The organism is Klebsiella sp. D-Nf1 (genome assembly GCF_002810515.1).
GTDB lineage: Bacteria > Pseudomonadota > Gammaproteobacteria > Enterobacterales > Enterobacteriaceae > Klebsiella > Klebsiella variicola.
The window spans coordinates 112,354-169,275 of record NZ_PIOK01000002.1 but is presented as its reverse complement, the minus strand read 5'-3'; the positions used below and the strand labels follow the sequence as shown (position 1 = coordinate 169,275).

Sequence of the window (56,922 nt, the reverse complement as noted above, 5' to 3'; positions counted from 1 at the left end):
ACCGGCAAGTCTCCCGTACTTCCCCGAATCTGGCTGACTTAAGAGAACGTTATGGAACTGACCCCCCGAGAAAAAGACAAGCTGTTGCTGTTTACCGCCGCGCTGGTGGCGGAACGCCGCCTGGCCCGCGGCCTGAAGCTCAACTATCCGGAGTCCGTGGCACTGATCAGCGCTTTTATTATGGAAGGCGCCCGCGACGGCAAAAGCGTGGCCTCACTGATGGAGGAAGGCCGTCACGTCCTGACCCGCGAGCAGGTGATGGAGGGCGTCCCGGAAATGATCCCGGATATCCAGGTCGAAGCCACCTTTCCGGACGGCTCGAAGCTGGTCACCGTTCACAACCCGATTATCTGAGGTAGCGCCATGATCCCCGGTGAATATCACGTTAAGCCCGGTCAGATAGCCCTGAATACCGGCCGGGCGACCTGTCGCGTGGTCGTTGAGAACCACGGCGATCGGCCGATTCAGGTCGGTTCACACTACCATTTCGCCGAGGTCAACCCGGCGCTGAAGTTCGACCGTCAGCAGGCCACTGGCTATCGCCTAAATATCCCGGCCGGCACGGCGGTACGTTTTGAACCCGGCCAGAAGCGCGAGGTCGAGCTGGTGGCCTTCGCCGGTCACCGCGCCGTCTTCGGCTTCCGCGGCGAGGTCATGGGCCCTCTGGAGGCAACTGATGAGTAATATTTCACGCCAGGCCTATGCCGATATGTTCGGCCCCACCGTCGGCGACAAGGTGCGCCTGGCGGATACCGAGTTGTGGATCGAGGTGGAAGATGATTTGACCACCTACGGAGAAGAGGTCAAATTCGGCGGCGGCAAAGTGATCCGCGACGGGATGGGCCAGGGACAAATGCTGGCCGCCGACTGTGTCGACCTGGTGCTCACCAACGCGCTGATCGTCGATCACTGGGGGATCGTCAAGGCCGATATCGGCGTGAAGGACGGGCGGATCTTCGCCATCGGCAAAGCCGGTAACCCCGACATCCAACCCAACGTCACCATCCCCATCGGCGCCGCGACGGAAGTGATTGCCGCCGAAGGCAAGATCGTCACCGCCGGCGGGATCGATACCCATATTCACTGGATCTGTCCGCAACAGGCGGAAGAGGCGCTGGTCTCCGGCGTGACCACCATGGTCGGCGGCGGCACCGGCCCGGCCGCGGGCACCCACGCCACCACCTGTACCCCGGGCCCGTGGTATATCTCACGCATGCTGCAGGCGGCCGACAGCCTGCCGGTCAATATCGGCCTGCTGGGCAAGGGCAACGTTTCTCAGCCGGATGCCCTGCGCGAGCAGGTGGCGGCGGGCGTCATTGGCCTGAAAATCCACGAGGACTGGGGCGCCACGCCGGCGGCGATCGACTGTGCGTTAACCGTCGCCGATGAAATGGATATTCAGGTCGCCCTGCACAGCGACACCCTCAATGAGTCCGGTTTTGTGGAAGACACCCTCGCCGCCATCGGCGGGCGCACCATACACACCTTCCATACCGAAGGGGCCGGCGGCGGCCATGCGCCGGACATCATCACCGCCTGCGCCCATCCGAACATTTTGCCGTCGTCCACCAACCCAACGCTGCCCTACACCCTCAACACCATCGATGAACATCTCGATATGCTGATGGTCTGCCACCATCTGGACCCGGACATTGCCGAGGACGTGGCCTTTGCCGAGTCGCGCATTCGCCGGGAAACCATCGCCGCGGAAGACGTGCTGCACGACCTCGGCGCCTTCTCGCTCACCTCCTCCGATTCGCAGGCCATGGGTCGCGTCGGGGAAGTGGTCCTCCGCACCTGGCAGGTGGCGCACCGCATGAAGGTACAGCGCGGAGCGCTGGCGGAAGAGACCGGGGATAACGACAACTTCCGTGTGAAGCGCTACATCGCCAAATACACTATCAACCCGGCACTGACCCACGGCATCGCGCACGAAGTCGGATCCATTGAGGTGGGTAAGCTGGCGGACCTCGTGGTCTGGTCACCAGCCTTCTTTGGTGTGAAACCCGCTACCGTGATCAAAGGCGGCATGATCGCCATCGCGCCGATGGGCGATATCAATGCCTCGATTCCGACCCCGCAGCCGGTGCATTACCGTCCGATGTTTGGCGCCCTGGGCAGCGCTCGTCATCACTGCCGCCTTACCTTCCTGTCGCAGGCGGCGGCGGACAACGGCGTTGCCGAGCGGCTGAACCTGCACAGTGCGATCGCCGTAGTGAAAGGCTGCCGTACGGTGCAGAAAGCCGACATGGTGCACAACAGCCTGCAGCCTAACATTACCGTCGACGCGCAAACCTATGAGGTGCGGGTGGATGGGGAACTCATCACCAGCGAGCCGGCAGACGTTCTGCCGATGGCGCAACGGTATTTTCTGTTTTAAGGAGAGCGGATGCTTTATTTAACTCAACGTCTGGAGATCCCCAGCGCCGCGACCGCCAGCGTTACGCTGCCGATTGATGTTCGCGTCAAAAGCCGGGTAAAAGTCACCCTCAACGATGGCCGGGAAGCCGGTCTGCTGCTGCCCCGCGGCCTGCTGCTGCGCGGCGGCGATGTGCTCAGCAACGAAGAAGGCACCGAGTTTGTGCAGGTGATTGCCGCTGATGAAGGGGTGTCGGTAGTGCGCTGCGACGATCCGTTTATGCTGGCGAAGGCCTGCTACCACCTTGGCAACCGTCACGTGCCGCTGCAGATCATGCCGGGCGAGCTGCGCTACCATCACGATCACGTGCTGGACGATATGCTGCGCCAGTTCGGCCTGACGGTGACCTTTGGCCAGTTGCCGTTCGAGCCGGAAGCCGGCGCTTACGCCAGCGAGAGCCACGGTCATCATCATACTCATCATGCCCACCACGCTCACAGCCACTAGCATGTCGACAGCGGAACAACGCCTGCGGCTGATGCAGCTGGCCAGCAGCAACCTGCCGGTAGGTGGTTACAGCTGGTCCCAGGGGCTGGAGTGGGCCGTGGAAGCCGGCTGGGTGCCGGATGTCGCGGCCTTCGAGCGCTGGCAGCGGCGGCAGATGACGGCGGGCTTTTTTACCGTTGACCTGCCGCTGTTCGCCCGCCTGTACCGCGCCTGCGAACAAGGCGATATCGCTGCGGCCCAGCGCTGGACCGCCTATCTGCTGGCCTGCCGGGAAACCCGTGAGCTGCGGGACGAAGAGCGCAACCGCGGCGCGGCGTTTGCCCGTCTGCTGAGCGACTGGCAGCCGGACTGTCCGCCGCCGTGGCGCACGCTGTGCCAGCAAAGCCAGCTCGCCGGAATGGCCTGGCTCGGCGTGCGCTGGCGCATCGCGCTGCCCGAGATGGCCCTCAGCCTGGGCTACAGCTGGATTGAGAGCGCCGTGATGGCGGGCGTCAAGCTGGTGCCCTTCGGTCAGCAGGCCGCCCAGCAGCTGATTTTACGTCTTTGCGACCACTACGCGGCCCAGATGCCCGGCGCGCTGGCCGCGCCGGACGGCGATATCGGATCGGCCACCCCGCTCGCCGCTATCGCCTCGGCCCGGCATGAAACCCAATACTCCCGATTATTCCGTTCCTAGGAGAAGCCATGAATTCTTATAAACACCCGCTGCGCGTCGGCGTCGGCGGCCCGGTCGGCTCCGGTAAAACCGCTCTGCTGGAAGCGCTATGCAAAGCGATGCGTGATACCTGGCAGCTGGCGGTGGTCACTAACGACATCTATACCAAAGAAGATCAGCGCATCCTCACCGAAGCGGGCGCGCTGGCGCCTGAACGCATCGTCGGTGTGGAAACCGGCGGCTGCCCGCATACGGCGATCCGCGAAGATGCCTCGATGAACCTCGCTGCCGTGGAAGCACTGAGCGAAAAATTCGGTAACCTCGACCTTATCTTCGTGGAAAGCGGCGGCGACAACCTGAGCGCCACCTTCAGCCCGGAGCTGGCGGATCTGACCATCTACGTCATCGATGTGGCTGAAGGGGAGAAGATCCCGCGCAAAGGCGGGCCGGGGATCACCAAATCCGATTTCCTGGTGATCAATAAAACCGACCTTGCCCCCTATGTGGGCGCGTCGCTGGAAGTGATGGCGAGCGATACCCAGCGTATGCGCGGCGATCGCCCATGGACCTTCACCAACCTGAAGCAGGGCGACGGCCTGAGCACCATTATCGCCTTCCTTGAAGACAAAGGCATGCTTGGCAAATAGGCCTTTTGCACCAGCCGGGCGCAGGCGCGTCCGGATGGTGCAGCCCCTGCTCTCTCTTCTATCACCCTGCACCACCCTCCCCGCCACGCCTGCCCTGCAATATGGCATAAGGTTTGCTAATTCAAGTCATGCCTAACCATTAAGGAATGACTATGTCATCACTGGATCTCAACCCTGAATTACCTGCGACAACGCGGACTTCCGGCTCCCGGGAAACCTTAGAAGATTACACCTTACGTTATGCCCCGCTGAGCTTCCGCCGCTGGGGACCGGGCGTCGTCGCGGTCACGGCGCTGGGCGGCATCGCCTACCTGGCCGACTTTTCCATCGGCGCCAGCATCGGTATGGCCTGGGGCACCAGCAACGCCATCTATTCGATCCTGGTGGCGGCGCTGGTGATCTTCCTCACCGGCATTCCGCTGGCGATCACCGCCGCACGCTACAACATTGACCTTGACCTGATCACCCGCAGCGCCGGCTTCGGCTATTTCGGCTCGGTGATCACCAGCATTATTTTTGCCGGCTTCACCTTTATCTTCTTCGCCCTTGAAGGCTCGATCATGGCCCAGGGGCTGCTGGTGGGCCTCGGGATCCCGCTGTGGATGGGGTATTTGATCGCCACCCTGATGGTGCTCCCGCTGGTGGTCTATGGCATGAAAGCCCTGACCCGCCTGCAGGTGTGGACCACTCCGCTGTGGCTGGTGCTGATGGTGGTGCCGGTAGTGTGGCTGATTGTCAAAGATCCGCAGCTGGTGGACGGCTTCCTGCATTTCGCCGGTAAAAACAGCGCGTCGACGGTGGATATCACCGCCATCATGCTCGGCGCCGGGGTATGCCTGTCGCTGATCATGCAGATTGGCGAACAAATTGATTACCTGCGCTTTATGCCGCCTAAAACCGCTGAGAACCGTAAAAGCTGGTGGCTGGCGGTCTTTTCCGCCGGTCCGGGCTGGGTGGTGTTAGGCGCGATCAAACAGATCATCGGCGCCTTCCTCGGCTTCTATCTATTGACCCGTTTCCCGGCGGTGCACAATACCGAACCAGTGCAGCAGTTCGTCAGCGTCTTCGATAACCTGGTGCCCGGCTGGCTGGCCCTGACGCTGGCAGTGGTGCTGGTGGTGATCTCGCAGATCAAAATTAACGTCACCAATGCCTACTCCGGCTCGCTGGCGTGGACCAGCGCCTGGACCCGCACCACCAAACGCTATCCGGGACGGATTATTTTTGTGGTGGTCAACCTGGCGATTGCCCTGGCGCTGATGGAAGGCGATATGTTCAGCGCCCTGTCGTGGATCCTCGGCTTTTACTCCAACTTCGCCATCGCCTGGGTCGTGGTGGTGGCGACCGACATCACCTTTAATAAAGGCCTGCTCAAGCTGGCGCCGGCGCAGCCGGAGTATCGTCGCGGCATGATCTACAACGTTAACCCGGTGGGCGTGGTCTCCTTTGGCCTGGCCGCCGGGCTGTCGATCTGCGCCTTCTTCGGCCTGCTGGGCGCGACGCTGGCACCGTTCTCGCCGCTGATTGCGCTGGTCGTCGCCTTTGTCATGACCCCGCTGATGGGGATCCTTACCCGCGGGCGCTACTATATTAAGCAGGTGGATGACGGTATCGCCGAGCCGCGCTATGACGAGGCGGGGAACGCCTCCACCACCGTGTATCAATGCGTTAGCTGTGAGGAAGAGTATGAGCGCCCGGACGTGATGCACTCGCACAAGCATCAGGGAGCGATCTGTTCGCTGTGTAAAAGTATGGAGTAGTCAGGAAGGCAGGCCGACGTGACGTCGGCCTGTTTCAGGAGGCGTTAGGCGGCAGGCAGCTCGGCCAGCGGCCAGCGCGGGCGAACCGTCACGCCGAGCTCGGCTTTGGCGCCGGTTTGCAGACGCACCATGCCGGCGTAGGCAATCATCGCGCCGTTGTCAGTACAGAACTCAGGGCGGGCGTAGAACACCTCGCCACCGCGTTTTTGCATCATCTCCGCCAGCTTCGCCCGCAGGGTACGGTTGGCGCTCACGCCTCCCGCCATCACCAGACGCTTAAAGCCGGTTTGCTCCAGCGCGCGGCGACATTTAATCATCAGCGTATCGACGACCGCATCCTCAAACGCGCGGGCGATGTCGGCGCGGGTTTGCTCATCGTCGCCATTATTACGAATGGTGTTGGCGGCGAAAGTTTTCAGGCCCGAGAAGCTGAAATCGAGCCCCGGACGGTCGGTCATCGGCCGCGGGAAGACGAAGCGGCCTTCGGTGCCCTGAGCGGCCATTTTCGACAGCATCGGCCCGCCGGGATAATCCAGCCCCAGCAGTTTCGCCGTCTTATCAAAGGCTTCGCCCGCTGCATCGTCAATCGACTCGCCCAGCAGTTCATACTGACCAATACCGGTGACGCTAATCAACTGGGTGTGGCCGCCGGAAACCAGCAGCGCGACGAACGGGAACGCCGGCGGGTTATCTTCCAGCATCGGCGCCAGCAGATGCCCTTCCATATGGTGTACCGGGATCGCCGGCACGTTCCAGGCGAAGGCCAGCGACCGGCCAACGGTCGCCCCGACCAGCAGCGCCCCAACCAGGCCAGGGCCCGCCGTATAAGCGACGGCGTCGATATCTTTCGCCGTCAGACCGGCTTCTTTCAGCGCCGCCTGGATCAGCGGCACCGTTTTGCGCACATGGTCACGCGATGCCAGCTCCGGCACCACGCCGCCGTAATCCGCATGCAGTTTCACCTGACTATACAATTGGTTGGCTAACAGACCTTGCTGGTCGTCATAAATCGCGATGCCGGTTTCATCGCAGGATGTTTCAATGCCCAGTACACGCATGAGTTGTTTTACCTCGCTTCAATACCGCGCAGTGTAGGTCCAATGACCGGCGATGTAAAACTTTGCTCACCCCTGGTGCTCTGTTCGTGTATACTCCTCACCCTTATAAAAGTCCCTTTCAAAAAAGGCGCCGGTGCTTTACAAAGCAGCAGTAGTTGCAGTAAAATTCCGCACCATTTTGAAATAAGCTGGCATTGCGGCCAGCGGCAAACCGAATTAATCAAAGGTGAGAGGCACATGCCGGTAATTAAAGTACGTGAAAACGAGCCGTTCGACGTAGCTCTGCGTCGCTTCAAGCGTTCCTGCGAAAAAGCAGGTGTTCTGGCGGAAGTTCGTCGTCGTGAGTTCTATGAAAAACCGACTACCGAACGTAAGCGCGCTAAAGCTTCTGCAGTGAAACGTCACGCGAAGAAACTGGCTCGCGAAAACGCACGCCGTACTCGTCTGTACTAATCTGTTGAGAGCGACGCTCTCAATTCAGACCGAGTTGTAGTTGTAAGGCCGTGCTTCCGAAAGGAATGCGCGGCTTATTTTCGTTTATAGTCATCAGAAATAACGGGGCTTATGGCTGGACGAATTCCACGTGTATTTATTAGCGATCTGCTTGCCAGAACCGACATCGTCGATTTGATCGATGCGCGGGTAAAGCTGAAAAAGCAGGGCAAAAATTTTCACGCGTGCTGTCCGTTCCATAACGAAAAAACCCCCTCTTTCACCGTCAATGGTGAAAAACAGTTTTACCACTGCTTCGGCTGCGGGGCGCACGGCAATGCTATCGACTTCCTGATGAACTACGACAAGCTCGAGTTCGTGGAAACGGTCGAAGAGCTGGCCGCCATGCACAACCTCGAAGTGCCTTATGAAGCAGGCAACGGACCCAGCCAGATAGAGCGCCATCAACGGCAAAATCTCTACCAGTTACTGGATGGTCTGAATGCGTTTTACCAACAGTCTCTGATGCAGCCCGCCGCCGACCCTGCGCGCCAGTACCTGGCAAAACGGGGGTTAAGCAGCGAGGTGATTACGCGCTTTGCCATCGGCTATGCTCCCCCCGGGTGGGATAACGTTTTAAAACGTTTTGGCGGCAATCAAGAAAACCGCCAGTCGCTTATTGATGCCGGCATGCTGGTCACCAACGATCAGGGACGCAGTTATGACCGCTTCCGCGAACGGGTGATGTTCCCCATCCGCGATAAGCGAGGCCGGGTGATTGGGTTTGGCGGACGAGTGCTGGGCGATGCCCTGCCGAAGTATCTGAACTCCCCGGAAACCGACATATTCCATAAAGGCCGCCAGCTGTATGGCCTGTATGAAGCACAGCAGGACAACCCCGAACCACCGCGTTTGCTGGTTGTCGAAGGGTATATGGACGTCGTAGCGCTGGCGCAATACGACATCAACTATGCCGTGGCCTCGCTGGGTACCTCGACCACGGCCGACCATATCCAGCTGCTGTTTCGGGTGACCAATAACGTCATCTGCTGCTACGACGGCGATCGGGCTGGCCGCGATGCCGCCTGGCGCGCGCTGGAGACGGCGCTACCGTACATGACCGATGGTCGCCAGCTGCGTTTTATGTTTCTGCCTGACGGCGAAGACCCGGATACGCTGGTGCGTAAAGAGGGCAAAGCGGCGTTTGAGGCGCGGATGGAGCAGGCTCAGCCGCTCTCCACGTTCTTGTTTAACAGCCTGCTGCCGCAGGTCGATCTGAGTACCCCAGACGGGCGCGCGCAGCTGAGCACGCTGGCGCTGCCGCTGATCACTCAGGTACCCGGCGAAACGCTGCGCATCTATTTGCGTCAGGAACTGGGCAACAAGCTGGGCATTTTAGATGACGCACAGCTTGAACGTTTAATGCCAAAACAGTCTGAAAATGGCGCGCCGCGTCCCGTACCACAGCTAAAACGCACGACCATGCGTATACTGATAGGACTGCTGGTGCAAAACCCGGATCTGGCGCCGTTAGTCCCACCGCTGGAGGGACTGGACTCGCGCAAAATGCCAGGGCTTAGCCTGTTCAGCGAACTGGTGAAAAGCTGTCTGGCGCAGCCTGGTCTGACAACCGGGCAACTTTTAGAGCAATATCGCGGCACAAAAGAGGCCGCAACCCTTGAAAAACTGTCGATGTGGGACGATATAGCAGATAAAGATATCGCTGAACAGACCTTCACCGACTCGCTCAATCATATGTTTGATTCACTGCTGGAACTGCGACAAGAAGAGTTGATAGCTCGCGATCGCACACACGGTTTAAGCAGTGAAGAACGCCGGGAACTCTGGACTATCAGCCAGGAGCTGGCGAAAAAATAAATGACAGACAACATCATTCACGTTGTATCAAGGCAGCAAGAAAACGCAGAACAACGTGAAGGATCAGAATTTAACGGCTTAAGTGCCGAGTATCGATCGGGAAGCCCCCGACAGCCGCGCAGAGGCGCAGCGGCAATAATATAAGTACGCCCTCGCTTTAAATGTCGACAGCCCGCTGCCGACACCAATCAAACGAATTAAGTGTGGATACCGTCTTATGGAGCAAAACCCGCAGTCACAGCTGAAGCTTCTTGTCCAACGTGGTAAGGAGCAAGGCTATCTGACCTATGCCGAGGTCAATGACCATCTGCCGGAAGATATCGTCGATTCCGATCAGATCGAAGACATCATCCAAATGATCAACGACATGGGCATTCAGGTGATGGAAGAAGCACCGGATGCCGATGATCTGATGCTTGCCGAAAACACCGCGGATGAAGATGCTGCCGAAGCTGCCGCGCAGGTGCTCTCCAGCGTAGAATCCGAAATCGGGCGGACAACCGACCCGGTGCGCATGTACATGCGTGAAATGGGTACCGTAGAGCTGCTGACCCGTGAAGGCGAAATCGACATCGCCAAACGTATTGAAGATGGGATCAACCAGGTTCAGTGCTCCGTTGCCGAATACCCGGAAGCGATCACCTACCTGCTTGAGCAGTACGACCGCGTCGAAGCGGAAGAAGCCCGTCTGTCCGATCTGATCACCGGTTTCGTCGATCCGAACGCCGAAGAAGATATGGCGCCGACCGCCACCCACGTTGGTTCCGAACTGTCTCAGGAAGAGATGGATGACGACGAAGACGAAGACGAAGAAGACGCCGACGACGACAGCAGCGATGACGACAACAGCATCGATCCTGAGCTGGCCCGCGAGAAGTTCGCCGAGCTGCGTACCCAGTACGAGCTGACGCGCGACACCATCAAAGCCAAAGGTCGTAGCCATGCCACCGCGCAGGAAGAGATCCTGAAGCTGTCTGAAGTCTTCAAGCAGTTCCGCCTGGTGCCGAAGCAGTTCGATTACCTGGTCAACAGCATGCGCAGCATGATGGATCGCGTTCGTACTCAGGAACGTATCATCATGAAGCTGTGCGTTGAGCAGTGCAAAATGCCGAAGAAAAACTTCATCACCCTGTTCACCGGCAACGAAACCAGCGAAACCTGGTTCAACGCTGCGGTAGCGATGAACAAGCCGTGGTCCGAGAAGCTGCTGGAAGTGAAAGAAGACGTGCAGCGCGGTCTGCAGAAGCTGCACCAGATCGAAGAAGAAACCGGCCTGACCATCGAGCAGGTGAAGGACATCAACCGTCGTATGTCCATCGGTGAAGCGAAAGCCCGTCGTGCGAAGAAAGAGATGGTGGAAGCGAACTTGCGTCTGGTTATCTCTATCGCCAAGAAATACACCAACCGTGGTCTGCAGTTCCTCGATCTGATTCAGGAAGGCAACATCGGTCTGATGAAAGCGGTCGATAAGTTCGAATACCGTCGCGGCTACAAATTCTCGACCTACGCGACCTGGTGGATCCGTCAGGCTATCACCCGCTCCATCGCAGATCAGGCGCGCACCATCCGTATTCCGGTGCATATGATTGAGACTATCAACAAGCTCAACCGTATCTCCCGTCAGATGCTGCAGGAGATGGGACGTGAACCGACGCCGGAAGAGCTGGCTGAGCGCATGCTGATGCCAGAAGACAAAATCCGTAAGGTGCTGAAGATCGCCAAAGAGCCTATCTCCATGGAAACGCCGATCGGCGACGATGAAGATTCGCATCTGGGGGATTTCATCGAGGATACCACCCTCGAGCTGCCGCTGGATTCTGCGACCACCGAGAGCCTGCGCGCGGCAACGCACGACGTGCTGGCCGGCCTCACCGCTCGTGAAGCGAAAGTCCTGCGTATGCGTTTCGGTATCGATATGAACACCGACCACACGCTGGAAGAAGTGGGTAAACAGTTCGACGTTACCCGCGAACGTATCCGTCAGATCGAAGCGAAGGCGCTGCGTAAACTGCGCCACCCAAGCCGTTCTGAAGTGCTGCGTAGCTTCCTCGACGATTAATCGTCGCGGGACAGCGCTCACAGCCTGTTAAAAAGCTCCCTGCGGGGAGCTTTTTTTATGGCGTTCTGGTGGCCATCCGAGGAAAGTGGCATATCTCCGCTACTGGCCGCGCGTCGCCAGGGCATCATCCAGTTCACGATAGGCCGCCACCAGCTTATCGAGCGTCGCCCGGTTTAAGCCGCTGGGATTGGGCAGCACCCACACCTGAGTCATGCCGATGGTCATGGCCTGTTTCCCCCACTTCGCGCCGCGCTGGTTAAAGGCCTGCTCGAAGGCCTGCTTGCCGAGAACCGCCAGCGCCCGCGGCTGATACTCCTCTATTTTCCGCACCAGCTCACGACTGCCGCTGCGCAGCTCCTGCAGGGCGACCTCGCTGGCCTGCACCGTCGGACGCTCAACCAGCATGGTGATGCCGCAGCGCGTATCCAGCAGCTGCAGCTCCTCTTCCGGCCTCAGCAGCCGATCGGTAAACCCGGCCTGATGGATGACCTTCCAGAAGCGATTGCCAGGATGGGCAAAATGAAAGCCGGTATGGGCGGAAGACTTCCCCGGGTTGATACCACAAAAGACCACGCGCAGGCCCGGCGCAAGGATATCGCTAATCATGTTTTCTCCGGCTGTATGGCTAAAACATGATTATAAAGGATTGAAAATGCATTGTTTATAAAAACAGCAGCTGCGCGCTTTACGCTGGATTGCAACCGTCAGTTACTTTATAATCCCTCGCCACGGCCCCTTAGCTCAGTGGTTAGAGCAGGCGACTCATAATCGCTTGGTCGTTGGTTCAAACCCAACAGGGGCCACCAGATATCAAGGGCTTACGTGCAAACGTAGGCCCTTTTCCTTTTCCTGTAAGCGCACCCGTTTTAGTTCCACGCACTTTTTGAGATTTCCGGGGTTTCAGCCATCAGCCGGTATTCTTCCGGCGTCAGGTTATTCAGGGATTCGTGGGGGCGCTCGCCGTTATATTCAGCCAGCCAGCGCTCTGTAATTTCCCGTGCTTCATTCAGTGTTCTGAACAGATAAAAATCCAGTATTTCTGTTCTGTATGTCCGGTTGAACCGTTCGATAAAGGCATTCTGCGTTGGCTTGCCGGGCCTGATAAACTCCAGCATCACACCATGCTCTTCTGCCCATTGTGCCAGCGTCAGCGAGACCAGTTCCGGACCGTTATCCATCCGCATCTTTAGCGGATATCCGCGGTTTGCCACGATCCTGTCCAGCACTCTCACGACCCGCTGCGCCGGGATATTCAGGTCAATTTCGATCGCCAGTGCTTCGCGGTTAAAATCATCCACCACGTTGAAGGTCCGGAAGCGTCTGCCGCACACCAGCGCATCGTGCATAAAATCGATGGACCAGCTCTGGTTCATCGCCTCTGGCGTCACCAGCGGAACCGGATTGCGCACTGGCAGGCGCTGTTTTCCCTTACGGCGAAAATTCAGTTTCAGCAGGCAGTAAATCCGGTGAACGCGCTTATGGTTCCAGCTTTTGCCCTGCCTGCGCAGCACCTGAAAAAGCTTTTTAAATCCGTATCGCGGATAGCGTTCAGCCGCCACGGTCAGCTCCATAATGACTGGCTCATCACGTTGCGTATCCGGCTGATAACGAAATACCGTCCTGCTCAGCGACAATATCCTGCATGCCTGACGTAAGCTCATGGCAAACTGCGCGGTCAGATAGCTGACCAGCTCACGCTTTATCGCTGGTTTTAAAGCTTTTTTTCAATAACGTCTTTCAGGGCGCGGCACTCGAGGCTCAGGCCGCAAACATCTGTTTCAGCCGGCGGTTTTCATCTTCGAGGTCCTTCATCTTTTTGATATCAGAGGCTTCCATACCGCCGAACTTCGCTTTCCAGTTGTAGTACGAGGCCTCAGAAATCCCGGCTTCGCGGCACACATCTTTGACGGTGCGTCCGGCTTCGACGGACTTCAGAACGGCGATGATCTGGTGTTCGGTGAATCGGGCTTTGCGCATGGCGATCTCCTCCAGGAACATAATCAGTATGCAGGAAGATCTCTAAATGTGAATGGTCCGCTTTACCGGGATGCTTACAGGTCGACCACGAGGGCGTGGCGCAATGCCGGTATACTCATAGACTGGTTAAGTTGTCAGGGATGAAAGACAGCGATTGCCCTGCCACCGCCTTCATTGACATGATAATTGCAGCGCCTGCATTAATAGCTAACTCAAGCAAGAAGCGGGCTTTGCGAATTTTTTAGCGATGCGCATTCTTTTTCCTGCAGGTGGCTAGTCAGCATTAACCTGCAAGCCAAATGTTGGTGAATTGCTTATCCGCAATGAATGTGGCATAACACCGGTCCATAATAGAAAGAGTTTCCTTTTCATATTGTTGGCGCAACATCGAGGATTTGCTGATGCAATTAACGGTTCTGGTTGATAATAATACATTAATTGACAGGTATCTTGTCGGTGAGCCTGGTGTATCCTATCTGATTGAGCATGATGGACAAAAAATCCTTTTCGATACCGGATATTCGGATGTTTTTTTGCAGAATGCGCAAACGTTGAAAATTGATTTAACCACTATCGATAGTATCGTTTTATCTCATGGGCATAACGATCATACCTGGGGCCTCAATCATTTAACCCAACATTATGACCGCCTAAATTTCACGCCTGAGAAAAAGATAAACTTAGTTTGCCATCCAGATGCATTAAACCCAAAGTATTTTGATGCAAAATCTATAGGGATCAACTACAGATTCGATCAAAATGATCTCTTCTTCGACAAAATTTGCAGCATAAAACCTTATCCACTCTCTGAAAACATCATCTTCCTTGGTCAAATACCAAGGGACAATAAATTCGAGATGCTGACACCGGTTGGCCAAACGGTAGATGATAAAGGCGAAATCACTGATGATTACGTTATGGATGATTCTGCGTTGGCAATAAAGACAGAAGATGGACTGGTGGTAGTCACAGGCTGTTCTCACGCGGGAATAGCTAACATTATCGAATATGCAAAACAGGTTACCGGAGAAAATCACATTGTTTCGGTCATTGGTGGGTTCCATCTGCAAAATGCCGATGAAGATCGCCTCACACAGACAGGGGATTACCTTAAAGCATTGTCCCCAGATTCCCTCTATCCATGCCATTGTACCGATCTTGCGGCTAAGATTATCCTGGCGCGTTTTATCAAAATTAATGAGGTCGGCGTTGGGCTAAAACTACATTTTTCTGCCGCCAGGAAATGAATGAAAAAGAAGGTAGCCGGCACGCAGGAGAGCAAACGGCAGCGGCCGCAGCGACCAGGCTCGTTAAATTTCAGGTCAATTTCCGAAAAATAACCATAGCCTGCTCCAGCTGATCAAAATCAATACTCTCTTCCCGCCGCTCTTATATATAACCCGTTGACTCACAAAAAGGATGAAATGATGAAAATACGGGATATATCAGTCAGTACTTGTCTGGCACTGTTATTGATGGGTTGCGTAGCTAAACCGCCAATGGCGACGGAAAGTGAAATGAAAGAGGCGGCCGCCTTTGCTTTTAATGTCGATGCTTCGCAGGTGACAATTTCCGATGCGAAGCAGCAGGATGTGAAAACCAACTTTGTGGCAACTATCGGCAAAACCAGCCATCGCTGCTATGTGACCAAGACCGACGGGCCAAAGCTTTACGGGCTGATCCCAATGGGTGGTAGCACCGTCTCGGATGCCATCTGTGCAGGCAGCAACCCGACGTCAGCGAACAAAACCTGCGACGCCCTGTCAAAACAAGCGGGCCGCTGCTAATTCACCGAGCAGCAGAAGGCCGTTAACTGCACATTTAGTCACTTTTTCTGCCGCTTTACCGCGGTCGCTTAATTCAGCGACCGCACCTGCTGGTAAGAGTTGAGCCGTTCACGCAGCGAAGTCAGCCACGCATCTGGTTCCTGGCGGCAGATTTCGGTGAGGATCGGCGTCAACACCAGTTCAGCTTCATGAAAGTCGGTCCACTCTGACGGCTGCAGTGAAAAAGGATCGTTCATCAACCAGATCACCATCGGCGTCCAGGTGCGCGGGTCCAGCTGCAGATAATCCTGACAGCGCATCATATCGCGGGTCTGCACCACATCGGGCGCTACCTCCTTTCCCACCGCCGCGCTACTCATTGCCAATACGATTATTCCTGCCATCAGACGTTTCCAAACCCATTTTCGCCAGAGACTGTGCTTTTCTTTTGCCATTGTTATTATTTTACCTGCCAGCTGTCATCGGAGGGTATTCCCGGCAACTCACCTTAAAAAGAGCAGATTAATCGTTTGCATTTTTTTTAACAGCAGACAGCGCTGAAGTCAGTGAACGCCTGTTCCTACAACTGTCATCCAGATATGCAAATATATTCAACAAGCACTCATCGACAATATTTTCCCGGCCGAAAACGATTTGTGTTACAATTGCGACTTATTCCGGCACCTATAAAAAATAATCCCCGCCGCACCTGCACCAGGCATCGCTATTCTTTTTTATATCAGGATTTACACCCCCATGAATGCGATAATCATTGACGATCATCCATTGGCACGTATTGCCATTCGCAACCTTCTCGACACCAACGGCATTACCGTCGCGGCAGAACTCGACAGCGGCGCCCATGCGGTGCAGACCGCAGAAAGCATGCAGCCTGACCTGCTGATCGTCGACGTCGATATTCCCGAGCTCAGCGGCATCGACGTTCTGGAGCAGCTGCGCAAACGCCGCTACCAGGGAAAAATCATCGTCATTTCCGCAAAGAATGAACGGTTCTACGGCAAACGCAGCGCCGACTGCGGGGCCAATGGTTTTGTGAGTAAAAAAGAGGGAATGAATAATATTCTCGCCGCGATCGACGCGGCCAATAATGGCTACAGCTATTTCCCTTTTTCACTGGAGCGCTTCTGCACACACGGCATCACCGATCAGGACCGGCTGGATACGCTGTCAACGCAGGAGATGAAGGTCTTCCGCTATATCCTCTGTGGCGTCGACTACACCACCATCGGCAGCAAAATGAATATCAGCAATAAAACGGTAAGTACCTATAAGGTCCGTCTGATGGATAAATTAGGCTGCAGCTCCCTGCTTGAGCTTTATGACTTTGCGCAACGCAATAAAATAGGGTGATGGCATGGTGGTTCGTCTTATTTTATCCGTCGTTGTCGGGCTGACGCTGAGCCTCTCTCCTGCCGCATATGCCATGAAACAGCTGGAGCTGAAGAGCCATTCTCATATCGCGGCGATCGATATCCCGCTTAGCGTTAAGGAGAAAGCCTGGCTTGCCGGGCAACTGACATTGACCATCGGCACCTGGCTTCCCGAGATGACGCCCATCGTCTATGACGGCGATGAGGAAAGCTATCAGGGGATTAACGCTGACTATCTGGCGCTGATGAAGCGCAGCCTCGGACTGAAGGTGATTATCCGCCAGTATGACACCGAGCAGCAGGCGCTGGCCGCCCTGGACGATCGGCAGGTCGATACCTTGCTCACTCAGGTGGCGCACCGGGATGCGCTCACCGCGGGCCTGGAGCGAACCGCGCCGCTGATTAAAACCTGGCCGGCGCTGGTTACCTCGCTGAAGTCCCCCCTGCCGCCGCTGACCACTGACCGCCGCGTCACGCTGGCCTGCACCCGCGAATGCGCCTTTTTCGATATTATTCAGCAGGCGTTTCCCAACGCCAAAATCACCCTTTACGACAGCGACTACCAGGCGCTTGCCTCGGTGGTCAGCGGTGAAAATCAGTATTTCATTGGCAACAACATCACCACTGGCCACTGTATCTCGAAGTATTTCTCGCAATCATTGGTCATTGCGCACTATTTTCGTCAGCAGGAACAACACAACCGCTTCGTCACCCGCGACGATCGGCCGGAGTTACACCAGATCCTCGATCGTTTCATTCATGCCATCGACAGCGATACCGCGATGCGGATCATGCAAAACTGGCTCAACCGCGGCGATCTGTCGTTTCTCAATACCCCCCTCCTCTTTAGCGCCGAGGAGCAGCGCTGGCTGCAGAAGCATCGTCGCGTCCGCCTGCTGGTCAACCCCTACTTTCCGCCCTTTACCCTGGTGGATGACGAAGATGAGCTACGCGGCATCATGGCCGATATGCTGAATATTTTCTCACTGCAGACCGGACTACAGTTTGAACCCATCCTGGTGCGCAATCGCCACGATCTGGCAAAGCGCATGGAAAAAGAGGACTGGGCGATCATGCCCGCCGCCACCCTCAATTCGCAGCCGCAGGACTATATCACCCTCAGCGATCCGCTCATTAACGTGGCTTTTGTGCTGGTCGCTCGCGGCAGCGCGGCTGACCAGCGTCTGCTGACGCGAGCGGCGCGGATCGCCCTGCCAGTGGGGCCGATTGCCGCCCACGACCTGAAAGCGCGCTTTCCACAGGTCAACTGGGTGGAGACAGATAACATTGGTATCGCCATGAAGATGGTGGAAGAAGGCGAAGTGGATGCCGCAGTGGCCTCGGAACTCTCCGCCCGCTATATGATCGATCATTACTATCCACAGGGTCTGCACTACACCCGCATCGACGGACTCCCGGTCGCCGCCATTCGGTTGGCCATCCCGCGCGATGAACCGGTGCTGGCCGCCATTCTTGGCAAAGCGCTGCAGGCGATTCCGCCACGGGATATTCTGCAGATGACCGAGAAGTGGTCGAAAATATCCAGCCAGCAAATAGAGAACTGGAGCCAGTACAGCCGACAGTTTTACCAGTTGATCGCCTTTGCGCTGGTGCTGATCGCCATCAGCCTCGGCTGGGGACTCTCCCTGTGCCGGGAAGTGCGCAAACGCAAAGACTCCCAACAGCGGCTGGAAGAAGAACTGGCGCAGAAGGAGGCGCTCTCCTGTGCGCTGGAGCACGAGAAAGATAAAGCGATTCAGGCGACAAAGGCGAAGAGCCGCTTTCTGGCCAGCATGAGCCACGAGCTGCGCACGCCGGTGAGCGCCATTGTCGGCTTTCTGGAACTGCTGGCGAACCCGGAGCTGAACGTCGGCCAGCGTAAAGAAGCGATCGAGCTGGCGGGGTCAACGGCGCAAACCCTGCTGGGGCTTATCGGCAATATTCTTGATATCGACAAGATTGAATCGGGAAAATACCAGGTCACCCCGCAGTGGAGCGATGTCGCACAGTTAGTGTCGCAGCAGTGCCACACCTTCGGCGCGCTGGCGCAGCAAAAGGGCATCGTTCTGCACCACCATAACGCGCTGCAGGAAGGGACCATGCTGTGGCTCGACCCGCAGGCGCTACGGCAAATCCTCAATAATCTCATCGGCAATGCGCTGAAGTTCACCGCCGAGGGCGCGATTCAGGTCAGCTGCCGGCTGGTGCAAGCGGATGAGACGCAGGGGGAGCTGACCCTCACCGTCAGCGACAGCGGCTGCGGGATCAGTGAAGCAGAGCAGGCTACTCTCTTCCACCGCTATGCTCAGGCGCGCCAGGGGCGCCAGCAGACCGGCTCCGGACTGGGGTTGGTCATTTGCAAAGAGCTGGTTGCGCTGATGCAGGGGCGGCTGGAGATGGTCAGTCACCCGGGTGTGGGGACAACTTTCACCCTCACTCTGCCGGTCAAGGCGAGTCGCTGCGCGATTCATGCGCCGCAGGCATTGCCCGCCAGGCCGCAGGCCCTGCCCGGGCTGGCGATTTTGATAGCGGACGACCACCCCACCAACCGGTTGCTACTTAAACGCCAGCTCAGCACCATCGGCTATAGCGTCGATGAAGCCTGCGACGGTGAAGAGGCGGAGAATAAGCTCGCCAGCAAACATTACGATTTGCTGATAACGGACCTCAATATGCCGAAGAAAGATGGTCTGGCGCTGGCGGCCTCGTTACGACGTCGCTATCCGGGCCTGGTCATTTGGGGCGTGACCGCCAGCGCACTCCCGCAGTCGCGTGAGGCGTGTCTGACCAGCGGGATGAATATGTGTCTGTTTAAGCCGGTGTCGGTTCAGACGCTGAGCCATGAGCTCAGCCGTTTAGCGGAGGGCCACGCATCACCTCACGCTACCCGGCACCTGAAGCTCAGCGTGCTGACCGAAAATACCGGGGGAGACCAGGCGCTGATGACTGAAATGCTGGAGACGTTCCGCGATGCGTCGGCCACAGATTTGCAGGCCGCCGGACAGGCTATCGTCCGGCATGAACCGCAGATCTTTCTGCGGGCGCTGCACCGTCTGCACGGTTCAGCACAAATTCTGGGGATTACTGCGCTACAACAACTGTGCGCCCCTTTTGAGGCTAAGCGACCTGATTCGCTGACGCCGGCAAGCTGTCTGGAGGTGGTACAGCACATCACCGGCGTCATGCGCGAGATCGACGGCGAAATCAACGCCCTGATCGGCCGCTAGCCGTTCCGCTCGGGCAGTCCGCTGCCCGAGCGTTAAGGGGACATCCTTGTCAGTTTCTTCCTCTGCGCTCTCTCAGGGTGGAACGAGGATCAGTTGCCTGCCACCAGCATCTCGCTGTCCACCACAATGCCCTCTTCAGCGCCTTTCAGCACCAGATTCGCTTCGTAATACTTCCCGGCTTTCAGCAGTTTTTGCGCCTGCGCCACCGCTTTGCGGGTCTGGTTGAGCGGCATCAGATACTGGTTCTCGATCACGCCAATGCCAGCCAGGCGCAGGGTATCGATAGCCCCTTTCTGGTCACCTTTCGCCAGCTTTTCGTTGGCAGATTTAATGGCACTCTCTTTTTCCGGCGTGGCCACGTAGTCTTCAGACAGGGCGACGGTCGCGTTGATCACCACATAGCGATCGGCGATCATTTTTGCTGTGGCGTCAGTTTTCACGAACTTTGCCCAGCTGGCGTCATCGGCGGCCAGCAGCGCGGCGGCGTCGTCTGTCAGTTTTTTGGCGCTATCCGGCTGGCCGTGGAACAGCGCCAGACGGGCGAACTGGACGTCGCGCATCGCGTTCGCGCCCTGCACCGCCACCTGCAGCACATCGGCAGCTTCTTTCTGAACCTGCGCCGTGGCCGCCGCGGCTGGCGCTGCCGTCGCGCTGTCTGCCGCCCACACCGGAGAGGTACTCATCATGGTTGCCAGCAGGCTCGCCAGAATAACTTTTTTCATTGTTGACTCCTGATTAAAATCGGTAAGCATCACCAAACGCAGCCAGCTTAAAAAATATCGTGGTTATTGAGAATCAGAGCCCGGAAGCAATATTGCGGGCCTTGTCTGACAGCTGTCAGACCAGGCGTATAAAGTGACCTCGGCGCTCTTATTTACGCCTGGCGATAGCGCGGCCTACTATTTTCATTAGACATTTATTTTGGCCCGCTGAATAAACCATACATTTATTTCAGCGCCAGGCCGCCAACCGGGATCTGCGGAGCAATTATGTTTATGTTTAGCCATTACACCTTAAATGCGTTTAGCCCACGCGTCTTCTTACGATATAAACGGCATGCCGGCATGATGGCCGCCCTGCTGTTTATCTGCGGGGCCTGTTGCCTGGCCTGGCCGTTGGTCGCTGGTTGGTATCTCGCCGTCGTCACCGGCATGTTGTTGATGATCTGTGGTTTCTATTCGCTGTACAGCTTGATTGTCTTCCGTCAGCAGCACTGGAAATCGCGCCTGGTGGCGCTGATCTTCGCCATTGCCTGGATCGTGCTCGGCCTGAGCTTTGTCGTCAATCCCCTCAATGGCATGAGCAGTCTGGCCTTCTTATTCGGCTTTTTATTTGTTCTCGGCGGTATTTCCCGCATCGTCAGCGGATGTAAAACCCGAAAACAAAGCGGCGCTGGCTGGAATATTTTTATCGGTTTGCTGGATTTAATTATCGCCTGCCTGTGGCTGGCAATGAACCCGCAGCAAAGCTGGTTATTTATCACCGCATTTATCGGCGTTGAAATGATATTTAGCGCCATCGGCTTTCTGGTCCTGCGCAATAAGATGAAGCATGCTCAGGCTTAAGCCGTATTTTATCACTGGAGAAGAAAATGAATTTACCTAAAGCACTCGTGTTGACCGCGGCGGCCACCACATTCTGTCTGATGACCAGCCCGGCGTTTGCGGTTCAGGAAACCACACCGCAGAATATGACCTGTCAGGAATTTATGGATATGAACCCGAAAAGCATGACCCCCGTGGCCTTCTGGGTCGTGAATCGCAACACCGACTTCAGCGGCGGCGACTATGTCGACTGGCATGAAGTCGAGACCGTCTCGGTGCCAAAAATGTTGCAGCAGTGCCACAAGAACCCCGCCGCTAAACTCGGCGACCTCAGCGCGGTCATCAAAAAATAATCCTGCTCCCCGGCGTTCCGCCGGGGAAAGTTAACCTCGTTACCCGCCGTGACGCGGCGGGCCCCGTCTCACTTATCGATACCGCATTCGCACGGCAGATGGTGGCCGATAAGCTTGCGGTATAAAAACGCCCCCATAATCGCCCCCACCACCGGCGCCAGCAGCGGCACCAGAAAGTAGGGGATCGCCAGCCCGCCGGTAAAGGCAATCGAGCCCCACCCGGCCAGACCGGTAAACAGTTTAGGGCCGAAATCGCGCGCCGGATTCAGCGCAAAGCCGGTTAGCGGTCCCATCGACGCGCCGATCACAGCGATCAGTAAGCCAATCAGCAACGGCGCCAGCGGCCCGCGCGGAATTCCGTTGCCGTCGTCGGTCAGGGCCATGATCATCGCCATCAGGATAGCCGTAATGGTGGTCTCCACGACAAACGCTTGTGTAAAGGTGATATGCGCATGCGGGTACGTGGAAAAGACCCCGGCCAGGTTAAGGCTGGCGGCAGTGCCGCGAACGATATGCTGGCTCTGTTCAAGATCGAGAAACAGCTGACGATAGAGTCCATACACCAGCGCGGCGGCGCAGAAAGCCCCGGCCGTCTGCGCGACAATAAACGGCAGCACCTTGCGGCGTTCAAAACAGGCGAACAGCCACAGGGCAATGGTCACCGCCGGATTAAGGTGCGCGCCAGAGACGCCGGCCGTCAGGTAGATGGCCATGGCGACGCCAAGGCCCCAGATAATACTGATCTCCCACTGACCAAAGCTGGCCCCGGCGACCCGCAGCGCAGCGACACAGCCCGCGCCGAAGAAGATGAGCAGTCCGGTGCCAAGAAACTCGGCCACGCACTGCCCGGTTAAGGTAGAAGTCTGGTTCATTATCGGCATCCTGAAATAGCACGTTAAAGAGAGAGGCTGGCGCGAGCGCCCGTTTAATTCGCCTGACCGGCCAGTACCAGCCCGGTGGCGACCGCATTGCGCGGCCCTTCTGTTCCCCGAATATTGCCCTGCCCGGCGACCACGCCATAATGCGACAGGGCTTCCGTGATAAGCTGCGGGATCTCAAAGTCCAGCGATGAGCCGCCCACCAGCACCACAAAGGCGATATCGCGAATGGAACCGCCGGGTGAAACCTGGCGCAGCGCGCGCAGGCAGTTGGTGACAAAGACTTTCTCTTTCGCCTGGCGGCGCACGAGACGAATTTTTTCCAGCGGACTGGCGTTATCGATCGGCACCAGTTCGCCCTCCTTGATGTACACCACTTTGGCGAATACCGCCGGGCTAAGGGCTTGCCGAAAGAACTCCACCGCGCCATTCTCGTGGCGGATACTGAACAGACTTTCCACTTTGGCCAGCGGGTATTTTTTTATCGCTTCCGCCAGCGAAAGATCCTCGAGGCCCAGCTCGGTTTTAATCAGCAGGCTGACCATATTCCCCGCTCCGGCGAGATGCACCGCCGTTATCTGCCCCTCCGCGTTGACGATCGCCGCATCCGTCGAACCGGCGCCAAGGTCGAGGATCGCCAGCGGCGCCGCACAGCCGGGAGTGGTTAACGCCCCGGCGATGGCCATGTTGGCCTCCACGCCGCCCACGACCACCTCCGTCTGCAGTCGGGCGCTCAGTTCGCGGGCGATAACCTGCATCTGCAGACGATCCGCTTTCACCATCGCCGCCATCCCGACGGCATTCTCCATGGCGCACTCGCCGGCCATCCCGCCCTGCACCTTGCGCGGAATAAACGTATCCACCGCCAGCAGATCCTGGATATATATCGCGCTCATCTCATGGCCGGTCAGGGACGCCATCACTTTGCGAACCCGCTCGAGCATACCGCCGGCATGGGTACCCGGTTCGCCGCGGATGTCGCGTACCGGGGCGCAGGCGCTCATCGCCTGCATGATCGCTTCCGCGCCCTCGGCAACATCGGCCTCTCCGCGGCGCTTTTCGCCGCTAATGTAGAGGTTGCCCGCCGGGATCACCCGCGACTGCACGTCCCCCTGCGGGGTCTTGAGCACCACCGCTGAACGGTTGCCAATCAGGGCGCGGGCGATGGGGACGATGGCCTGGGTCTCTTCCGGGCTTAGCCCGAAGAAGGTGGCGATCCCGTAGGGATTCGACAGGATCCGCACCACCTGGCCCGGCGCAGCCACTTCCACCGCCGCCATCACCCCCTCGGGGACCTGCTCCAGCAGCGTCACTTCATCCACCACCGGCAGGGTTTTACGCAGGCGGTTGTTCACCAGCACGCCGTCGTCCTTTTTGAGGATCGCCGCCACGACGTTGATCCCCCGCTCGAGTGCCTCATTGAGCAACCACACGGCGTCAAGGAAATCGACGGCGTCGTCAATCAGTACGATCCACCCCTCGGCATACTGCGCCGCCGACAGCGCCGCCAGCCGCCCGAGGGCGATGGTCGTCCCCACGCCAACGCCCACCCCGCCCGGGGTTTGCGGGTTATGACCGATCATGGTCGACTCGGTGATAATGGTCTCGGTGATGGTCTCCATGGCCACATCGCCAATCACCGGCGCGGCTTCATTAAGGTAAATGCGAGCCACATTGGCCATTGACCACGGCGTCTTCGCCAGGGCCTGCTCCAGCGCGGCGAGGGTCCCGGCGATATTGTCCCGCGTCCCTTTCATGCCCGTCGTCGCGACGATCCCGCTGGCAACAAACGCCCTCGACTGCGGGTCGTCGGACGCCAGCGCCACCTCGGTGGTGGCATTGCCGATATCAATCCCGGCTATTAACGGCATGCTGACCTCCGCTTAGCTTCCTTTACGCAGCTTATGTCGCTGCTGATACACTTCCGCCGCCTCCCGAACAAAGGCGGCATTCACCGTCGCATGCCAGGTGTGCTCCAGCTCGTCGGCGATCGCCAGCAGCTCCGCCTGCGAGGAGCGGAACGGGCGCAGCGCGTTATAGATAGCCAGAATGCGCTCGTCAGGAATGGCAATAAGCTCCGCCGCGCGGCGGAAATTGCGCGCCACCGCATGGCGCTGCATCTGCTCGGCAATCTGCGCCTGGTACTCAAGGGTCTGGCGGGAGATCCGCACATCCTGCGGGCCCACCTCGCCAGAGAGCACTTTCTCGAGGGTGATGTCGGTCAATGGTTTGCCGGTAGGCGTCAGGATATGCTCCGGGCAGCGGGTCGCTAACGGATAATCCTGCACGCGCATGGTTTTCTCGCTCATGGTCACTCCCTTACTAAGTCGACGTGCAGGGTGACGGGCTCGGCGTCCTGCACCACATGTTTGGTCTCTTTGATATGAAACAGGGCGGCTTTGGCCATAAATTTCGGCCGCACCATCTGGTCGTTCACCACCGGCACCGGCGAAGGTGACTCTTTGCGCGCATAGCGCGCGGCGTTTTTGCCAATCTGCCGGTAGGTCTCCAGCGTCAGCAGCGGCGCCTGGGAGAACAGCTCCAGGTTGCTGAGCGGCAGCAGATCGCGCTGATGGATGACCGTGGTCCCCTTCGACTGGATACCAATGCCGATCCCCGAGCCGCTCAGGTTCGCCGCATCCCAGGCCATAAAGGAGACGTCGGACGTGCGCAGAATGCGCACCACCCGGGCGTGAAGCCCCTCTTCTTCCACTCCGGCAATCAGCTCTTTGAGGATCGCGCCATGGGGCATATCGATCAGGGTGTGATGCTGGTGTTTATCGAAGGCAGGGCCGACACCAATCACCACTTCATCGGCGCGCTCATCGGCAGAAGCCGCCTCGCCCTCGCGGGTCTTCAGGGTAAAAGAGGGCTGATTTTGGGTTGTCTGTTGCACAGGAATACCGCCTTATTCAATGGTGTCGGGCTGAATCACGCCCGGAATATTTTTGATCTCCGCCCAGCGTTCGGCGGAGATGCGATAGCCGGTGCCCGGCCCCTGATAGTCATTGATGTCGTTGACCGCGCTCACCACCTCGAACTGCCGATCGAGAATGGCCGAGGTCTGCAGGTAATCGCCGGTGACCCGCTGGCGCAGCATATTGAGAATATTGCTGGCGATATCCTCAAAGCCGCTGCGGCTCAGCGCGCCGACAATATCGAGGCCGGTGATGTTGCGCTTCATCATCTCTTCCACCGCGCTCAGATCCTCCACCACGTTACGCGGCGGCATCTCGTTGCTGCCGTGCGCGTAGGTGGCGGCCTCCACCTCCTCGTCGGCGATCGGCGGCAGCCCCAGCTCGCGGAAAACCGCCTGGATCGCCCGCGCCGCTTTCTGGCGAATGGCAATGGTTTCCGCCTCGGTCACCGGACGCAGGCCGCCGTCAACCATCAGGTCACGCTGCAGGATGTTGTAATCATCAAAATCTTCCGCATCGAAGTTCGAGCCGGCGAACATGTTGTCGTAGTTCGGCACCGCGCTGTAACCGGAGAAAATAAAGTCGGTACCCGGCAGCATCTGCATCAGGGTGCGCGCGGTGCGGCGGATATCCGAGTGGGAGAAGGTCTGGTCGTTGGCCGATGCCACCTCGAGATCGAGCATGGAGGCGATCAGGTTTTCCGCCAGCACCGCCCGAATGCCCGACGGCACGGCGCCGGTCATGCCGATGCAGCTCACCGCCCCGTTCTGCAGCCCCTGCACCCCAGCGCCTTTGGTAATGAAGATGCAGCGCGATTCGAGGTAGAGCATCGACTTGCTCTCCGAATAGCCCATCAGCGCTTCGGAGCCGGTGCCGGAGGTGTAGCGCATTTTCAACCCGCGGGAGGCGTAGGCCGAGGCGAGGAACGCCTTTGACCACGGCGTATCATCGCCGTCGGTAAATACCGCCTCGGTACCGTAGACCGATACCGTCTCGGCATAGCTGGTTAAGCCACGCATGCCCAGCTCCAGCTCGGTGGCCTCTTCCACCGAGCATTGCGTCAACACGCCGGGGCGGCCGCACTGCGAACCGACCAACAGCGCCAGGGCGTTAAACGGCGCGTAGCGCGCGATACCGACCGTGGTCTCCTGCTCGGAGAAGCCGCGGATCCCGGCCTCGGCGGCGTCGGCGGCAATCTGCACCGGATTATCTTTGAGGTTGGTGACGTGGCACTGGTTGGAGGGGGTCCGACGGGCGCGCATCTTCTGCAGCGCCATCATCATCTCCACCACGTTCATCTGCGCCATCACTTCAACCGCTTTGGCCGGCGTGATGGCGGTGGTGATGGCAATGATCTCCTCCCGGCTGACGTGAATATCCACCAGCATGCGGGCTATCTCCAGCGCCTCCAGGCGCATCGCCTGCTCCGTGCGCTCAACGTTGATCGCGTAATCGGCGATAAACCGGTCGATCATGTCAAACTGGTCCCGGCGCTTGCCGTCCAGCTCGACGATCAGACCGTTTTCCACTTTTACCGACGAGACCGGGTCAAAGGGGCTTTCCATCGCGATCAGCCCCTCTTCAGGCCACTCGCCAATCAATCCGTCCTGATTAACAGGGCGCTGGGCCAGTACTGCAAATCGTTTTGATCTTTTCATTGTTCATGGGCTCAAAAGGTGAAATCCGCAGGCGGTAGCGAACACGCCGGGCCAGCGTCACCGCCCACCCGGCCATTACCGGCAATAGCGGAACTTTAAATGAGCCAGTGCTGAAAAAAATAAAATTAATTTCGTTTCAATTTGGCACGTTAAATCGGCAAACAGTTTCACTATGAAACTCCATCTCCACGGCAAAAATAAAAAATGTGATCATCAGCAATGATATAAATCAATTAATGAAAAAAGCCTCCCCTCGCGTTTTTCCGAAGCCGTTTTAGACCTGTTGACTAAATCATGGCGGGCGACAAAATAACGCTAACAAAAATAAAGCAAGACAACCGTCTGGTGATAGTTTTTTACTATCGCCCCCTACTGACTATGCGCGACAGCATTATCCTGGCGCGGGAGAGAATGATGAAAAAGAGCCAACAAGTTCAGACAATCACCCTGGCCGCCGCCCAGAAAATGGCGGCGGCGGTGCAACAAAAAGCCACTGAGATCAACGTACCTGTGGTATTTTCCGTGGTCGACCGCGGAGGTAATACGCTGCTTATCCAGCGGATGGACGAGGCCTTCGTCTCCAGCTGCGATATTTCCCTGAATAAAGCCTGGAGCGCCTGCAGCCTCAAACAAGGTACCCATGAAATTACGCCAGCGGTCCAGCCCGGACAATCTCTGTATGGTCTCCAGCTAACCAACCAACAGCGAATTATTATTTTTGGCGGTGGCCTGCCCGTTATTTTTAATGAGCAGGTGATTGGCGCCGTCGGCGTTAGCGGCGGTACGGTTGAGCAGGATCAATTATTAGCCCAGTGCGCCCTGGATTGTTTTTCCGCATTATAACCTGAAGCGAGAAGGTATATTATGAGCTATCGTATGTTTGATTATCTGGTGCCAAACGTTAATTTTTTCGGCCCCAACGCTATTTCCGTGGTCGGCGAACGCTGCCAGCTGCTGGGGGGGAAAAAAGCCCTGCTGGTCACCGACAAAGGCCTGCGGGCAATTAAAGATGGCGCGGTGGATAAAACCCTGCATTATCTGCGGGAGGCCGGTATCGAGGTGGCGATCTTTGACGGCGTCGAGCCCAACCCAAAAGACACCAACGTGCGTGACGGCCTCGCCGTATTTCGCCGCGAACAGTGCGACATCATCGTCACCGTGGGCGGCGGCAGCCCGCACGACTGCGGCAAAGGCATCGGCATCGCCGCCACCCATGAGGGCGATCTGTACCAGTATGCCGGAATCGAGACCCTGACCAACCCGCTGCCGCCCATCGTCGCGGTCAACACCACCGCCGGCACCGCCAGCGAGGTCACCCGCCACTGCGTCCTGACCAACACCCAAACCAAAGTGAAGTTTGTGATCGTCAGCTGGCGCAACCTGCCGTCGGTCTCCATCAACGATCCGCTGCTGATGATCGGCAAACCGGCCGCCCTGACCGCGGCGACCGGGATGGATGCCCTGACCCACGCCGTCGAGGCCTATATCTCCAAAGACGCCAACCCGGTCACTGACGCCGCCGCCATGCAGGCGATCCGCCTCATCGCCCGCAACCTGCGCCAGGCCGTGGCCCTCGGCAGCAACCTTCAGGCACGGGAAAACATGGCCTACGCCTCTCTGCTGGCCGGGATGGCCTTCAATAACGCCAACCTCGGCTACGTGCACGCCATGGCGCACCAGCTGGGCGGGCTGTACGACATGCCGCACGGCGTGGCCAACGCCGTCCTGCTGCCGCACGTGGCGCGCTATAACCTGATCGCCAACCCGGAAAAATTCGCCGATATCGCTGAACTGATGGGCGAAAACATTGCCGGACTGTCCACCCTCGACGCGGCGGAAAAAGCGATCGCCGCTATCACGCGTCTGTCGATGGATATCGGTATTCCGCAGCATCTGCGCGATCTGGGGGTAAAAGAGGCCGACTTCCCGTACATGGCGGAGATGGCCCTGAAAGACGGCAACGCATTCTCGAACCCGCGTAAAGGCAACGAGCAGGAGATTGCCGTGATTTTCCGCCAGGCCTTCTAAGGGTTAACGAGGGGACCGTCATGACGCTTTCACCGCCAGGCGTACGCCTGTTTTACGATCCGCGCGGGCACCATGCCGGCGCCATCAATGAGCTGTGCTGGGGGCTGGAGGAGCAGGGGGTCCCCTGCCAGACCATAACCTATGACGGAGGCGGTGACGCCGGTACGCTAAGCGCGCTGGCGGCCAGAAGCTCGCCCCTGCGGGTGGGCATCGGGCTCAGCGCGTCCGGGGAGATAGCCCTCACTCATGCCCAGCTGCCGGCGGACGCGCCGCTGGCTACCGGACACATCACCGATAGCGGCGATCATCTGCGTACGCTCGGCGCCAACGCCGGGCAGCTGGTAAAAGTTCTACCGTTAAGTGAGAGAAACTGAATGTACCGTATCTATACCCGCACCGGGGATAAAGGCACCACCGCCCTGTACGGCGGCAGCCGCATCGAGAAAAACCATATTCGCGTCGAAGCTTACGGTACCGTCGATGAACTGATATCCCAACTGGGCGTCTGCTACGCCACGACCCACGACGCCGGGCTGCGGGAAAGCCTGCATCAGATTCAGGAGACGCTGTTCGTGCTGGGGGCTGAACTGGCCAGCGATGAGCGGGGTCTGGCCCGCCTGAGCCAGACGATCGGCGAAGAGGAGATCACCGCCCTGGAGCGGCTTATCGACCACAATATGGCTGAGAGCGGCCCGTTAAAACAGTTTGTGATCCCGGGGAAGAATCTCGCCTCCGCCCAGCTGCACGTGGCGCGCACGGTGGCCCGTCGGCTCGAACGCTTGCTGACGGCCATGGACCGCTCGCATCCGCTGCGCGACGCGCTCAAACGCTACAGCAATCGTCTGTCGGATGCCCTGTTCTCCATGGCGCGTATCGAGGAGACTAGGCCTGATGCTTGCGCTTGAACTGGCTGGCGTCAATATCGTACTGCTTCATTTTGCGCCACAGGGTAGTGCGGCCGATATTGAGCAACTGCGACATCTCCTGCACCCGCCCGCTGGTCACCCGGGCGGCGTGAATGATGGCTTCCTTTTCGATGGCGCTAAAGGTCAGGCTGGCCGGCAGCAGCGATGACGCGCTATCCCCGCCCGGCCGCTTGGAAAAGAGATATTCCGGCAAATTACTCAGGCGAATGTGGCCGTTATCGCTGCTGATGGCGATGTTTTCAATGACGCTGTTGAGTTCAAAATCATTCCCCGGCCACGAGTAGGCCACCAGCTGCGCCAGCGCGTCATCGTCCACTTTCAGTCGCGAAGAGAAACGCTTCTCCAGGCTTTTCAGCCGGTTATGCACCAGCGATGGGATACTGTTGCGCCGGGCGCGCAGCGGCGGGATGACGATCTCGAACGAGTGCAGCGCATAGTACAGCTGGCGGCTAAAGCGGTTCTGTTCCACCAGGTTGGCCAGATCGACGGTGGTGGTGGCAATCACCTTCACATCCACCGGGATCAGGCGCCGGGCGTCGAGGCGAGTGAGCACCCCCTGCTTAATCACCTGCAGCAGGGCCGACTGCAGCTCCGGCGCCAGATACTCAATCTTTTCCAGAAACAGGGTGCCGCCGTTGGCCAGCTCAAGCCGGCTCAGGCGGCCATTCTCATCGTCAGTGGGGGCGCTGCCCATAAAGTCCTGGCCCAGCACGCTGTCGGCATACAGCTGGCAGTTGACGGCGATGTAGGGGCCGCCCGCCCGCTCGCTTTCATTGTGGATGGCCTGGCTCAGCAACTCTTTCCCGACTCCTTCTTCGCCGCACAGCAGCACCGGGAAGCCGCCGCGCGCCGCCTGACGGCCAAAGTGGATCAGGCGCCGGGTTTCCGGATCGTCGGCTGACATCTGCTCAAAGGTGTGGCTGACTTTACCCAGCTGGCTAGTCATCAGCTGTCGCATCTGCTCCACCGGGTGCAGGAGCAGGATAAAGCTGTTGCCTTGTGCCTCGACAATCGGTTTTAAGGTGATCACCGCGTCGACAAACTGATGCTGGCTTTCGAAAGTGACTTCAACGTGATTCAGGCCGCGGGCGTGCTTGATGGCGCGGCGCAACAGCGCCGGGAGGGTCACCAGATCGGCGATATTTTTTCCCTGGCTGGCCTGGGTATCAAGATGCAGCAGTCTTGCCGCCTGAACATTGAGAAACTGCAGGACGCCCTGCTCGTTCCACGCCATCACGCCATCGTCCATGCTCTCCAGCAGGCCATACATCTGATTGAGGTGGCGGTTGGACTCCGCCAGCAGGCTGTCAGTGAGCAGGGAATTACCCACTTCGCGGGCGATGGCCAGCGTCAGGGAGAGGTCGGCGCTGGACTGCTGCTCCACCAGGCAGCCGAGGGAGATGGAGCCGAACAGCCGCCCGTGGTTATCAAACACCGGCGTCGAACAGAAACTCCACGGCTGCAGCGCCTGCTTAAAATGCTGATCGCCGGCGGTATTAATCGGCTGCCCCTGCATCGCGGCAAGTGACAGCGCGCAGCTGCCGATAATGCTCTCCGCGCAGTAGCTGCCGTCGCGAAATCCCAGTTCAGCCAGCTGCGCCAGGGTTTGCGGTTCACCGCAGCGACTCAGGATGCAGGCGGACTCATCAAGAATAAACAGCGCGCAGGGACGGCCGTCCATAAACTCCCAGGCGTCCTCCAGCGCCGCCTGACCAATGGTCAGCAGCGCAGTTTTACGCCGACAGATCGAGTCGAAGGTCAGGCCCTGGGCCTGGTGCGGCGTTTGCCAGGTTTCGCGCTGCATAAACTTGCTGCAGCGATGCCATGACTGGGCGATGACGGAAGAGACCGCCTTCCCGGTATCCTGAGTCTGAACAGTCATATCCTTTTCCGCGTTTTACCATAGAGAACCCCTCCGGCAGCAACTGCCAGAGGGGAGAAAGAAAAACCGCTGACCTGCGCCAGCGGTTTAGTCACAGCGAATTAACGCGCCAGCCACTGCTGGCCTAACAGATCGGCGGTGAGGATAGCGGCGTGAACGCTCTCCGGGGTCACTGCAAACGGCATATTGTGAATGGTTTCCCCTTCCGCGCAGGTGGCTTTCGCCACCGCGGCGATTTTCGCGTCGATCCCCTCTTTGACGCCCATCTGCGCGAGCGTCACCGGCAGACCAACGCGCTGACAGAAGCCCAGCACGGTTTCAATCTCGTCCAGCGGGCTGTTCTGCAGCACCAGCTGCGCCAGGGTACCGAAGGCCACTTTCTCACCGTGATACAGATGATGGCACTCTTCGAGGATAGTGAAGCCATTGTGGATCGCATGGGCGGCGGCGAGGCCGCTGCTTTCAAAACCAATGCCGCTGAGGTAGGTGTTCGCCTCGATGATGCGCTCCAGCGCTTCGGTCACCACCCCCGCCTGCGCCGCCAGACGCGCCTTTTCGCCCTCTGCCAGCAGCGTATCATAGCACAGGCGGGCGAGGCTCAGCGCCGCCTCGGTGGACTGCCCCCCGGCCATGCTGGTGGCGCGCGCATCGTAGCAGGCCTTGGCCTCAAACCAGGTGGAGAGCGCATCGCCCATGCCGGAGACCAGCAGACGCACCGGCGCTTTGGCAATAATCGCTGTGTCCATCACCACCATATCCGGGTTTTTCGGATAGATCAGATATTCTTCAAACTCGCCCGCTTCGGTGTAGATCACTGACAGCGCGCTGGTCGGCGCATCGGTTGAGGCGATGGTCGGGATCACCACCACCGGCAGCTTCTGGTAATAACCGATCGCCTTCGCGGTATCGAGGGTTTTACCGCCGCCGATGCCGACCACGCCGCGGCAGCCCTGTTTTTGCAAAATCGCCATCAGCCGGTTAATTTCCGCATGGCTGCATTCGCCGTTAAACCGTTCCGCATGGCAGCGAATATCGTGACTCTGCAGGCCATTCACCACTTTCTCCCCCGCCAGCTTCATCACGAAGTCGTCGGCGATGACGAAGAAGCTCTCCGCCAGGTTTTTGGCATATTGACCGAACAGGACAGCAGCATCAGGACCCTGAAGATATTTGGCTGGAGATTGAATAACTTTTAGCATTCCTTTCACCCTCAAATAAGTGCGCATGTAGACATGATGAGCCCTGGCGTTATCCGCGCCGGCCGGTAAAACGCGGCCTGAATGGAACGGTACCGGAGCAGTGCGATCACTGTAGGGCCGGCAGGGAACAAAAAAATCTTTCGCCTTTTTGTTCTGATATGAAACACAGCTTAAATTTTTACGTTTCATATTGGAACAAAAAACCCTACTCTCCGTCAGGATTGCGATCGCGATCCGCTCCTCTGCCGCATAATGCCCTTACCATCCCCCTTTTTCGGCCGTCTTTTCTCCCACTGTCGGATGAAAATCAGCAAAAAATTTTTCCCACCCGCTTCGTCAGCCACCCTGACCGGCGCCTATGGCAAGACAAAAAAAGCGCGCCAGCTCGCATTTTCATCGTTTCCTCAGCAAAAACGTTCCATAAAGAAACAAAACCAGGAAGTAATGTTTCGTAATGGAACCTAATCGCCGGGGCATTCTTTTTTTCGCCCGCTCAGCCAGAATCATCATATCGCCAGGCACGCTGCACCGTCAGACGATACCCCCTACACGATGACCGCCTCCGTCAGCAGAGAGGCTGCATCGAACCTTCTCCAACGGAGCACTGAATAATGAAAAAGCTGATTAACCGTGTTGAAGATGTACTGAATGAACAATTACAGGGGCTGGCTAAAGCCCATCCGCAATTGACCCTGCATCAGGACCCGCTGTATGTCACCCGCGCCGACGCGCCGGTGGCCGGCAAGGTTGCCCTGCTCTCCGGCGGCGGCAGCGGCCATGAGCCGATGCACTGCGGCTACATCGGCCAGGGGATGCTCTCTGGCGCCTGCCCGGGGGAAATCTTCACCTCGCCGACGCCGGACAAAATGTTCGAATGCGCGATGCAAATTGACGGCGGCGAAGGCGTTCTGCTGATTATCAAAAACTACACCGGCGACATCCTGAACTTCGAAACCGCCACCGAGCTGCTGCATGAGAGCGGCATTAAAGTCACCACCGTAGTGGTCGACGACGACGTGGCGGTGAAAGACAGCCTCTATACCGCCGGTCGCCGGGGCGTCGCCAATACCGTGTTGATCGAAAAACTGGTCGGCGCCGCCGCCGAGCGCGGCGACTCGCTGGAAGCCTGTGCTGAACTGGGCCGCCGCCTGAACAATCTCGGCCACTCGATTGGTATTGCCCTCGGCGCCTGCACTGTACCCGCCGCCGGGCAGCCCTCCTTTACGCTGAAAGATGACGAGATGGAGTTTGGCGTAGGCATTCACGGCGAGCCGGGCATCGACCGCCGCCGCTTCAGCTCGCTGGACCAAACCGTCGATGAGATGTTCGATACCCTGCTGGAGAATGGCGCCTACAGCCGCACGCTGCGCCAGTGGGATACCGTCAAGGGCGCGTGGCAGGAAGTGAAGCAGAGCAAAACCGCGCTGCAAAACGGCGACCGGGTTATCGCGCTGGTCAATAACCTCGGCGCCACCCCGCTTTCTGAACTGTATGGCGTGTATCACCGCCTCGCCCAGCGCTGCGAAGCGTCCGGCATCATCATCGAACGCAACCTCATCGGCAGCTACTGTACCTCGCTGGATATGTCGGGCTTCTCCATCACTCTGCTGAAAGTGGATGATGAGACGCTGGCGCTATGGGACGCCCCGGTTCATACCCCGGCGCTGAACTGGGGAAACTAAGGAGCACACCATGTCACTGAACAGAACGCAAATCGTCGACTGGCTGTACCGCTGCGGCGATATCTTCACCAAACAGAGCGATTTTCTCACCGGCCTCGATAAAGAGATCGGCGATGCCGACCACGGCCTCAATATGCACCGCGGCTTCAGCAAGGTGGTGGAAAAGCTGCCGTCGATCGCTGATAAAGACATCGGCTTTATTCTCAAGAATACCGGTATGACGCTGCTCTCCAACGTTGGCGGCGCCAGCGGCCCGCTGTTCGGCACCTTCTTTATTCGCGCCGCGCAGGTCACCCAGGCCCACCAAAGCCTGACCCTTGACGAACTGTACCTGATGATCCGCGAAGGCGCGGACGGGGTGGTCAACCGCGGCAAAGCGGAGCCAGGGGATAAAACCATGTGCGACGTCTGGCTGCCGGTGGCGGACTCCCTGCGCCAGTCCAGCGAGCAGCACCTGTCGATCGCCGCCGCGCTGGATGCCGCCTGCGAAGTGGCCGAGCGTGCGGCCCACGCCACCATCACCATGCAGGCGCGTAAAGGCCGCGCCAGCTATCTCGGCGAGCGCAGCATCGGACATCAGGATCCCGGCGCAACCTCGGTGCTATTTATGGTTCAGATGCTGGCCGCCGCCGCCAAAGAGTAAGGAAATCGCGATGGTAAACCTGGTTATTGTTTCTCATAGCGCCCGGCTGGGCGAAGGTGTCGGAGAACTGGCCCGGCAGATGTTAATGAACGATGGCTGCAAGCTGGCGATCGCCGCCGGGATCGACGACCCCGACAGCCCGATCGGCACCGATCCAATAAAAGTCATGGAGGCGATCGAATCCGTGGCCGATACCGATCACGTGCTGGTGATGATGGATATCGGCAGCGCGTTGCTCAGCGCCGAAACCGCCCTCGATCTGCTCGATCCGGCGATAGCCGCGAAGGTGCGGCTTTGCGCCGCGCCGCTGGTGGAAGGGACGCTGGCGGCCACCGTCAGCGCTGCCTCCGGCGCCGGGATCGACAAGGTGATAGCCGACGCCATGAGCGCTCTGGAAGCCAAGCGGATCCAGCTGGGTTTACCTTCGCCAACCCCTGACGCCGCCCCGGCGCCGACGCTTGCCGACGACGGCGACCGCAAATCGCTTGCGGTGATCATTCAGAACCACAACGGCCTGCACGTGCGACCGGCGTCGAAGCTGGTCGCCGCGCTGGCGGGTTTTAATGCCGATCTGCTGCTGGAGAAAAACGGGAAGTGCGTCAAACCGGACAGCCTTAACCAAATCGCGCTATTGCAGGTGCGCCGTAACGATAAACTGCGGCTGCTGGCCCGCGGTCCGGATGCCGACGCGGCGCTGGCGGCGTTTCAGGCGCTGGCCGCCGATAACTTCGGTGAATCACCTGCGGGGCAACCGGCAGCGGCTCCGGCAACGCCCGAGCGCGTCGAAGGCGTTGCGCTGCGCTATCCGCTGGCCCTGATCCAGCCAGTCAGCCCGGCTGCCGCCGATGTCGCCCGCGAACAGCAGCGCCTGCGCCAGGCCATCGACCAGACGCTGGCGGATCTCACCGCCCTGACCGAGCTGGCAGAAAATAAATTAAACGCCGACATCGCGGCGATCTTCGCCGGGCACCACACTCTGCTCGATGATGACGATCTGTTTGATGCCGCCAACGATCGTCTGCTCACCGAACAATGCTCGGCGGAATGGGCGTGGCATCAGGTGCTGATGGAGATCAGCCACCAGTACCGCCAGCTGGATGACCCCTATCTGCAGGCGCGCTATATCGATATCGAAGATATTCTGCAGCGCACGCTGCGCCATCTGCAGGGTATTCAGGAGACGCTGCCGACGCCCGGCGAGCCGACGATTATTATTGCCGACAACATTTATCCATCGACCGTCTTACAGCTGGATGCCAGCCTCGTCAAAGGCCTGTGCCTGCGCGACGGCAGCGAACAGGCCCACGGCGCGATTATCGCCCGCGCCGCGGGGATCGTCTGGCTGTGCCAGCAGGGCGAGGCGCTGAACAGCGTGCAGCCCGGCGAGACTATCGCGCTCGATATGCGTAACCAACGCCTTATCCGTGACTAAAATTCACGTTGACCGTTACCGCTCCGGAGGCCTGCCTCCGGAGGGTGAGTTTTCGCTTACTCTTCAGGAACCACTATGTCTCAATTCTTTTTTAACCAGCGCGCCAGCCTCGTCAACGATGTGATTGAGGGAACCATTATCGCCAGCCCGTGGAATAACCTCGCCCGGCTGGAGAGCGACCCGGCGATCCGGGTAGTGGTCCGTCGCGACCTGAATAAAAACAACGTGGCGGTGATCTCCGGCGGCGGCGCCGGCCATGAACCGGCGCACGTCGGCTTTATTGGTAAAGGCATGCTGACCGCTGCAGTCTGCGGCGATCTGTTCGCCTCACCGAGCGTCGACGCGGTGCTTACCGCTATTCAGGCGGTGACCGGCGAGGCAGGTTGCCTGCTGATCGTCAAAAACTACACCGGAGACCGGCTTAACTTCGGCCTGGCGGCGGAGAAAGCGCGCCGACTCGGCTATAACGTTGAAATGCTGATCGTTGGCGACGACATTTCGCTGCCGGATAACAAACAGCCGCGCGGCATCGCCGGGACCATTCTGGTACATAAAGTGGCGGGCTATTTCGCCGAGCGCGGCTTCAACCTCGCCACCGTCCTGCGTGAAGCGCAATACGCCGCCAACCATACCGCCAGTATCGGGGTGGCGCTGGCCAGCTGTCATCTGCCGCAGGAAGCGGAAAGCGCGCCGCGCCATCAGGCCGGTCACGCCGAGCTGGGAATGGGCATCCACGGTGAGCCCGGGGCCTCAACCATCGCCACGCATAACAGCGCGGAAATCGTCAACCTGATGGTGGAAAAACTGACTGCCGCCCTGCCGGAAACCGGCCGCCTGGCGGTGATGCTTAATAACCTCGGCGGCGTGTCGGTGGCTGAGATGGCGATCCTGACCCGCGAGCTGGCCAACACCCCGCTGCAGGCGCGCGTTGACTGGCTGATAGGCCCGGCCTCGCTGGTGACAGCGCTGGATATGAAAGGCTTCTCGCTGACCACCATCGTGCTGGAAGAGAGTATTGAGAAAGCACTGCTGTCGGATGTGGAAACCGCCAGCTGGCAGAAGCCGGTGCAGCCGCGGGCAGTTAACATCATGCCGTCCACTCTCGCCAGCGCGCGCGTCGACTTTACGCCCTCAACCAACCCGCAGGTGGGCGATTACGTCGCGCAGGTGACCAGCACCCTCTCCGGCCTTGAAGCCCATCTCAACGCGCTGGACGCCAAAGTGGGCGACGGGGATACCGGCTCCAGCTTCGCCGCCGGGGCGCGTGAGATTGCCGACCTGCTGCAGCGCCAGCAGCTGCCGCTAAACGATTTGCCAACGCTCTTCGCGCTGATCGGCGAACGCCTGACGGTGGTGATGGGCGGCTCCAGCGGGGTATTGATGTCGATCTTCTTCACCGCTGCCGGGCAGAAGCTGGGGCAAGGCGCCAGCGTGGCCGAGGCGCTGAACGCCGGCCTGGAGCAGATGAAGTTTTACGGCGGCGCCGATGAGGGAGACCGGACGATGATCGACGCTCTACAGCCGGCGCTGGCGGCGCTGCTCGCCGAACCGGATAATCTGCAGGCCGCTTTTGCCGCGGCGCAGGCCGGCGCGGATCGCACCTGCCAGTCGGGCAAAGCTGGCGCCGGACGCGCGTCCTATCTCAATAGCGATAGCCTGCTCGGCAATATGGACCCCGGCGCCCACGCGGTGGCGATGGTGTTTAAGGCGCTCGCGGAACGATAAGTCTCCCCCGGTGGCGCTGCGCTTACCGGGGCTACAAATCGGCGCCAACCGTAGCCCGGATAAGGCGCAAGCCGCTATCCGGGTTTTACCACGATGGCTTTTTACTTACTGTGCCAGTACGCCTGGGAACGCACCAGCTGCTGATCGATACTCTCGTCTTCAAAGCGCGCCAGCAGCGATTTCACCACCGCGCCTTCGCCGGTCAGCCAGATAAAATAATCCTCCGCCGGCACCTTAACCTGCGCCAGGCGCTCGGCGACGAACGCCGGGTTGTGGCCCACCACCCACTCGATGTTAAAGCCGTCGAGATCCGCCAGATAATCTTTATATGACGCATCGGCGATTGTGACGATGGCCGTCACCTGCAGCGTCACCGGCAGCTGGCGTAATCCCAGCAGACGACGGCGCAGCGCCGGCATGCCGGACTCATCGCAGACATACAGCTGCCAGGCATAATCTTCCGGCACCACCAGCGAGCCGCGCGGCCCGCCGATCACCAGCTTATCGCCCACTTTTGCTTCCAGCGCCCAGCGGCTGGCAATTCCGCCATCGTGGATATAGAAATCGTAAGCCAGCTCGTGACGTTCGGCATCGTACAGCGGCGTATAGTCGCGGGTGGCTGGCCGCACGCCCTCGCCCCAGTCAATCCCCTCCTCGGTCACCTGCGGTGGGGCAAATGCCGCGCCCGGCTCCGGGAAGAAAAGCTTGGTATGGTCGTCAAAACCGTGAGAAGCGAAGCCTGCCAGCACCTCGCCTCCCAGCACGATACGCTGGAACGCCGCGCCAACGCGCTCCACGCGCAGGACCGTCAGCTCACGGAAACGCAGCTCATTGCGGACACGCTGCGGGTACTTGTCTGCTTTTGTTTTTGTCATCATCGTTCGCCTTCGTGACAGGAAATAGATATATCTAAATTTGATGCAAATGATAATGATTGCCAACTAAAAACAATGCAAGTCTTTTTTTGATATAGTCAAAACAAACCGCATCAAAATCCACAGCTCAAAAATAAAAACATAAATATCAACAGCTTAAAAAATAAATGGCAACCAGCATTGCGAACATTCATTTTTTAGATATAAATTAGATATATCAAAACACAACAGGAGGTAACCATGCGACATCATCATGAAGAGGGGCGTGGGCCACGCGGGCGCCACGGTGACCCCAGCGAACACGGCGACCATGGCCGCCGCGGCGGCGGACGTCGCCAGCGTTTCTTTGGCCACGGCGAGCTACGGTTGATCATTCTGGACATCCTCAGCCGCAGCGCCAGTCACGGCTATGAGTTGATCAAAGAGATCGAAACGCTTACCCAGGGGAACTACAGCCCCAGCCCGGGAGTGATCTACCCGACGCTGGATCTGCTCCAGGACCAGGGCCTTATCAGCGTGGAAGACGACAACGGACGCAAAAAAATCGTCATCAGCGAGGAGGGAAAACAGCTGCACGCGGAGAACCAGGAGCACCTGGCCCATATCCAGGAGCGTCTCCAGGCGCGGATGGTCGGCTGCGAGCTGCGCCGGGATCCGCAGATGAAGCGCGCGCTGGAAAACTTCAAAGCGGTTCTCGACCTGAAAGTGAACCAGCAGGCCAGCAGTGCCGCCCAGCTCAAGCAGATCATCGGCATTATCGACCGGGCGGCGATGGAGATCTCTCAGCTCGACTAAGCCTCTTTTGTTACCACCGGCTGCCCCGCCCTGGGGCAGCTCGCACCACGACGGATCGCCCCGTTCATCGCCGCCAGGCAGAAAATCTCGTCAGCTCAGGAATAAAACGTGCCAATAGTGGCGCAATGAGATTAAATTTTACACATTTCGTCTTTTACTTTGCATTTATCCCGATTTTCACCGCTTCTGCCGAACTGGCGTAATCCCTGCAATACTTAATCCAGTATCGTGTGATACGTCCGCCCCAGGAGCACATTTTGAACAGGTTACCTTCCAGCGCATCGGCTCTGGCCTGCAGCGCACACGCACTGAATCTCATTGAAAAGCGCACGCTTGATCATGAGGAAATGAAAGCACTTAACCAGGAGGTCAGGGAATACTTTAAAGAGCATGTGAATCCGGGGTTTTTAGAGTATCGAAAATCGGTCACAGCCGGCGGGGATTACGGAGCCGTAGAGTGGCAAGCGGGAGGGTTAAATACGCTTGTCGACACCCAGGGACAGGAATTTATCGACTGCCTTGGTGGGTTTGGCATCTTCAATGTAGGGCACCGTAATCCAGTTGTGGTATCCGCCGTCGAGAATCAACTCGCGAAACAACCGCTTCACAGTCAGGAACTGCTGGATCCGCTACGCGCGATGCTGGCGAAAACCCTGGCGGCCTTAACGCCCGGCAAACTAAAGTACAGTTTCTTCTGCAACAGCGGTACCGAATCGGTAGAGGCGGCCATCAAGCTGGCGAAAGCCTATCAGTCGCCGCGCGGTAAATTTACCTTCATCGCCACCAGCGGCGCCTTCCACGGTAAATCGCTGGGCGCGCTGTCTGCCACCGCGAAATCGACCTTCCGTAAACCGTTTATGCCGTTGCTGCCGGGTTTCCGCCACGTGCCGTTCGGTGATATCAACGCCATGCGCTCCATTCTTAGCGAGTGCAAGAAAACCGGCGACGACGTCGCGGCGGTGATCCTCGAGCCGATTCAGGGCGAAGGGGGCGTGATCCTCCCGCCGCAGGGGTATTTGCCGGCGGTGCGTAAGCTGTGCGATGAGTTTGGCGCCCTGCTGATCCTCGACGAAGTGCAGACCGGCATGGGCCGCACCGGCAAGATGTTCGCCTGCGAGCATGAGAACGTCCAGCCCGACATTCTGTGTCTGGCGAAAGCGCTCGGCGGCGGCGTGATGCCGATCGGCGCAACGGTGGCGACGGAAGAGGTCTTCTCGGTGCTGTTCGACAACCCGTTCCTGCACACCACCACCTTCGGCGGTAACCCGCTGGCCTGTGCGGCGGCGCTGGCGACGATCAACGTGCTGTTGACGCAAAACCTGCCGGCGCAGGCGGCGCAGAAAGGCGATATGTTGCTGGACGGTTTCCGCCTGCTGGCGCAGGAGTATCCGGACCTGGTGAATGAAGTGCGCGGGAAAGGCATGCTGATGGCCATCGAGTTTGTCGATAACGAGATTGGCTATAACTTCTCCAGCGAGATGTTCAGACAGCGGGTGCTGGTCGCCGGGACGTTAAACAACGCCAAGACGATCCGCGTTGAACCGCCGCTGACCCTCACCCTGGAGCAGTGCGAGCAGGTGCTGAAAGCGGCGCGTAAGGCGCTGGCGGCCCTGCGCGTCTCGGTTGAAGAAGCGTAATAAGTGCCCCTCACCCTCTCCCTCAGAGAGAGGGTGAGGGTGAAGGAACTCCCTCACATCTGCGGTAACAGGCCGATAAAGCTGCGTTTCTGCCGCGGCTGCGACATCATCTCCTCCAGCTTTTCGACGCAGGCTAAATAGTGCGGCGTCTTCTTATGCGCCAGCACCGCCTCATCGTCTTTATAGGCTTCGTAGATAAAAAAGCGGGTTTTCACTTCGGGATCCTGCAGGACATCAAAGCGCAGGTTGCCCGGCTCCTGCAGCGCGCCTTCGTGGTTGGCGCGAAACACCTCGAGAAACTCATCCACCCGCTCGGGTTTAATATTGATCTCCACCAGCGTCACGTTCATTTCAGCTCTCCCTGTTTCTCTTCCTGCCAGAACTGATACGCTTCGCGCGCGTTCAGATTCTCATGCACCACCTTTTTCACCGCCTTCAGCATCGCGCGCGGGGCGCTGGACTGGAAGATATTGCGCCCCATATCCACCCCGGACGCCCCCTGATCGATCGCCCGCCAGCACATCTCCAGCGCCTCATGCTCCGGCAGTTTTTTACCGCCGGCGATCACGATCGGCACCGGACAGCTGGCGGTCACTTTTTCAAAACCTTCCTCAACAAAGTAGGTCTTCACGAACTGCGCCCCCATTTCGGCGGCAATCCGGCTGGCCAGCGAGAAGTAGCGCGCATCACGGGTCATCTCTTTGCCGACGCCGGTAACCGCCAGGACCGGCATACCGTAGCGATTGCCGGCATCCACCAGCTTGATGATGTTATTGATCGACTGATGTTCGTATTCGCTGCCGATATAGACCTGCGCCGCCACCGCGCAAACGTTGAGACGCAGCGCGTCTTCCATCGCCACCGCCACGCATTCGTTGGAGAGTTCGCTCAAAATCGAATTGCCGCCGGAGGCGCGGAGCACCACCGGCTTATTGGTGGCCGCCGGTACCTGGCTGCGCAGTACGCCGCGGGTGCACATCAGCACGTCGGTGTCGGCAAACAGCGGCGCAATCGACAGGTCGATACGCTCCAGCCCGGTCGTTGGCCCCTGGAAGTAGCCGTGATCGAAGGCCAGCATCACCGTGCGGTTGCTGTTCGGATTAAAGATGCGCGCCAGCCGCGACTGCATCCCCCAGTCCAGCGAACCACAGCCTTTCAGGGTATACAGCGTGTTCTGCTGCGGGCGGTCGATACCGAAGTCCTTACCCTCTTTGATGTCGTCTAAATCAGCCATCTCATCCTCCGTCAGAAGTCGTAGTTGTTGATGTTCTCTTTGCTGAACACCACGCGCTCCGGCAGCAGCACGATGCCGTTGCCCTTCGCCTCATACTGGTAGCCCTGCACGCTATTCGGTTCGACCTTCAGCGAGCCGATGTCTTTCACCTCAACGCTGTCGCCGACGTTAAGATCGCCCTTTTTCAGCAATCGATCGGCGACATTAACCGCAATTTTGCCCTGCTGAACCACATCCCACAGGCCGAACGCTTTCACCGTGCCGCGCTCAACATACGGGCGCATCACGTTCGGCGTACTAAAGCCGACGATCGCCACGCCCTGACGCTTGAGGTTCTCCGCCGCCTGCGCCGCCGCCGGCAGCGCATTGGCATCCGGCGCGATAATGGCGTCGAGATCCGGATACGCTTTTAAGATCCCCTCGGCGGTTTGCAGCGATTTGGTGGCATCGTTATAGCCAAACTGGGTGGTGACGATTTGCCACTGTGGATGCTCTTTTTCGATTTTGGCTTTGGCTTCCTTCACCCACTGGTTCTGGTCGGTCACCGTTGGGCTTGAGTAGAAAAACGCGACTTTGGCGGCAGGTTTGGTCACCTGCTTTTCCGCCATCTCGACCAGCAGGCCGCCGAGCTGCTGCGGCGTGCCCTGGTTGATATAGATGCTGCGGCACTCCGGCTTGGTATCGGAATCCCAGGTCAGGACTTTCACCCCGCGCTGCATCGCCCGCTTCAGCGCCGGGCACAGGCCGTCCGGCGAGACGGCGGAGACGATAATCGCGTTGTAGCCCTGGTTGACGAAGTTGTTGATAAGCTGCACCTGGCCGGAGACGCTGGGCTCGGTGGGGCCGTCATAGGTGACATCCACGCCCAGCGCTTTCCCCGCCTCTTTCGCGCCGTTGCCGCCGCTGGTAAAGAAGCCAACGCCGACCAGCTTAGGAATAAAGGCGATGCGGTCCGCCGCTTGCGCGGTAACCACGCTCATCGCCAGCGCCAGCACGATCAGTTTTAATTTCATTGTTATGCTCCGATTGTTTTATGCGAGAAAAGACGCCGCCAGGTCGCGCGCACCCATTCACGGTGCAGGCTTAGCGAACGCCCCATCACCACCACAACCAACAGCGCCCCTGACAGCGCGCTCGACACCTGGTTGGGGATGCCGACCATCTGTAAACCCTGTTGCAGATACCCCACCAGCAATGCCGCCAGCGCGGTACCCAGTATCGATCCCGAGCCGCCGTAAATATTGGCCCCGCCGAGTACCGCCGCGGTCAGCGCCGGCATCAGCAGGTCGCGGCCTAAATCCGAACGCGCCGAGCCGAAATAGGAGACCATCACCAGCGCCGCGACCGCCGAGGCGATACCGACCAGGCCATACAGCACGTACGGGATGCCGTTCACCGACAGCGCGGCATAGCGCGCGGCGCGCGGGTTTTGCCCGAGTAAAAAGAGATGGCGGCCAAAGCGCCCGCGATGAGCCAGCAGCCAGAAGAAAAAGGTGATAACCGCGAATAGCACCAGCGGTAGCGGCAGTCCGGCGAGAGTTAAATTGGCGAAGGCGGTGAAACTATCGGGGAAGCCGCCAATCCCCTCGTAGCCGGTGGCCCCCGCCATCCCGGAAAGCAGCAGCGCGCCGCCGCCGTACAGATACAGCGTACCGAGCGTGATCACCAGCGGGCTGATGCCGGTGTAGTGGATCAGCGCGGCGTTGAATAACCCGCACAGCAGCCCCAACAGCAACGTCAGCGATACCGCGAGCCACAGCGGCCAGCCCGCCTGGGTCATCACCCCGAGGGCGATGGCGCACAGGCCGATGGTCGAGCCCAGCGAAATATCGATCCCGCCGCTTATGATCACCAGCGTCAGCGGCAGCGCGACGATGCCGATGCAGATAAAGTCGCTGGTGCTAAAGAGCAGCATATTGAGATCCAGCATGCGCGGATTCAACGCGCCGAACAGCAGGATCTCCACGATCAGCAACGCCAACAGCGCGCTTTCCCAGTTAAGCTTCAGCTTCATTTAAGCCACCTCTTTGCTTTTGCGTTCGGGAAAGCAGGCAATCTGTTTGCCCCCTTTGTTACCGGGCTGGAAACGGCTGTACTTCAGCGCCCGCTGATGGCGGGCCAGCGCCTGGCGCAGGCGGCCATCGAGCACCAGCACGCCAAGCAGCACCAGGCCGGCGATAAAGTCATTCCACCAGGCGGGAAGGCGGAACAGCACCAGCACGGTGTCGATTTGGGTGAGGAAAAAGGCGCCGAGAAACGCGCCGAGCAGCGTGCCGGTACCGCCGAGCAGCGAGATCCCGCCCAGTACGCAGGCGGCGATGGCTTTCATCTCCAGGCCGCTGCCGGTCTGATTAGGCACAAAACCAATCTGCGCAGCGAAGACGATCCCGGCGCAGGCCGCCAGCATACCGTTGAGGGTAAAGGCCAGCATCCGCGTGCGGTTGACCGCCACGCCCAGCTGGCGCGCGGCGGCGAGGTTATCGCCAACGGCGTAAAAATCACGACCAAAGGCGGTACGCGACAGCAGCCAGCCGCCCGCCAGCAGCAGCGCCAGCACCAGCCAGCCCAGCAGCGACACGCCGATAAACGCCGGCTCCGAGAGCGATTTCAGGCTGTCGGGCAAGCCTTCGATCCATTTCCCGCCGGTCCACAGCAACATCACCCCGCGATACAACCCCAGCGTACCGAGCGTCGCGACGATCGCCGGGATGCGCAGCCCCACCACCAGCAGGCCGTTAAACGCCCCGGCCAGCGCGCCAATCGCCAGCGCAAAGGCGATAGCCGTCGCCAGCCCGTAACCGTTGTTCAGCGCCACGCCGACGGCGATGGCGCACAGCCCAACGGTCGAACCTACCGACACATCAATATTGCGGGTCAGCATCACCAGCGTCGCGCCCAATGCCAGCAGGCAGAGGATCTGCGAGCTGGCGAAAATCATCGCCAGCGTCTGCAGGCTGAAATAGGCTGGATTGAGCGCCACCAGCACCACAAACAGCGCCACGATGGCAAAGAAGGCGCTCAGTTCGCGATTCTTCAGTAACGTTTTCATGCCTGCCCTCCGAAGGCCAGGGTCATCATGCGATCGACGGTCACCGCCTGTCGCGCCAGTTCGCCGCTGTAGCGGCCCTGATGCATCACCAGCACCCGGTCGGCCAGGCCAACGAACTCATCCAGATCGGAGGAGATCATCAGCACCGCCACGTTTTGCGCGGCCACGCTTTTGAGTAGTTGATAGATATCGGCGCGCGCGGAGACATCCACGCCGCGCGTCGGCTCATCGACAATCAGCAGTAACGGATTAGCTTCCAGACAGCGCGCCAGCAGCACCTTCTGCTGGTTACCGCCAGAGAGCGTGCGCACCGGCTGATCGCCATCGGCCAGCTTGATCCCCAGCGCCCGGTGATAGCGCTCAACCACCGCCGCCTCCCGTTTCCCCTGCTGCCACCACGACGGCTGATTGAACATCACCGTGTTCCAGCGCACCGGCGCATCGAGAAACAGCCCCGAGACCTGGCGGTCTTCCGGCAGATAGACCAGCCCGCTGGCCAACCTGGCGCGGGTGCTGTCGCGGCTAATCTCGCGGTTCTCCAGCCAGATCCGCCCGGCGCGCGGTGGACGCAGGCCGTATAAGGTTTCGGCAAATTCGGTGCGCCCGGATCCCACCAGCCCGGCCAGACCGACAATCTCTCCGGCGCGGATCTCCAGATTGAGATCGATAAAGCCCTCTCCGGTGAGATCCTCCACTCGCAGCACGGGAAAGTCCTGCGGTTGAGTACGGCGGTTGCCCGGTAGCGCCAGCCACAGCTTTTGCGTATCGCTCAGCGCATGGTCGCGGCTGGCCGGCGTCATCGCGTTAATCAGTTGCTCATCGCGATAAGCCGCGGTCTCGCCGCTCAGCACCACCGCGCCATCGCGCATCACCGAAATATGGCTGGCAAGCTGGCGGATTTCGGGCAATTTGTGTGAGATAAAGACGATCCCAACGTCCAGCGCCTGTAACGCGCGGATCTGGCTAAACAGTCTCTCGGTTTCACCCGGCGTTAAAGAGGCGGTGGGTTCATCCAGGATCAGGATCCGCGCCTCGCGCATCAGGCCGCGCAGGATCTCGACCATCTGTTGATCGGCCACTTCAAGCGTGCTGCCGCTGGCATCGAGGTTAATCTGGCAGTTCAGCTGCTGCAGTTTGTCCTGCAACCGCGCGGCGGTATCCGCCCGCTTCGGCAGGCGGAAAAGAATGTTTTCGCGCACGCTGAGATTGGGAAACAGCATCGGCTCCTGCGGCACCAGATAGATGCCCAACTGGTGCGCCAGCGCCGGGTTGAGGCGCGCAAACGCGCGGTCGCCGAGCGTCAGTTCACCGCTGTCCGGCGTTTCGACGCCGGCGATGATCTTCATCAGCGTTGATTTACCCGCGCCGTTGCCGCCCATCAGCGCATGTACCTGGCCCGCATGCAGCGTGAAGTCGATGCCCTTCAGCACCGCAACACCGGAGAACTGTTTGCAAATCTGGCGAGCTTCAAGCAGTGGCTTCATCGTCGCGCCTCGTTTGAACAAATGATTTTTAAATTTAATAATGTTCAAAAGCGTAGACGGTGAACTATATTTACAACCGTGCGAAGATCACAGTTTGGCGCTTTAGATCTTTTCGAAAAAAGGCGCCAGCGATGAAAGATCCGTTTTGCCAGTCGGCTCACACTTTCCGGCCGCGCAATAGCGAACATATGATCTAAATTTTTATAAGAGTTCAATTTATGAGCGAAAAACGCATTACGGAAGAGAACCGCTACGCCGGGCTGGCGTTAGCCGAGGAAGAGCTGGTGGCGCGGGTGGCGTGGTGCTACTACCACGACGGCCTGACGCAAAATGACATCGGCGAGCGTTTGGGGTTGCCGCGGCTGAAGATTTCACGCCTGCTGGAGAAAGGCCGCCAGTCCGGGGTGATCCGCGTGCAGATCAACTCGCGCTATGAAGGCTGCCTGGCGCTGGAAAGTGAACTCCAGCAGCGCTTTGGCCTCAAGATTGCCCGCGTGCTGCCGGCGCTCAACACCCCGCCGATGAATACCCGGCTGGGGATCGGCGCGGCGCAATCGCTGATGGGCATTCTGCAGCCGGGACAGCTGCTGGCGGTCGGCTTCGGCGAAGCCACCATGAGCTGCCTGCAGCATCTCAGCGGCTTTATCGGCTCGCAGCAGGTGCGGCTGGTGACCCTCTCCGGCGGCGTCGGCCCGTATATGACCGGCATCGGCCAGCTGGATGCCGCCTGCAGCGTCAGCATTATTCCGGCGCCGCTGCGGGTCTCTTCGGCGGAGGTCGCCGAGATCCTGCGCCGCGAGTCGAGCGTGCGCGACGTGATGCTGGCGGCGACGGCGGCGGACGCGGCGGTGGTTGGCATTGGCGCCATCGATCAGCGGCGCGACGCCACCATTTTACGCTCCGGCTATATCAGCGAGGGCGAACAGCTGATGTACGCGCGCAAAGGCGCGGTCGGCGACATTTTAGGTTATTTCCTGCAGGCCGACGGCCGGCCGGTAGAAGGACTGGAGATCCATCGGGAACTGCTCGGCGTAACCCTGGATGAGCTGGCGCAACTGCCAACCATCGTCGGCGTCGCCGGGGGAGAAGAAAAAGCGCAGGCGATTTATGCCGCTCTGACTGGAAAGCGCATCAATGGCCTAGTAACGGAAGAGACAACAGCACGCGCGGTGCTTACCCTGGCCTCCTGATGGTCATGCGCCGCGCGACAACAGCGAGGCGCATGTCATGAGTTACCTGTTAGCGTTAGATGCCGGGACCGGCAGCATTCGGGCGGTCATTTTCGATCTTAATGGCCACCAGCTGGCGGTAGGCCAGGCCGAATGGAAACACCTGAGCGTCGATAACGTCCCCGGCTCGATGGAGTTCGACCTTACCACCAACTGGCAGCTGGCCTGCCAGTGCATTCGCCAGGCGCTCGACGCCGCCCGGCTCTCTGCCGCCGATATTCAATCCGTTGCCTGCTGTTCGATGCGCGAAGGGATCGTCCTCTATGACCGCGACGGCGAGGCCATCTGGGCCTGCGCCAACGTCGATGCCCGCGCCAGCCGCGAAGTGGCGGAGCTGAAAGAGATCCACGACTATCGCTTTGAGTCTGAGGTATACGAGGTCTCCGGGCAAACCCTGGCGCTAAGCGCCATGCCGCGCCTGCTGTGGCTGGCGCACCACCGCCCCGATATCTACCGTAAAGCGGCGACCATCACCATGATCAGCGACTGGCTGGCAGCGAAGCTTTCCGGCGAGCTGGCGGTCGACCCGTCAAACGCGGGCACCACCGGCATGCTCGATCTGTTCAGCCGCGACTGGCGTCCGGCGCTGCTGGATATGGCCGGGCTGCGCGCCGATATGCTGTCGCCGGTCAAAGAGACCGGTACCCTGCTGGGCGCCGTCACCGAAGCGGCGGCGCATGAGAGCGGGCTGCGCGCCGGGACGCCGGTAGTGATGGGCGGCGGCGACGTCCAGCTCGGCTGCCTGGGCCTTGGGGTGGTGCGCGCCGGGCAAACTGCGGTACTCGGCGGCACTTTCTGGCAGCAGGTGGTCAACCTGCCGCAGGTGCGTACCGATCCGCAGATGAATATTCGTGTTAATCCTCATGTCATTCCCGGCATGGCGCAGGCGGAATCGATCAGCTTCTTTACCGGTCTGACCATGCGCTGGTTTCGCGACGCCTTTTGCGCTGAAGAAAAACTGATTGCCGAGCGGCTCGGCGTCGATGCCTATTCGCTGCTGGAGGAGATGGCCAGCCGCGTGCCCGCCGGTTCCCACGGCGTGATGCCTATTTTTTCCGACGCCATGCACTTTAAGCAGTGGTACCACGCTGCGCCGTCGTTTATTAACCTCTCCATCGATCCGGAAAAGTGCAATAAAGCGACCCTGTTCCGCGCGCTGGAGGAGAACGCGGCGATTGTCTCCGCCTGCAACCTGGCCCAGATTTCGCAGTTCTCCGGGGTAACATTCGAGAGCCTGGTGTTTGCCGGCGGCGGCTCGAAGGGGGCGCTATGGAGCCAAATCCTCAGCGACGTCACCGGCCTGCCGGTGCGGGTGCCGGTGGTCCGCGAAGCCACCGCTCTGGGCTGCGCTATCGCCGCCGGAACCGGCGCCGGACTGTATGGCGATATGGCCAGTACAGGAGAACGGTTAGTGAGCTGGCACCGCGAGTTCACCCCAAATCCGCAGCATCGCGAGCTGTATCAGGAGATGATGAGCAAGTGGCAGACGGTGTACGCCGATCAGCTTGGCCTTGTCGATAGCGGGCTGACCACCTCAATGTGGCAGGCGCCGGGCCTGGAGCGCCGCCAGCGTGTTGCGTCTTCCCCCTCACCCTAACTACCGGTGCCGCTCCGCCTCACCCCGGCCCTCTCCCTTTGGGAGAGGGCCGGGGTGAGGGACAACGAGTTCCGTTCTTTGAATCCCATCACAATCACCGCACTCCCCTTTTCCCTTTTTCTCCGCGACGGCTAAATTAGTAACTCATCCGACCACATAACAATAATTTTACATTGGAAGCCACTATGAGCCGCTATCCGTCGCTTTTCGCCCCGCTTGAGCTGGGCTTCACAACGCTCAAAAACCGCGTGTTGATGGGCTCGATGCACACCGGGCTGGAAGAACTGCCGGACGGCGCGCAGCGGCTGGCGGCCTTTTACGCCGAACGCGCCCGTCACGGCGTGGCGCTGATCGTCACCGGCGGCATCGCTCCGGCGTCCTCTGGCGTTACCATGGCCGGCGGCGCGGTACTCAACGATGCCAGCCACCTGGCGCACCATCGCCATATTACCGACGCGGTACACCAGGAAGGCGGCAAAATCGCCCTGCAGATCCTGCATACCGGGCGCTACAGCTATCAGCCCGCGCTGGTGGCCCCCTCGGCGCTACAGGCGCCGATTAACCGTTTTACGCCCCATGAACTGAGCCACGATGAGATCCTGACGCTGATCGATGATTTTGCCCACTGCGCCCAGCTGGCACGGGAGGCGGGCTATGACGGCGTCGAAGTGATGGGTTCTGAGGGCTATCTGATTAACGAATTTCTCGCCGCGCGTACCAACCAGCGCGACGATCAATGGGGCGGCGATTATGCCAGGCGCATGCGTTTCGCCATTGAAGTGGTTAAGGCGGTGCGCCAGCGCGCCGGCCACGATTTCATTATCATCTACCGCCTGTCGATGCTCGATCTGGTCAACGACGGCAGCACGCTGGCGGAAGTCACCGAACTGGCTAAAGCGATTGAAGCGGCGGGGGCGACAATTATCAACACCGGGATTGGCTGGCACGAAGCGCGCATTCCGACCATCGCCACGCCGGTACCGCGCGGAGCGTTCAGCTGGGTCACCCGCAAGCTGAAAGGCGCGGTGTCGATCCCGTTGATCACCACCAACCGCATCAACGATCCGCAGGTCGCGGAGGATATTCTCGCCCGCGGCGATGCCGATATGGTATCGATGGCCCGCCCGTTCCTCGCTGACGCCGAATTTATGTCAAAAGCGCAGAACGATCGTGCCGATCAGATCAATACCTGCATCGGCTGTAACCAGGCGTGTCTCGATCGGATCTTCGTCGGCAAAGTTACCTCCTGTCTGGTCAACCCGCGCGCCTGCCATGAAACCCTGATGCCGGTCCTGCCTGCCAACGCGCCTAAACGGCTGGCGGTCGTCGGCGCCGGTCCTGCCGGTCTGGCCTTCGCCGTTAACGCCGCCGCCCGCGGCCATCACGTCACGTTGTTCGATGCGCTCCCGGAGATCGGCGGTCAGTTTAATATCGCCAAACAGATCCCCGGAAAAGAGGAGTTCCACGAGACGCTGCGTTACTACCGCACCATGCTCGATCTTCATGGTGTCGATCTACGCCTGAACACCCGCGCCACGGCAGACGATCTGCTGGCGTTCGATGAGACGATCCTCGCCACCGGTATCGCCCCGCGCCTGCCGGCGATCGCCGGGATCGATCATCCCAAGGTGCTGAGCTACCTGGATGTCTTACGCGATAAAGCACCGGTTGGCACGAAGGTGGCGATTATCGGCTGCGGCGGTATCGGCTTCGACACCGCGATGTATTTAAGCCAGTCGGGCGTGGCCACCAGCCAGGATATCGGCGAGTTCTGCCGCGAATGGGGTATCGATACCAGCCTGCAAACGGCGGGAGGGCTGAGTGCTGAAGGCCCGCAGCTGAGTAAAAGCCCGCGACAGATTGTGATGCTACAGCGCAAAGCCAGCAAACCGGGCGAAGGGCTCGGCAAAACCACCGGTTGGATCCACCGCGCGACGCTGCTGGCGCGCGGCGTGAAAATGATCCCGGCGGTCAGCTATGAAAAGATCGATGATGAAGGGTTACACGTCACTATCGGCGGCGAGCGCCAACTGCTGGCAGTGGATCAGGTGATTATCTGCGCCGGTCAGGAGCCGCGCCGCGAGCTGGCGGATCCGCTGCGCGCGGCGGGGAAAACGGTGCATTTAATCGGTGGTTGCGACGTGGCGGCAGAGCTGGATGCGCGCCGGGCGATTGCCCAGGGCACAAAACTGGCGCTGGCGATTTAGCGCTGTCCCGGGGGCGGCGCGATGCGCCTTCCCCGGGCTACCACGATAATCCCGGACGGTAGCCCTGCTAAGGCGACAGTCGGTAGCCCGGCTAAGGCGACAGCCGCAAGCCGCAAGCCGGGGAAACAGCGACACGAATCAGCGCTGCTTACGCACCTTGGTTGCTTTCAAAACCACGAACTTGTTATTGGTCGCAATAGTCGGTAGCCCGGCTAAGGCGACAGCCGCAAGCCGGGGAAACAGCGACACGAATCAGCGCTGCTTGCGCACCTTGGTTGCTTTCAAAACCACGAACTTATTGTTGGTCGCAATGGTAGTGCAATTACCAAACGCGCGCTTCAGTTTACGGAAGTAATCAAGATGGCGGTTGCCGACGACGTACAGCTCGCCGCCGTATTTCAGGCTGCGACGGGCGTCATTAAACATCTGCCAGGCAATATGATCGGTAATCGCGTGCTGCTGATGGAACGGCGGATTGCACAGAATCGCCGTAAAGCGATCCGGCTCAATGCCGGAGAGCGAGTTGTTGACCATAAATTCGCAGCGCTCGATATCATCCGGCAGGTTGTGCTCGACGTTCAAACGGCTGGAAGCCACCGCCATATGCGACTCATCGGTGAACATCACGCTGGCGTTCGGGTTCTGCGCCAGCGCCTGCAGGCCAATCACCCCGTTGCCGCAGCCGAGATCGGCGATCTCGCCTTCCAGATCGGACGGCAAATGTTCGAGGAAGAAGCGCGCGCCGATATCCAGGCCGCTGCGGGCAAAAACGTTGGCATGGTTATGGATGGTCCACGGCGTGCCGTCCAGCTTCCAGCTGTAGGTTTGCGGCGCATCGGCAAGCTTAGGCGCGGTGAAAACGCAGTGGATCAGACGCGCTTTTTTCCATGCCAGCGAGGTGGTGGTGGTGCCAAGGATTTTTTCAAACAGCGCCAGCGTCGAGTTGTGCACATCACGGGCTTTCGCCGCGGCGATAATGCGGGTTTCCGGCGTCACCACTTCGCGCAGGGCGCGCAGCTGCTGTTCGAGCAGCGCCAGCTGTTTTGGCACCTTAATCAGCACCAGCGCCGACGCTGCCGGCAGTGGGCTCAGGCTATCCTGAAAGCGCACGCTCTCTTCATCGATACCGTTCATCCGCAGGTTGTGGCGGGTCGCCAGCTCAGAGATAAAGGAATCGTTGATGCTGACCGGGTTGCGCTCCGCCAGCGCGCAGGCGAGCGCGCCGAAGCCGTCGTTGAAGATGAGCGTCAGGCCGTCGACGTCATTCACCTGTTGCAGCAGATATTCATCCGCCGCTTCCCATGCCTGTAGCGCTTCTTCTTCAGCGTTAGGTGGGAACCGCTCTAATGTGAATAACTCACCGTTTAACTCTGCCTGGCTCATCGCCCCTCCGAAATGCTAAAATTCGCGCGTGTTATCGCTCAATTCTCCGGAGAAGTAAACTTTTTTCACCATGAACACGCTACCTTACCTTCAGGGCTACCCTGAATCGCTGCTGTCGCAGGTGACGACCTTAATCGAGCAAGACCGCCTCGGCGAGGTGCTGCAAAAGCGTTATCCGCAGGGGCATGACGTTAACAGCGATAAAGCGCTGTATCAGTACACCCAGGATCTGAAGGCCCGCTTTCTGCGCGGAGCGGCGCCGATCAACAAAGTGATGTACGACAGTAAAATCCACGTGCTGAACAATGCGCTCGGCCTGCATACCGCGATTTCCCGCGTTCAGGGCGGCAAGCTGAAAGCCAAAGCGGAGATCCGCGTAGCGACAGTGTTTCGCGACGCGCCGGAAGCGTTTCTGCGCATGATCGTGGTCCATGAACTGGCGCATTTGAAAGAGAAGGATCACAACAAAGCTTTCTACCAACTGTGCTGCCATATGGAGCCGCAGTACCATCAACTGGAGTTCGATACCCGCCTGTGGCTGACGCACCTTTCGTTAAATCGTTCTGCGTAGTGACGCACTGGTTTTGTCATGATGGCATGATAGAGTGACGACAGGTTCCCTTTAATGGAGTTCGTCAACGTTTATGATACGTTTCGCAGTTGTTGGCACAAACTGGATCACCAAGCAGTTTGTCGATGCCGCCCATGAAACCGGCAAATATAAACTTACCGCCATCTACTCCCGCAGCCTCGAACAGGCGCAAGCCTTCGCCAATGACTATCCGGTCGAGCATCTCTTTACCTCGCTCGATGAACTGGCACAGAGCCCTGACGTTGACGCGGTCTATATTGCCAGTCCGAACTCGCTGCACTTCCCACAGACCCGGCTGTTCCTGAGCCACAAGAAGCACGTCATTTGCGAAAAGCCGCTGGCATCGAACCTGCAGGAAGTCGAGGCGGCGATAGCGCTGGCGAAAGAAAATAACGTTGTGCTGTTTGAAGCCTTTAAAACCGCCAGTCTGCCTAACTTTCTGCTACTGAAAGAGACGCTCGCTAAAGTGGGCAAACTGCGCAAAGCCTTCATCAACTATTGTCAGTACTCCTCGCGCTATCAGCGCTACCTTGACGGCGAAAACCCCAACACCTTTAACCCGGCGTTCTCTAACGGTTCGATTATGGATATCGGCTTCTATTGCCTCGCGTCTGCCGTGGCGCTGTGGGGCGAACCGCGGGCCGTTCTTGCCACCGCCAGCCTGCTGGACAGCGGCGTAGACGCCCAGGGCACCGTGGTGCTGAGCTATGGCGACTTCGACGTGACGCTGCATCACTCCAAAGTTAGCGATTCCGTGATCCCCAGTGAAATTCAGGGCGAAGACGGCGCGTTAGTGATCGAAAAAATCTCCGAATGTCAGAAGCTGGCGTTTGTGCCGCGCGGCGGCAAAGCCCAGGACCTGACGCAGCCCCAGCACATTAATACTATGCTGTATGAGGCGGAGACCTTTGCGCGCCTGGTGGAGACACAGGATGTTGATCACCCGGGCCTGGCAGTGAGCCGGATCACGGCCAAACTGTCGAGCGAAATTCGTCGCCAGACCGGAGTGATCTTCCCGGCCGATACGCAGCCGCTGGCGTAAAAGAGTGTAAAGGCCGGACCGGCCGCCATTGACGAAAACCGCCTTGTGACATATTTTGTTACGTGCAAAGGGGAGTAACTTCCTTGCCGGTTGATCGTCATTACGATGCGTGCAATACCGCATCCGGTCGCCGGGCAATAACCAAAGCTCATCGCGATGTACTTTGGTTGTTGTAAGTGAGACCTTGCCGGAAGGCGAGGTCTATGCATAAAAGCGCAGCGGCTGCCGTCTTCCGACGTCAGCCGTTTTGTTTTTATGTAAGGAATATCAAATGAATACTGTCGGCACGCCGTTGCTATGGGGTGGATTCGCTGTCGTCGTCGCGATCATGTTGGCGATCGACTTGCTGCTTCAGGGACGACGCGGTTCGCATAGCATGACCATGAAGCAGGCCGCGGGCTGGTCAATTCTCTGGGTCACACTTTCTCTGCTGTTCAACGCCGCGTTCTGGTGGTATCTGGTACAAACCCAGGGCCGGGCCGTCGCTGACCCGCAGGCCTTAGCCTTCCTCACCGGTTATTTGATTGAAAAAGCGCTGGCGGTCGATAACGTCTTCGTCTGGTTGATGCTGTTCAGCTATTTCGCCGTACCGCCTGCTCTGCAGCGCCGGGTGCTGGTGTATGGCGTGCTGGGCGCGATTGTTCTGCGTACCATCATGATCTTCGCCGGCAGCTGGCTGATTTCGCAGTTCGACTGGCTGCTGTATGTCTTCGGTGCCTTCCTGCTGTTTACCGGCGTGAAGATGGCGCTGGCGAAAGAAGATGACTCCGGCATCGGCGATAAACCACTGGTGCGCTGGATCCGCAGCCATCTGCGGATGACGGATAAAATCGAGAGCGAGCGCTTCTTCACCCGTAAAAACGGGGTGCTGTTCGCCACGCCGCTGCTGCTGGTGCTGATCCTGGTGGAACTGAGCGACGTGATTTTCGCCGTCGACAGTATCCCGGCGATCTTCGCGGTGACCACCGATCCGTTCATCGTCCTGACCTCTAACCTGTTTGCGATCCTCGGCCTGCGCGCGATGTACTTCCTGCTGGCGGGGGTCGCCGAGCGCTTCTCGATGCTCAAATACGGTCTGTCGGTGATCCTGGTGTTTATTGGCGTGAAGATGCTCATCGTCGACTTCTACCATATCCCGGTCGCCATCTCGCTGGGCGTAGTAGGAGGCATCCTGGCCGTCACGCTGCTGATTAACGCCTGGGTCAACAAGCAAC

At 59.0% G+C, this 56,922-nt stretch carries 52 protein-coding genes, 1 tRNA gene and 2 pseudogenes (2 of these 55 cut by a window edge); 35 read left to right on the top strand and 20 right to left on the bottom strand.

Features of this window, described 5'->3' with window-relative positions:
- The 8 genes from CWM54_RS10780 to CWM54_RS10745 all read left to right on the top strand — a co-directional run.
- A protein-coding gene (locus CWM54_RS10780) for an urease accessory protein UreD (protein WP_061153277.1) crosses the window boundary here: on the top strand, positions 1–42 show its end. 783 nt of this gene lie to the left of the window's left edge; 42 of the gene's 825 nt are visible here — the last part of the coding sequence; its start codon lies off the left edge, out of view; it ends in the stop codon at positions 40–42.
- A gap of 9 nt (positions 43–51) precedes the next feature.
- The gene (locus tag CWM54_RS10775; protein WP_002916871.1) at positions 52–354 is read left to right on the top strand and encodes an urease subunit gamma; all 303 of its coding nucleotides are present in this window, start codon (positions 52–54) and stop codon (positions 352–354) included.
- Between the two features lie 9 nt (positions 355–363).
- Positions 364–684, top strand: coding sequence for an urease subunit beta (locus CWM54_RS10770; protein WP_061153276.1), 321 nt, complete (start codon positions 364–366; stop codon positions 682–684).
- The gene (gene ureC / locus CWM54_RS10765; RefSeq protein ID WP_061153275.1) at positions 677–2,380 is read left to right on the top strand and encodes an urease subunit alpha; all 1,704 of its coding nucleotides are present in this window, start codon (positions 677–679) and stop codon (positions 2,378–2,380) included. Before CWM54_RS10770 ends, ureC begins: the two co-directional genes overlap by 8 nt.
- A gap of 9 nt (positions 2,381–2,389) precedes the next feature.
- Entirely contained in the window at positions 2,390–2,866 is a 477-nt protein-coding gene (gene ureE / locus CWM54_RS10760) for an urease accessory protein UreE (protein WP_100697057.1), read from the top strand.
- A 1-nt stretch (position 2,867) separates the two neighbouring features.
- Positions 2,868–3,542, top strand: coding sequence for an urease accessory protein UreF (locus CWM54_RS10755; RefSeq protein WP_100697055.1), 675 nt, complete (start codon positions 2,868–2,870; stop codon positions 3,540–3,542).
- 8 nt (positions 3,543–3,550) lie between these two features.
- Positions 3,551–4,168: an urease accessory protein UreG gene (gene ureG, locus CWM54_RS10750; protein WP_002916877.1), complete on the top strand. Its 618-nt coding sequence runs from the start codon at positions 3,551–3,553 to the stop codon at positions 4,166–4,168.
- A 152-nt stretch (positions 4,169–4,320) separates the two neighbouring features.
- Positions 4,321–5,928: a purine-cytosine permease family protein gene (locus CWM54_RS10745; RefSeq protein WP_100697053.1), complete on the top strand. Its 1,608-nt coding sequence runs from the start codon at positions 4,321–4,323 to the stop codon at positions 5,926–5,928.
- Positions 5,929–5,972: 44 nt separating this feature from the next.
- Here CWM54_RS10745 and tsaD read toward each other — a convergent pair whose 3' ends face one another.
- The gene (gene tsaD / locus CWM54_RS10740; RefSeq protein WP_008806537.1) at positions 5,973–6,986 is read right to left on the bottom strand and encodes a tRNA (adenosine(37)-N6)-threonylcarbamoyltransferase complex transferase subunit TsaD; all 1,014 of its coding nucleotides are present in this window, start codon (positions 6,984–6,986) and stop codon (positions 5,973–5,975) included.
- A 237-nt stretch (positions 6,987–7,223) separates the two neighbouring features.
- On the opposite strand from tsaD, the gene rpsU reads away from it, so the two are divergent.
- The 3 genes from rpsU to rpoD all read left to right on the top strand — a co-directional run bounded on the left by rpsU (position 7,224) and on the right by rpoD (position 11,355).
- On the top strand, positions 7,224–7,439 hold the full coding sequence (rpsU, locus tag CWM54_RS10730) for a 30S ribosomal protein S21 (protein WP_001144069.1): 216 nt from the start codon (positions 7,224–7,226) through the stop codon (positions 7,437–7,439).
- A 111-nt stretch (positions 7,440–7,550) separates the two neighbouring features.
- Positions 7,551–9,296, top strand: coding sequence for a DNA primase (gene dnaG, locus CWM54_RS10725; RefSeq protein WP_061153271.1), 1,746 nt, complete (start codon positions 7,551–7,553; stop codon positions 9,294–9,296).
- A 217-nt stretch (positions 9,297–9,513) separates the two neighbouring features.
- Positions 9,514–11,355 carry an RNA polymerase sigma factor RpoD gene (gene rpoD, locus CWM54_RS10720; RefSeq protein WP_061153270.1) on the top strand — a complete coding sequence of 614 codons (1,842 nt, stop codon included), beginning with the start codon at positions 9,514–9,516 and terminating at the stop codon, positions 11,353–11,355.
- A gap of 99 nt (positions 11,356–11,454) precedes the next feature.
- Here rpoD and mug read toward each other — a convergent pair whose 3' ends face one another.
- Positions 11,455–11,961, bottom strand: a complete 507-nt coding sequence (gene mug, locus CWM54_RS10715; protein WP_061153269.1) for a G/U mismatch-specific DNA glycosylase — start codon at positions 11,959–11,961, stop codon at positions 11,455–11,457.
- Positions 11,962–12,085: 124 nt separating this feature from the next.
- Here mug and CWM54_RS10710 point away from each other — a divergent pair.
- A tRNA-Ile gene (locus CWM54_RS10710) sits at positions 12,086–12,161 on the top strand.
- A 60-nt stretch (positions 12,162–12,221) separates the two neighbouring features.
- Here CWM54_RS10710 and CWM54_RS10705 read toward each other — a convergent pair.
- Positions 12,222–13,332, bottom strand: a pseudogene (locus CWM54_RS10705) (IS3 family transposase).
- 401 nt (positions 13,333–13,733) lie between these two features.
- On the opposite strand from CWM54_RS10705, the gene CWM54_RS10700 reads away from it, so the two are divergent.
- Both CWM54_RS10700 and CWM54_RS10695 read left to right on the top strand, forming a co-directional pair.
- A complete protein-coding gene (locus tag CWM54_RS10700) occupies positions 13,734–14,579 on the top strand; it encodes an MBL fold metallo-hydrolase (protein ID WP_100697051.1) in 846 nt (281 codons plus the stop codon).
- Between the two features lie 270 nt (positions 14,580–14,849).
- A complete protein-coding gene (locus CWM54_RS10695; RefSeq protein WP_100680631.1) occupies positions 14,850–15,119 on the top strand; it encodes a hypothetical protein in 270 nt (89 codons plus the stop codon).
- A gap of 68 nt (positions 15,120–15,187) precedes the next feature.
- Here the strand turns inward: CWM54_RS10695 and CWM54_RS10690 are convergent, their stop codons facing one another.
- Positions 15,188–15,553: an HdeA/HdeB family chaperone gene (locus CWM54_RS10690; RefSeq protein ID WP_165785919.1), complete on the bottom strand. Its 366-nt coding sequence runs from the start codon at positions 15,551–15,553 to the stop codon at positions 15,188–15,190.
- A 301-nt stretch (positions 15,554–15,854) separates the two neighbouring features.
- Between CWM54_RS10690 and evgA the strand changes: the two genes are divergently transcribed.
- Entirely contained in the window at positions 15,855–16,469 is a 615-nt protein-coding gene (evgA, locus tag CWM54_RS10685; protein ID WP_074387553.1) for an acid-sensing system DNA-binding response regulator EvgA, read from the top strand.
- A gap of 4 nt (positions 16,470–16,473) precedes the next feature.
- Positions 16,474–19,716, top strand: coding sequence for an ATP-binding protein (locus CWM54_RS10680; protein ID WP_100697049.1), 3,243 nt, complete (start codon positions 16,474–16,476; stop codon positions 19,714–19,716).
- A gap of 89 nt (positions 19,717–19,805) precedes the next feature.
- Here CWM54_RS10680 and CWM54_RS10675 read toward each other — a convergent pair whose 3' ends face one another.
- Entirely contained in the window at positions 19,806–20,468 is a 663-nt protein-coding gene (locus CWM54_RS10675; protein ID WP_162678240.1) for a YfdX family protein, read from the bottom strand.
- 237 nt (positions 20,469–20,705) lie between these two features.
- Between CWM54_RS10675 and CWM54_RS10670 the strand changes: the two genes are divergently transcribed.
- Positions 20,706–21,281: an HdeD family acid-resistance protein gene (locus CWM54_RS10670; RefSeq protein WP_061153259.1), complete on the top strand. Its 576-nt coding sequence runs from the start codon at positions 20,706–20,708 to the stop codon at positions 21,279–21,281.
- 26 nt (positions 21,282–21,307) lie between these two features.
- Positions 21,308–21,613: an acid-activated periplasmic chaperone HdeB gene (gene hdeB, locus CWM54_RS10665; RefSeq protein ID WP_012540524.1), complete on the top strand. Its 306-nt coding sequence runs from the start codon at positions 21,308–21,310 to the stop codon at positions 21,611–21,613.
- 68 nt (positions 21,614–21,681) lie between these two features.
- Here the strand turns inward: hdeB and CWM54_RS10660 are convergent, their stop codons facing one another.
- The 5 genes from CWM54_RS10660 to CWM54_RS10640 are packed head-to-tail and all read right to left on the bottom strand — an operon-like array spanning position 21,682 to position 27,067.
- Positions 21,682–22,485 carry an MIP/aquaporin family protein gene (locus CWM54_RS10660; protein ID WP_100631944.1) on the bottom strand — a complete coding sequence of 268 codons (804 nt, stop codon included), beginning with the start codon at positions 22,483–22,485 and terminating at the stop codon, positions 21,682–21,684.
- Between the two features lie 53 nt (positions 22,486–22,538).
- Positions 22,539–24,362, bottom strand: a complete 1,824-nt coding sequence (locus tag CWM54_RS10655) for a diol dehydratase reactivase subunit alpha (protein ID WP_100697047.1) — start codon at positions 24,360–24,362, stop codon at positions 22,539–22,541.
- Positions 24,363–24,374: 12 nt separating this feature from the next.
- Positions 24,375–24,800, bottom strand: a complete 426-nt coding sequence (locus CWM54_RS10650; RefSeq protein WP_023291057.1) for a glycerol dehydratase small subunit DhaB3 — start codon at positions 24,798–24,800, stop codon at positions 24,375–24,377.
- A gap of 2 nt (positions 24,801–24,802) precedes the next feature.
- Positions 24,803–25,387 (bottom strand): propanediol/glycerol family dehydratase medium subunit, encoded by a 585-nt coding sequence (locus CWM54_RS10645; protein ID WP_074387547.1) that lies wholly within the window; start codon positions 25,385–25,387, stop codon positions 24,803–24,805.
- 12 nt (positions 25,388–25,399) lie between these two features.
- Positions 25,400–27,067 (bottom strand): propanediol/glycerol family dehydratase large subunit, encoded by a 1,668-nt coding sequence (locus CWM54_RS10640; RefSeq protein WP_061153254.1) that lies wholly within the window; start codon positions 27,065–27,067, stop codon positions 25,400–25,402.
- A 414-nt stretch (positions 27,068–27,481) separates the two neighbouring features.
- On the opposite strand from CWM54_RS10640, the gene CWM54_RS10635 reads away from it, so the two are divergent.
- The 4 genes from CWM54_RS10635 to CWM54_RS10620 are packed head-to-tail and all read left to right on the top strand — an operon-like array spanning position 27,482 to position 30,000.
- Positions 27,482–27,910, top strand: a complete 429-nt coding sequence (locus CWM54_RS10635) for a GlcG/HbpS family heme-binding protein (protein ID WP_100680871.1) — start codon at positions 27,482–27,484, stop codon at positions 27,908–27,910.
- Between the two features lie 21 nt (positions 27,911–27,931).
- Positions 27,932–29,095: a 1,3-propanediol dehydrogenase gene (gene dhaT, locus CWM54_RS10630; protein WP_100680627.1), complete on the top strand. Its 1,164-nt coding sequence runs from the start codon at positions 27,932–27,934 to the stop codon at positions 29,093–29,095.
- 20 nt (positions 29,096–29,115) lie between these two features.
- On the top strand, positions 29,116–29,469 hold the full coding sequence (locus CWM54_RS10625) for a glycerol dehydratase reactivase beta/small subunit family protein (protein ID WP_061153252.1): 354 nt from the start codon (positions 29,116–29,118) through the stop codon (positions 29,467–29,469).
- Entirely contained in the window at positions 29,470–30,000 is a 531-nt protein-coding gene (locus CWM54_RS10620) for a cob(I)yrinic acid a,c-diamide adenosyltransferase (RefSeq protein WP_061153251.1), read from the top strand.
- Here CWM54_RS10620 and dhaR read toward each other — a convergent pair.
- The gene (gene dhaR, locus CWM54_RS10615) at positions 29,978–31,903 is read right to left on the bottom strand and encodes a dihydroxyacetone kinase operon transcriptional regulator DhaR (RefSeq protein WP_100697045.1); all 1,926 of its coding nucleotides are present in this window, start codon (positions 31,901–31,903) and stop codon (positions 29,978–29,980) included. The genes CWM54_RS10620 and dhaR overlap by 23 nt on opposite strands.
- A 101-nt stretch (positions 31,904–32,004) precedes the next feature.
- Complete coding sequence (locus tag CWM54_RS10610; protein ID WP_061153249.1) at positions 32,005–33,102, bottom strand: glycerol dehydrogenase; 1,098 nt, start codon at positions 33,100–33,102, stop codon at positions 32,005–32,007.
- Between the two features lie 252 nt (positions 33,103–33,354).
- Between CWM54_RS10610 and CWM54_RS10605 the strand changes: the two are divergent.
- The 5 genes and pseudogenes from CWM54_RS10605 (at position 33,355) to CWM54_RS10580 (ending at position 38,584) form a co-directional block, all read left to right on the top strand.
- Positions 33,355–33,557, top strand: a pseudogene (locus CWM54_RS10605) (hypothetical protein).
- 156 nt (positions 33,558–33,713) lie between these two features.
- Positions 33,714–34,784 (top strand): dihydroxyacetone kinase subunit DhaK, encoded by a 1,071-nt coding sequence (gene dhaK / locus CWM54_RS10595; protein WP_100676269.1) that lies wholly within the window; start codon positions 33,714–33,716, stop codon positions 34,782–34,784.
- A 10-nt stretch (positions 34,785–34,794) separates the two neighbouring features.
- Complete coding sequence (dhaL, locus tag CWM54_RS10590) at positions 34,795–35,427, top strand: dihydroxyacetone kinase subunit DhaL (RefSeq protein WP_032736444.1); 633 nt, start codon at positions 34,795–34,797, stop codon at positions 35,425–35,427.
- Positions 35,428–35,437: 10 nt separating this feature from the next.
- Positions 35,438–36,859: a dihydroxyacetone kinase phosphoryl donor subunit DhaM gene (dhaM, locus tag CWM54_RS10585; protein WP_100680623.1), complete on the top strand. Its 1,422-nt coding sequence runs from the start codon at positions 35,438–35,440 to the stop codon at positions 36,857–36,859.
- 75 nt (positions 36,860–36,934) lie between these two features.
- A complete protein-coding gene (locus CWM54_RS10580; protein ID WP_100697043.1) occupies positions 36,935–38,584 on the top strand; it encodes a glycerone kinase in 1,650 nt (549 codons plus the stop codon).
- A 101-nt stretch (positions 38,585–38,685) separates the two neighbouring features.
- Here CWM54_RS10580 and CWM54_RS10575 read toward each other — a convergent pair whose 3' ends face one another.
- The gene (locus CWM54_RS10575; protein ID WP_165785918.1) at positions 38,686–39,462 is read right to left on the bottom strand and encodes a siderophore-interacting protein; all 777 of its coding nucleotides are present in this window, start codon (positions 39,460–39,462) and stop codon (positions 38,686–38,688) included.
- A 237-nt stretch (positions 39,463–39,699) separates the two neighbouring features.
- Between CWM54_RS10575 and CWM54_RS10570 the strand changes: the two genes are divergently transcribed.
- Positions 39,700–40,254: a PadR family transcriptional regulator gene (locus CWM54_RS10570; RefSeq protein WP_004181384.1), complete on the top strand. Its 555-nt coding sequence runs from the start codon at positions 39,700–39,702 to the stop codon at positions 40,252–40,254.
- A 257-nt stretch (positions 40,255–40,511) separates the two neighbouring features.
- Positions 40,512–41,891, top strand: coding sequence for a putrescine aminotransferase (gene ygjG, locus CWM54_RS10560; RefSeq protein WP_100680620.1), 1,380 nt, complete (start codon positions 40,512–40,514; stop codon positions 41,889–41,891).
- Positions 41,892–41,944: 53 nt separating this feature from the next.
- Here ygjG and lsrG read toward each other — a convergent pair whose 3' ends face one another.
- Genes lsrG through lsrA form a run of 6 tightly spaced genes read right to left on the bottom strand, consistent with a single transcriptional unit; the run spans position 41,945 to position 47,658 of the window.
- Entirely contained in the window at positions 41,945–42,241 is a 297-nt protein-coding gene (lsrG, locus tag CWM54_RS10555) for a (4S)-4-hydroxy-5-phosphonooxypentane-2,3-dione isomerase (protein ID WP_100680619.1), read from the bottom strand.
- A complete protein-coding gene (lsrF, locus tag CWM54_RS10550) occupies positions 42,238–43,125 on the bottom strand; it encodes a 3-hydroxy-5-phosphonooxypentane-2,4-dione thiolase (RefSeq protein WP_100697039.1) in 888 nt (295 codons plus the stop codon). Before lsrF ends, lsrG begins: the two co-directional genes overlap by 4 nt.
- 11 nt (positions 43,126–43,136) lie before the next feature.
- Positions 43,137–44,138 (bottom strand): autoinducer 2 ABC transporter substrate-binding protein LsrB, encoded by a 1,002-nt coding sequence (lsrB, locus tag CWM54_RS10545; protein WP_074387537.1) that lies wholly within the window; start codon positions 44,136–44,138, stop codon positions 43,137–43,139.
- A 2-nt stretch (positions 44,139–44,140) separates the two neighbouring features.
- Positions 44,141–45,139 (bottom strand): autoinducer 2 ABC transporter permease LsrD, encoded by a 999-nt coding sequence (gene lsrD, locus CWM54_RS10540; protein WP_100697037.1) that lies wholly within the window; start codon positions 45,137–45,139, stop codon positions 44,141–44,143.
- A complete protein-coding gene (lsrC, locus tag CWM54_RS10535) occupies positions 45,140–46,174 on the bottom strand; it encodes an autoinducer 2 ABC transporter permease LsrC (protein WP_100697035.1) in 1,035 nt (344 codons plus the stop codon).
- On the bottom strand, positions 46,171–47,658 hold the full coding sequence (gene lsrA, locus CWM54_RS10530; RefSeq protein ID WP_100697033.1) for an autoinducer 2 ABC transporter ATP-binding protein LsrA: 1,488 nt from the start codon (positions 47,656–47,658) through the stop codon (positions 46,171–46,173). The genes lsrC and lsrA overlap by 4 nt, the downstream gene beginning before the upstream one ends.
- Positions 47,659–47,876: 218 nt before the next feature.
- On the opposite strand from lsrA, the gene lsrR reads away from it, so the two are divergent.
- The 3 genes from lsrR (at position 47,877) to CWM54_RS10515 (ending at position 52,691) form a co-directional block, all read left to right on the top strand.
- Positions 47,877–48,848, top strand: coding sequence for a transcriptional regulator LsrR (gene lsrR / locus CWM54_RS10525; protein WP_086549899.1), 972 nt, complete (start codon positions 47,877–47,879; stop codon positions 48,846–48,848).
- Positions 48,849–48,885: 37 nt separating this feature from the next.
- On the top strand, positions 48,886–50,484 hold the full coding sequence (gene lsrK, locus CWM54_RS10520; protein WP_100697031.1) for an autoinducer-2 kinase: 1,599 nt from the start codon (positions 48,886–48,888) through the stop codon (positions 50,482–50,484).
- Between the two features lie 185 nt (positions 50,485–50,669).
- Complete coding sequence (locus CWM54_RS10515) at positions 50,670–52,691, top strand: NADPH-dependent 2,4-dienoyl-CoA reductase (RefSeq protein WP_100697029.1); 2,022 nt, start codon at positions 50,670–50,672, stop codon at positions 52,689–52,691.
- 252 nt (positions 52,692–52,943) lie between these two features.
- On the opposite strand, the gene rlmG is transcribed toward CWM54_RS10515, so the two are convergent.
- Positions 52,944–54,074, bottom strand: coding sequence for a 23S rRNA (guanine(1835)-N(2))-methyltransferase RlmG (gene rlmG / locus CWM54_RS10510; RefSeq protein WP_100697027.1), 1,131 nt, complete (start codon positions 54,072–54,074; stop codon positions 52,944–52,946).
- Between the two features lie 70 nt (positions 54,075–54,144).
- Here rlmG and CWM54_RS10505 point away from each other — a divergent pair, with 70 nt between their 5' ends.
- The 3 genes from CWM54_RS10505 to CWM54_RS10495 form a co-directional block, all read left to right on the top strand.
- A complete protein-coding gene (locus CWM54_RS10505; RefSeq protein ID WP_061153236.1) occupies positions 54,145–54,645 on the top strand; it encodes a M48 family metallopeptidase in 501 nt (166 codons plus the stop codon).
- Between the two features lie 73 nt (positions 54,646–54,718).
- A complete protein-coding gene (locus tag CWM54_RS10500; RefSeq protein WP_100697025.1) occupies positions 54,719–55,708 on the top strand; it encodes a Gfo/Idh/MocA family protein in 990 nt (329 codons plus the stop codon).
- A gap of 271 nt (positions 55,709–55,979) precedes the next feature.
- On the top strand, positions 55,980–56,922 hold the 5' portion of the coding sequence (locus CWM54_RS10495) for a TerC family protein (RefSeq protein WP_008806577.1). It continues 29 nt past the right edge of the window; 943 of the gene's 972 nt are visible here — the first part of the coding sequence; the start codon lies at positions 55,980–55,982; the stop codon falls past the right edge of the window.

What these genes read in the sequence shown, in the direction of transcription:
- CWM54_RS10775 (WP_002916871.1), top strand. Translation starts at nt 52, where the DNA reads ATGGAACTGACCCCCCGAGAAAAAGACAAGCTGTTGCTGTTTACCGCC.
- CWM54_RS10770 (WP_061153276.1), top strand. Translation starts at nt 364, where the DNA reads ATGATCCCCGGTGAATATCACGTTAAGCCCGGTCAGATAGCCCTGAAT.
- ureC (WP_061153275.1), top strand. Translation starts at nt 677, where the DNA reads ATGAGTAATATTTCACGCCAGGCCTATGCCGATATGTTCGGCCCCACC.
- ureE (WP_100697057.1), top strand. Translation starts at nt 2,390, where the DNA reads ATGCTTTATTTAACTCAACGTCTGGAGATCCCCAGCGCCGCGACCGCC.
- CWM54_RS10755 (WP_100697055.1), top strand. Translation starts at nt 2,868, where the DNA reads ATGTCGACAGCGGAACAACGCCTGCGGCTGATGCAGCTGGCCAGCAGC.
- ureG (WP_002916877.1), top strand. Translation starts at nt 3,551, where the DNA reads ATGAATTCTTATAAACACCCGCTGCGCGTCGGCGTCGGCGGCCCGGTC.
- CWM54_RS10745 (WP_100697053.1), top strand. Translation starts at nt 4,321, where the DNA reads ATGTCATCACTGGATCTCAACCCTGAATTACCTGCGACAACGCGGACT.
- tsaD (WP_008806537.1), bottom strand. Translation starts at nt 6,986, where the DNA reads ATGCGTGTACTGGGCATTGAAACATCCTGCGATGAAACCGGCATCGCG.
- rpsU (WP_001144069.1), top strand. Translation starts at nt 7,224, where the DNA reads ATGCCGGTAATTAAAGTACGTGAAAACGAGCCGTTCGACGTAGCTCTG.
- dnaG (WP_061153271.1), top strand. Translation starts at nt 7,551, where the DNA reads ATGGCTGGACGAATTCCACGTGTATTTATTAGCGATCTGCTTGCCAGA.
- rpoD (WP_061153270.1), top strand. Translation starts at nt 9,514, where the DNA reads ATGGAGCAAAACCCGCAGTCACAGCTGAAGCTTCTTGTCCAACGTGGT.
- mug (WP_061153269.1), bottom strand. Translation starts at nt 11,961, where the DNA reads ATGATTAGCGATATCCTTGCGCCGGGCCTGCGCGTGGTCTTTTGTGGT.
- CWM54_RS10700 (WP_100697051.1), top strand. Translation starts at nt 13,734, where the DNA reads ATGCAATTAACGGTTCTGGTTGATAATAATACATTAATTGACAGGTAT.
- CWM54_RS10695 (WP_100680631.1), top strand. Translation starts at nt 14,850, where the DNA reads ATGAAAGAGGCGGCCGCCTTTGCTTTTAATGTCGATGCTTCGCAGGTG.
- CWM54_RS10690 (WP_165785919.1), bottom strand. Translation starts at nt 15,553, where the DNA reads ATGGCAAAAGAAAAGCACAGTCTCTGGCGAAAATGGGTTTGGAAACGT.
- evgA (WP_074387553.1), top strand. Translation starts at nt 15,855, where the DNA reads ATGAATGCGATAATCATTGACGATCATCCATTGGCACGTATTGCCATT.
- CWM54_RS10680 (WP_100697049.1), top strand. Translation starts at nt 16,474, where the DNA reads ATGGTGGTTCGTCTTATTTTATCCGTCGTTGTCGGGCTGACGCTGAGC.
- CWM54_RS10675 (WP_162678240.1), bottom strand. Translation starts at nt 20,468, where the DNA reads ATGCTTACCGATTTTAATCAGGAGTCAACAATGAAAAAAGTTATTCTG.
- CWM54_RS10670 (WP_061153259.1), top strand. Translation starts at nt 20,706, where the DNA reads ATGTTTATGTTTAGCCATTACACCTTAAATGCGTTTAGCCCACGCGTC.
- hdeB (WP_012540524.1), top strand. Translation starts at nt 21,308, where the DNA reads ATGAATTTACCTAAAGCACTCGTGTTGACCGCGGCGGCCACCACATTC.
- CWM54_RS10660 (WP_100631944.1), bottom strand. Translation starts at nt 22,485, where the DNA reads ATGAACCAGACTTCTACCTTAACCGGGCAGTGCGTGGCCGAGTTTCTT.
- CWM54_RS10655 (WP_100697047.1), bottom strand. Translation starts at nt 24,362, where the DNA reads ATGCCGTTAATAGCCGGGATTGATATCGGCAATGCCACCACCGAGGTG.
- CWM54_RS10650 (WP_023291057.1), bottom strand. Translation starts at nt 24,800, where the DNA reads ATGAGCGAGAAAACCATGCGCGTGCAGGATTATCCGTTAGCGACCCGC.
- CWM54_RS10640 (WP_061153254.1), bottom strand. Translation starts at nt 27,067, where the DNA reads ATGAAAAGATCAAAACGATTTGCAGTACTGGCCCAGCGCCCTGTTAAT.
- CWM54_RS10635 (WP_100680871.1), top strand. Translation starts at nt 27,482, where the DNA reads ATGAAAAAGAGCCAACAAGTTCAGACAATCACCCTGGCCGCCGCCCAG.
- dhaT (WP_100680627.1), top strand. Translation starts at nt 27,932, where the DNA reads ATGAGCTATCGTATGTTTGATTATCTGGTGCCAAACGTTAATTTTTTC.
- CWM54_RS10625 (WP_061153252.1), top strand. Translation starts at nt 29,116, where the DNA reads ATGACGCTTTCACCGCCAGGCGTACGCCTGTTTTACGATCCGCGCGGG.
- CWM54_RS10620 (WP_061153251.1), top strand. Translation starts at nt 29,470, where the DNA reads ATGTACCGTATCTATACCCGCACCGGGGATAAAGGCACCACCGCCCTG.
- dhaR (WP_100697045.1), bottom strand. Translation starts at nt 31,903, where the DNA reads ATGACTGTTCAGACTCAGGATACCGGGAAGGCGGTCTCTTCCGTCATC.
- CWM54_RS10610 (WP_061153249.1), bottom strand. Translation starts at nt 33,102, where the DNA reads ATGCTAAAAGTTATTCAATCTCCAGCCAAATATCTTCAGGGTCCTGAT.
- dhaK (WP_100676269.1), top strand. Translation starts at nt 33,714, where the DNA reads ATGAAAAAGCTGATTAACCGTGTTGAAGATGTACTGAATGAACAATTA.
- dhaL (WP_032736444.1), top strand. Translation starts at nt 34,795, where the DNA reads ATGTCACTGAACAGAACGCAAATCGTCGACTGGCTGTACCGCTGCGGC.
- dhaM (WP_100680623.1), top strand. Translation starts at nt 35,438, where the DNA reads ATGGTAAACCTGGTTATTGTTTCTCATAGCGCCCGGCTGGGCGAAGGT.
- CWM54_RS10580 (WP_100697043.1), top strand. Translation starts at nt 36,935, where the DNA reads ATGTCTCAATTCTTTTTTAACCAGCGCGCCAGCCTCGTCAACGATGTG.
- CWM54_RS10575 (WP_165785918.1), bottom strand. Translation starts at nt 39,462, where the DNA reads ATGATGACAAAAACAAAAGCAGACAAGTACCCGCAGCGTGTCCGCAAT.
- CWM54_RS10570 (WP_004181384.1), top strand. Translation starts at nt 39,700, where the DNA reads ATGCGACATCATCATGAAGAGGGGCGTGGGCCACGCGGGCGCCACGGT.
- lsrG (WP_100680619.1), bottom strand. Translation starts at nt 42,241, where the DNA reads ATGAACGTGACGCTGGTGGAGATCAATATTAAACCCGAGCGGGTGGAT.
- lsrF (WP_100697039.1), bottom strand. Translation starts at nt 43,125, where the DNA reads ATGGCTGATTTAGACGACATCAAAGAGGGTAAGGACTTCGGTATCGAC.
- lsrB (WP_074387537.1), bottom strand. Translation starts at nt 44,138, where the DNA reads ATGAAATTAAAACTGATCGTGCTGGCGCTGGCGATGAGCGTGGTTACC.
- lsrD (WP_100697037.1), bottom strand. Translation starts at nt 45,139, where the DNA reads ATGAAGCTGAAGCTTAACTGGGAAAGCGCGCTGTTGGCGTTGCTGATC.
- lsrC (WP_100697035.1), bottom strand. Translation starts at nt 46,174, where the DNA reads ATGAAAACGTTACTGAAGAATCGCGAACTGAGCGCCTTCTTTGCCATC.
- lsrA (WP_100697033.1), bottom strand. Translation starts at nt 47,658, where the DNA reads ATGAAGCCACTGCTTGAAGCTCGCCAGATTTGCAAACAGTTCTCCGGT.
- lsrR (WP_086549899.1), top strand. Translation starts at nt 47,877, where the DNA reads ATGAGCGAAAAACGCATTACGGAAGAGAACCGCTACGCCGGGCTGGCG.
- lsrK (WP_100697031.1), top strand. Translation starts at nt 48,886, where the DNA reads ATGAGTTACCTGTTAGCGTTAGATGCCGGGACCGGCAGCATTCGGGCG.
- CWM54_RS10515 (WP_100697029.1), top strand. Translation starts at nt 50,670, where the DNA reads ATGAGCCGCTATCCGTCGCTTTTCGCCCCGCTTGAGCTGGGCTTCACA.
- rlmG (WP_100697027.1), bottom strand. Translation starts at nt 54,074, where the DNA reads ATGAGCCAGGCAGAGTTAAACGGTGAGTTATTCACATTAGAGCGGTTC.
- CWM54_RS10505 (WP_061153236.1), top strand. Translation starts at nt 54,145, where the DNA reads ATGAACACGCTACCTTACCTTCAGGGCTACCCTGAATCGCTGCTGTCG.
- CWM54_RS10500 (WP_100697025.1), top strand. Translation starts at nt 54,719, where the DNA reads ATGATACGTTTCGCAGTTGTTGGCACAAACTGGATCACCAAGCAGTTT.